Origin of the sequence: Nakamurella lactea DSM 19367 (assembly GCF_000426645.1) — a bacterium.
Taxonomy (GTDB): domain Bacteria; phylum Actinomycetota; class Actinomycetes; order Mycobacteriales; family Nakamurellaceae; genus Nakamurella; species Nakamurella lactea.
In genome coordinates, this window is record NZ_AUFT01000020.1 from 1 (window position 1) to 57,671 (window position 57,671).

General features: G+C 69.6%; 40 protein-coding genes (1 of these 40 running past the window's edge). 30 read left to right on the forward strand and 10 right to left on the reverse strand.

The features are described from left to right. Positions 1 to 261 precede the first annotated feature (261 nt). Positions 262 to 1,101, reverse strand: a complete 840-nt coding sequence (locus tag K340_RS0118475) for an IclR family transcriptional regulator (protein WP_051266804.1) — start codon at positions 1,099 to 1,101, stop codon at positions 262 to 264. 72 nt (positions 1,102 to 1,173) lie between these two features. Between K340_RS0118475 and hutH the strand changes: the two genes are divergently transcribed. From hutH to hutI, 5 genes are all read left to right on the forward strand, one after another. Continuing rightward, a complete protein-coding gene (gene hutH, locus K340_RS31375) occupies positions 1,174 to 2,772 on the forward strand; it encodes a histidine ammonia-lyase (RefSeq protein WP_051266806.1) in 1,599 nt (532 codons plus the stop codon). Then, the gene (locus K340_RS0118485; RefSeq protein WP_029137797.1) at positions 2,769 to 4,478 is read left to right on the forward strand and encodes a urocanate hydratase; all 1,710 of its coding nucleotides are present in this window, start codon (positions 2,769 to 2,771) and stop codon (positions 4,476 to 4,478) included. The genes hutH and K340_RS0118485 overlap by 4 nt, the downstream gene beginning before the upstream one ends. Positions 4,479 to 4,511: 33 nt before the next feature. Then, a complete protein-coding gene (locus tag K340_RS0118490; protein ID WP_051266808.1) occupies positions 4,512 to 5,753 on the forward strand; it encodes an allantoate amidohydrolase in 1,242 nt (413 codons plus the stop codon). Next, positions 5,750 to 7,063: a formimidoylglutamate deiminase gene (locus tag K340_RS0118495; protein WP_029137799.1), complete on the forward strand. Its 1,314-nt coding sequence runs from the start codon at positions 5,750 to 5,752 to the stop codon at positions 7,061 to 7,063. The genes K340_RS0118490 and K340_RS0118495 overlap by 4 nt, the downstream gene beginning before the upstream one ends. Before the next feature lie 127 nt (positions 7,064 to 7,190). Further along, on the forward strand, positions 7,191 to 8,339 hold the full coding sequence (gene hutI, locus K340_RS0118500) for an imidazolonepropionase (protein WP_037365618.1): 1,149 nt from the start codon (positions 7,191 to 7,193) through the stop codon (positions 8,337 to 8,339). 45 nt (positions 8,340 to 8,384) lie between these two features. Here hutI and K340_RS0118505 read toward each other — a convergent pair whose 3' ends face one another. Beyond that, positions 8,385 to 9,002 carry an NADPH-dependent F420 reductase gene (locus K340_RS0118505; RefSeq protein WP_029137801.1) on the reverse strand — a complete coding sequence of 206 codons (618 nt, stop codon included), beginning with the start codon at positions 9,000 to 9,002 and terminating at the stop codon, positions 8,385 to 8,387. A gap of 180 nt (positions 9,003 to 9,182) precedes the next feature. Here K340_RS0118505 and K340_RS0118510 point away from each other — a divergent pair, with 180 nt between their 5' ends. After that, a complete protein-coding gene (locus K340_RS0118510) occupies positions 9,183 to 9,845 on the forward strand; it encodes a TetR/AcrR family transcriptional regulator (RefSeq protein ID WP_029137802.1) in 663 nt (220 codons plus the stop codon). A 3-nt stretch (positions 9,846 to 9,848) separates the two neighbouring features. Here the strand turns inward: K340_RS0118510 and K340_RS0118515 are convergent, their stop codons facing one another. Next, a complete protein-coding gene (locus K340_RS0118515) occupies positions 9,849 to 10,925 on the reverse strand; it encodes a LacI family DNA-binding transcriptional regulator (RefSeq protein ID WP_029137803.1) in 1,077 nt (358 codons plus the stop codon). A gap of 246 nt (positions 10,926 to 11,171) precedes the next feature. On the opposite strand from K340_RS0118515, the gene K340_RS31380 reads away from it, so the two are divergent. Both K340_RS31380 and K340_RS31385 read left to right on the forward strand, forming a co-directional pair. Beyond that, the gene (locus K340_RS31380; protein WP_084614643.1) at positions 11,172 to 17,042 is read left to right on the forward strand and encodes a GH92 family glycosyl hydrolase; all 5,871 of its coding nucleotides are present in this window, start codon (positions 11,172 to 11,174) and stop codon (positions 17,040 to 17,042) included. Next, complete coding sequence (locus K340_RS31385) at positions 17,039 to 18,844, forward strand: glycoside hydrolase family 43 protein (protein WP_051266810.1); 1,806 nt, start codon at positions 17,039 to 17,041, stop codon at positions 18,842 to 18,844. Before K340_RS31380 ends, K340_RS31385 begins: the two co-directional genes overlap by 4 nt. Before the next feature lie 13 nt (positions 18,845 to 18,857). Here the strand turns inward: K340_RS31385 and K340_RS31390 are convergent, their stop codons facing one another. The 3 genes from K340_RS31390 to K340_RS0118540 all read right to left on the reverse strand — a co-directional run bounded on the left by K340_RS31390 (position 18,858) and on the right by K340_RS0118540 (position 28,324). After that, positions 18,858 to 19,601 (reverse strand): dienelactone hydrolase family protein, encoded by a 744-nt coding sequence (locus tag K340_RS31390; RefSeq protein WP_051266863.1) that lies wholly within the window; start codon positions 19,599 to 19,601, stop codon positions 18,858 to 18,860. 104 nt (positions 19,602 to 19,705) lie between these two features. Then, complete coding sequence (locus tag K340_RS31395; protein ID WP_211229531.1) at positions 19,706 to 23,812, reverse strand: carboxypeptidase regulatory-like domain-containing protein; 4,107 nt, start codon at positions 23,810 to 23,812, stop codon at positions 19,706 to 19,708. A gap of 672 nt (positions 23,813 to 24,484) precedes the next feature. Further along, the gene (locus K340_RS0118540) at positions 24,485 to 28,324 is read right to left on the reverse strand and encodes a multifunctional oxoglutarate decarboxylase/oxoglutarate dehydrogenase thiamine pyrophosphate-binding subunit/dihydrolipoyllysine-residue succinyltransferase subunit (protein ID WP_029137804.1); all 3,840 of its coding nucleotides are present in this window, start codon (positions 28,322 to 28,324) and stop codon (positions 24,485 to 24,487) included. Between the two features lie 233 nt (positions 28,325 to 28,557). Between K340_RS0118540 and K340_RS0118545 the strand changes: the two genes are divergently transcribed. Together K340_RS0118545 and K340_RS0118550 are read left to right on the forward strand one after the other, a co-directional pair. After that, positions 28,558 to 29,376, forward strand: a complete 819-nt coding sequence (locus K340_RS0118545) for an LLM class flavin-dependent oxidoreductase (RefSeq protein ID WP_029137805.1) — start codon at positions 28,558 to 28,560, stop codon at positions 29,374 to 29,376. 28 nt (positions 29,377 to 29,404) lie between these two features. After that, on the forward strand, positions 29,405 to 30,979 hold the full coding sequence (locus tag K340_RS0118550; protein WP_029137806.1) for a phytoene desaturase family protein: 1,575 nt from the start codon (positions 29,405 to 29,407) through the stop codon (positions 30,977 to 30,979). 565 nt (positions 30,980 to 31,544) lie between these two features. Here K340_RS0118550 and K340_RS0118555 read toward each other — a convergent pair. Next, positions 31,545 to 33,194 (reverse strand): AMP-binding protein, encoded by a 1,650-nt coding sequence (locus tag K340_RS0118555; RefSeq protein ID WP_051266813.1) that lies wholly within the window; start codon positions 33,192 to 33,194, stop codon positions 31,545 to 31,547. Positions 33,195 to 33,323: 129 nt separating this feature from the next. On the opposite strand from K340_RS0118555, the gene K340_RS0118560 reads away from it, so the two are divergent. Continuing rightward, positions 33,324 to 34,523: a trans-sulfuration enzyme family protein gene (locus K340_RS0118560; protein WP_211229532.1), complete on the forward strand. Its 1,200-nt coding sequence runs from the start codon at positions 33,324 to 33,326 to the stop codon at positions 34,521 to 34,523. Positions 34,524 to 34,609: 86 nt separating this feature from the next. Here K340_RS0118560 and K340_RS0118565 read toward each other — a convergent pair whose 3' ends face one another. Continuing rightward, complete coding sequence (locus tag K340_RS0118565; RefSeq protein WP_029137809.1) at positions 34,610 to 36,166, reverse strand: PucR family transcriptional regulator; 1,557 nt, start codon at positions 36,164 to 36,166, stop codon at positions 34,610 to 34,612. A gap of 141 nt (positions 36,167 to 36,307) precedes the next feature. Here K340_RS0118565 and K340_RS31400 point away from each other — a divergent pair, with 141 nt between their 5' ends. From K340_RS31400 to K340_RS0118600, 7 genes are all read left to right on the forward strand, one after another. Next, positions 36,308 to 37,495: a BMP family protein gene (locus K340_RS31400; RefSeq protein WP_051266815.1), complete on the forward strand. Its 1,188-nt coding sequence runs from the start codon at positions 36,308 to 36,310 to the stop codon at positions 37,493 to 37,495. A 2-nt stretch (positions 37,496 to 37,497) separates the two neighbouring features. Further along, on the forward strand, positions 37,498 to 39,252 hold the full coding sequence (locus tag K340_RS0118575; protein WP_029137810.1) for an ABC transporter ATP-binding protein: 1,755 nt from the start codon (positions 37,498 to 37,500) through the stop codon (positions 39,250 to 39,252). Further along, complete coding sequence (locus tag K340_RS0118580; protein WP_211229533.1) at positions 39,249 to 40,334, forward strand: ABC transporter permease; 1,086 nt, start codon at positions 39,249 to 39,251, stop codon at positions 40,332 to 40,334. The genes K340_RS0118575 and K340_RS0118580 overlap by 4 nt, the downstream gene beginning before the upstream one ends. Continuing rightward, the gene (locus K340_RS0118585; protein WP_029137812.1) at positions 40,331 to 41,230 is read left to right on the forward strand and encodes an ABC transporter permease; all 900 of its coding nucleotides are present in this window, start codon (positions 40,331 to 40,333) and stop codon (positions 41,228 to 41,230) included. The genes K340_RS0118580 and K340_RS0118585 overlap by 4 nt, the downstream gene beginning before the upstream one ends. A 73-nt stretch (positions 41,231 to 41,303) precedes the next feature. Next, positions 41,304 to 41,783, forward strand: a complete 480-nt coding sequence (locus K340_RS0118590; RefSeq protein WP_051266817.1) for a nucleoside deaminase — start codon at positions 41,304 to 41,306, stop codon at positions 41,781 to 41,783. A gap of 224 nt (positions 41,784 to 42,007) precedes the next feature. Continuing rightward, complete coding sequence (locus tag K340_RS0118595; protein WP_029137814.1) at positions 42,008 to 42,778, forward strand: electron transfer flavoprotein subunit beta/FixA family protein; 771 nt, start codon at positions 42,008 to 42,010, stop codon at positions 42,776 to 42,778. 48 nt (positions 42,779 to 42,826) lie between these two features. Then, entirely contained in the window at positions 42,827 to 43,783 is a 957-nt protein-coding gene (locus tag K340_RS0118600) for an electron transfer flavoprotein subunit alpha/FixB family protein (protein ID WP_029137815.1), read from the forward strand. 82 nt (positions 43,784 to 43,865) lie between these two features. Here the strand turns inward: K340_RS0118600 and K340_RS0118605 are convergent, their stop codons facing one another. Beyond that, a complete protein-coding gene (locus K340_RS0118605; protein WP_029137816.1) occupies positions 43,866 to 44,441 on the reverse strand; it encodes a helix-turn-helix domain-containing protein in 576 nt (191 codons plus the stop codon). A 134-nt stretch (positions 44,442 to 44,575) separates the two neighbouring features. On the opposite strand from K340_RS0118605, the gene K340_RS0118610 reads away from it, so the two are divergent. The 9 genes from K340_RS0118610 (at position 44,576) to K340_RS0118650 (ending at position 54,690) form a co-directional block, all read left to right on the forward strand. After that, positions 44,576 to 46,042: an NAD-dependent succinate-semialdehyde dehydrogenase gene (locus K340_RS0118610; protein ID WP_029137817.1), complete on the forward strand. Its 1,467-nt coding sequence runs from the start codon at positions 44,576 to 44,578 to the stop codon at positions 46,040 to 46,042. A 79-nt stretch (positions 46,043 to 46,121) separates the two neighbouring features. Beyond that, on the forward strand, positions 46,122 to 47,474 hold the full coding sequence (gene gabT, locus K340_RS0118615; RefSeq protein WP_029137818.1) for a 4-aminobutyrate--2-oxoglutarate transaminase: 1,353 nt from the start codon (positions 46,122 to 46,124) through the stop codon (positions 47,472 to 47,474). Positions 47,475 to 47,562: 88 nt separating this feature from the next. Further along, the gene (locus K340_RS0118620; RefSeq protein ID WP_029137819.1) at positions 47,563 to 48,411 is read left to right on the forward strand and encodes a GNAT family N-acetyltransferase; all 849 of its coding nucleotides are present in this window, start codon (positions 47,563 to 47,565) and stop codon (positions 48,409 to 48,411) included. Next, a complete protein-coding gene (locus tag K340_RS31405; RefSeq protein WP_154674351.1) occupies positions 48,408 to 49,388 on the forward strand; it encodes a lysophospholipid acyltransferase family protein in 981 nt (326 codons plus the stop codon). The genes K340_RS0118620 and K340_RS31405 overlap by 4 nt, the downstream gene beginning before the upstream one ends. Before the next feature lie 158 nt (positions 49,389 to 49,546). Then, positions 49,547 to 50,773 (forward strand): cysteine desulfurase family protein, encoded by a 1,227-nt coding sequence (locus tag K340_RS31410; protein ID WP_051266821.1) that lies wholly within the window; start codon positions 49,547 to 49,549, stop codon positions 50,771 to 50,773. Continuing rightward, complete coding sequence (gene mnmA, locus K340_RS0118635; protein WP_029137820.1) at positions 50,770 to 51,843, forward strand: tRNA 2-thiouridine(34) synthase MnmA; 1,074 nt, start codon at positions 50,770 to 50,772, stop codon at positions 51,841 to 51,843. Before K340_RS31410 ends, mnmA begins: the two co-directional genes overlap by 4 nt. Next, positions 51,840 to 52,844: a uroporphyrinogen decarboxylase/cobalamine-independent methonine synthase family protein gene (locus tag K340_RS0118640; protein WP_029137821.1), complete on the forward strand. Its 1,005-nt coding sequence runs from the start codon at positions 51,840 to 51,842 to the stop codon at positions 52,842 to 52,844. Before mnmA ends, K340_RS0118640 begins: the two co-directional genes overlap by 4 nt. An 83-nt stretch (positions 52,845 to 52,927) precedes the next feature. Then, positions 52,928 to 53,419: a MarR family winged helix-turn-helix transcriptional regulator gene (locus tag K340_RS31415; protein WP_211229534.1), complete on the forward strand. Its 492-nt coding sequence runs from the start codon at positions 52,928 to 52,930 to the stop codon at positions 53,417 to 53,419. Positions 53,420 to 53,478: 59 nt separating this feature from the next. After that, entirely contained in the window at positions 53,479 to 54,690 is a 1,212-nt protein-coding gene (locus K340_RS0118650) for an MFS transporter (protein ID WP_029137822.1), read from the forward strand. Between the two features lie 68 nt (positions 54,691 to 54,758). Here K340_RS0118650 and soxR read toward each other — a convergent pair whose 3' ends face one another. After that, positions 54,759 to 55,223, reverse strand: coding sequence for a redox-sensitive transcriptional activator SoxR (gene soxR, locus K340_RS0118655; protein ID WP_084614648.1), 465 nt, complete (start codon positions 55,221 to 55,223; stop codon positions 54,759 to 54,761). Positions 55,224 to 55,302: 79 nt separating this feature from the next. Here soxR and K340_RS0118660 point away from each other — a divergent pair, with 79 nt between their 5' ends. The 3 genes in view from K340_RS0118660 to ligA are tightly spaced (at most 45 nt apart) and all read left to right on the forward strand, a layout consistent with a single transcriptional unit that may run on beyond the window. Then, a complete protein-coding gene (locus K340_RS0118660) occupies positions 55,303 to 56,046 on the forward strand; it encodes an SDR family NAD(P)-dependent oxidoreductase (RefSeq protein WP_051266826.1) in 744 nt (247 codons plus the stop codon). A 1-nt stretch (position 56,047) separates the two neighbouring features. Further along, complete coding sequence (locus tag K340_RS0118665; RefSeq protein WP_029137825.1) at positions 56,048 to 57,133, forward strand: S-adenosylmethionine:tRNA ribosyltransferase-isomerase; 1,086 nt, start codon at positions 56,048 to 56,050, stop codon at positions 57,131 to 57,133. 45 nt (positions 57,134 to 57,178) lie between these two features. Next, positions 57,179 to 57,671: the beginning of an NAD-dependent DNA ligase LigA gene (ligA, locus tag K340_RS0118670; RefSeq protein ID WP_051266868.1), read on the forward strand. It continues 1,664 nt past the right edge of the window; 493 of the gene's 2,157 nt are visible here — the first part of the coding sequence; its start codon is at positions 57,179 to 57,181; the stop codon falls past the right edge of the window.

Here is a 57,671-nt window from a genome sequence, read left to right on the forward strand (position 1 = left end):
GATCTCAACTTTGTCGTGCCGGGCAAGTTCGGTGCGACGACCGGCGAGAACACTCTCGTGGTAAGGGATTTGCTCGGCAACGCCACCACCATGGTGTTCACCCTGGGCTGATCAAGGCACCTGGCACAGCCAGGACGGTGGGGTCCGTGTCCCGTCCGGGATGCGGGCCCCACCGTTCGATCTGCCGTTGCCCCAGCGTCCGTGCCCCAAGGCACGGGGATGTGCCCGGGTAGCCGAACCTCGGTTGATGCCCCGTCATGCTCAGCCCGGGGCGCGGCCGGCGACGGCGGACGTCAGCGCGGCGGCGGCCTGCCGGGCGGGCTCGGCGAACGCGGCGAAGTTCCGGGCGCAGTAGTCGTCGTCACAGACGTGCCGGAACGTCACGCCGACGGCGGCCAGCGGTCTGCCCTGGTGGTCGAACGCGGCCGACGCCACCGATGCGGTGCCGGCGGACACCCTGCCGTGCTCAACGGCCCAGCCCCGCTCAAGGGTCGCGGACAGATCGGAACGCAACTGGCCGAGCGTCTGCGGGCCGGTCCCGGTCCGGCTGACGAACGACGAACGGTCCGGGAACAGCGCGCGGACCTGAGCAGCCGGCGAAGCGGCCAGCAGGCTCAGTCCGGTGGCGGTGAGCGGCGCCGGGAGCCGGACCCCGATGTCCGTCACCAGGGTCGGGCCGAACCGGCCGCCCCGCTCCTTGAGCAGGTACAGCATCTGATTGCCGTGCAGCACCCCGAGATGAGCGGTCGGCCCGGCGGCCGGATCGAGTTCGGCCGCCACCGCGGCCAACCGGCGTACCAGCGGCCGCCCCAGTCGCTCCAGTGGCTCGCCGCGCAGATAGGCGGATCCGATCTCGAACGAGGACAGGCCCAAACCCCAGCGACGCTCCGCCGGAAGGTGCACCGCGAAGCCGGCCGCCGCCAGTTCGCCGAGCAGTTCGTAGACGGTTGAGCGGGCCAGCCCGAGCTCGCGGCCGATCGCGGTGGCCGACATCGGGGCCGGCCGGCCCGCGAGCACCTGCAGGACGGCGAGCCCGCGACGCAGTGCCGGCACCGGTGGCCGGCGATCCGCCGTACCTGCGTGTCCGCGGCCCGTGGTCATCTGTCCGGTATACCGGACAGATTCCCAGCTCGGCCACTCGCGCCCGGCCCGCTTCGGGCATCCAATGAGCAGATGCACGCACACCCACCCGCCGATCCTTCGACCGTCACCGTCTCGATCGGGCCGCTGACCGTCGAGCAGGTGGTCGCGGTCGCCCGGCACGGCGCGGCCGTCGAGCTTTCCGCCGCATCGCTGACGGCGATGGCCGAGTCCCGCGCGGTGGTCGACGCGTTGGCTCACGACACCCACCCGCATTACGGCATCTCCACCGGATTCGGCGCGCTGGCCAGCACGCACATCCCGGCAGCTCGCCGTGCCCAGCTGCAGGCCTCGCTGATTCGTTCGCATGCCGCCGGCACCGGTGCCCCGGTGGAGACCGAGGTGGCCAGGGCGCTGATGCTGCTGCGGCTGTCGACGCTGGCCACCGGCCGGACCGGTATCCGGCCGGCGACCGCGCAGCTGTTGGTCGGCCTGCTCAATTCCGGCATCACGCCGCCGGTTCCCGAGTACGGCTCCCTGGGCTGTTCCGGGGACCTGGCCCCGCTGGCGACCATCGCGCTGGCGCTGATCGGCGAGGGTGAAGTGGTCGACTCGAGCGGCACCCGTCGCCCGGCCGCCGAGGCGTTGGCCGCGGCCGGCCTGGCACCGGTGGTGTTGGCCGAGAAGGAGGGCCTGGCGCTGATCAACGGCACCGACGGCATGCTCGGCATGCTGTGCCTGGCCCTGTACGACCTCGAGATCCTGTGGGACACTGCCGATCTCGCCGCTGCCACGTCGGTCGAGGCGCTGCTCGGCACCGACCGGGTGTTCGCCGCCGATCTGCAGGCCCTGCGTCCGCAGGTCGGGCAGGCGACCAGCGCCCGGCGGATCGCGGCGGCGCTGGCCGGCTCGCCGATCGTCGCCTCGCACGCCGGTCCCGAGGACCCGTCGGTGCAGGATGCCTATTCGTTGCGCTGCGCGCCGGCCGTGCACGGCGCCGCCCGCGACACCGCCGGCCACGCCAGGACCATCGCCGAGCGAGAACTGGCCAGCGCCATCGACAATCCGGTGGTGCTGGCCGATGGCCGGGTGGAGTCGAACGGCAATTTCCACGGTGCGCCGATCGCCGCGGTGCTCGATTTTCTGGCCATCTCGGTGGCCGACGTCGCCTCCATCTCGGAGCGGCGAACGGACCGGATGCTCGATCCGGCCCGGTCCCGCCGGCTGCCGCCGTTCCTGGCGCACGAGGTCGGCGTCGATTCCGGGCACATGATCGCCCAGTACACCCAGGCCGGAATGGTCGCCGAACTCAAGCGGCTGGCGGTCCCGGCATCCGTCGATTCGATACCGAGTTCGGCGATGCAGGAGGATCACGTTTCGCTCGGTTGGCACGCCGCGCGCAAGCTCCGCCGCGGGGTCGACGCGTTGCGCCGGGTGCTGGCCATCGAGCTGTTGACCGCCGCCCGCGCGATCGACCTGCGGGCGCCGCTGCTGCCCGGCGCGGTGACCGGCGCGGTGCGCCAGGTGATCCGCACCGTCGTCGACGGCCCCGGTCCGGACCGGCACCTCGCGGTCGAGATCGATGCCGTGGTCGGGCTTCTCGAGGCCGGCGCGGTGACGGCGGCGGCGCCACTGGATGACGCACCTACCGAACGCAGAACGACCACCGACGCTGACGAGGATGCCCGATGACCATCACCTCCGGCCCGCGGCCGGTCCGCTCGCCGCACGGAACCACCCTGACCGCGAAATCCTGGGCCACCGAGGCTCCGCTGCGGATGCTGCAGAACAACCTCGACCCCGACGTCGCAGAGGACCCGGACAATCTGGTCGTCTACGGCGGCACCGGCAGGGCGGCCAGGGACTGGGCCAGCTTCGACGCCATCTGTTCCTCGTTGCGGGACATGGACCAGGACGAAACCCTGCTGGTGCAGTCGGGTCGGCCGGTCGGCATCCTGCGCACCCACGAGTGGGCCCCGCGGGTGCTGATCGCCAACTCGAACCTGGTGCCGGACTGGGCGAACTGGCCCGAGTTCCGCCGGCTGGAACACCTCGGGCTGACGATGTACGGCCAGATGACGGCGGGGTCGTGGATCTACATCGGCAGTCAGGGCATCGTTCAGGGCACCTACGAGACGTTCGCCGCGATCGCCGACAAGTTCGCCGCGGCCGGCCGGCTCCCCGGCGGTGACGGGACCCTGGCCGGCACCCTCACGTTGACCGCAGGACTTGGCGGGATGGGGGGCGCCCAGCCGTTGGCCGTGACCATGAACGGCGGCGCCGTGCTGGCCATCGACTGCGACCCGGCCAGAGCCGCCCGTCGAGTTGAAACCCGCTACCTGGATGTGGTGGCCGACTCGCTGGAGCACGGGATCGAGCTCGCCTCGGCGGCCAGGCGGGATCGGAAGGCGCTGTCGGTGGGGGTGATCGGCAACGCCGCCGAGATCGTCCCCGAGTTGCTGCGCCGCGGGGTGGAGATCGACATCGTCACCGACCAGACCAGCGCGCACGATCCGCTGGCCTACCTGCCGATCGGCGTCGAACTGGGCGACTGGCACGACTATGCGGCCGCCAAGCCGGACGAGTTCACCGACCGGGCGCGGGAATCGATGGCGGCGCATGTCGAGGGAATGGTCGGGTTCGCCGACAATGGTGCCGAGGTCTTCGACTACGGCAACTCGATCCGCGGCGAGGCGCAACTGGCCGGTTACGAGCGGGCGTTCGACTTCCCCGGTTTCGTCCCGGCCTACATCCGGCCGCTGTTCTGCGAGGGCCGCGGGCCGTTCCGCTGGGTGGCGCTGTCGGGGGACCCGAAGGACATCCACGCCACCGACGCCGCTATCCGCGAGCTCTTTCCGGACAACGCGTCACTGCAGCGATGGATGACGCTGGCGCCGGAACGCATTGCGTTCCAAGGGCTTCCGGCGCGGATCTGCTGGCTCGGAGCCGGTGAACGACACCTGGCAGGGCTCCGGTTCAACGAAATGGTGGCGTCCGGAGAGCTGTCCGCGCCAGTGGTGATCGGCCGCGACCACCTGGACGCCGGATCGGTCGCCTCTCCGTACCGGGAGACCGAGGCGATGGCCGATGGCAGCGACGCGATCGCCGACTGGCCACTGCTCAATGCACTGGTCAACACTGCCTCAGGGGCCAGCTGGGTGTCCATCCACCACGGCGGCGGGGTCGGCATCGGCCGGTCGATCCATGCCGGTCAGGTGAGCCTGGCCGACGGCACCGACCTCGCCGCGCAGAAGCTCGAGCGGGTACTTACCAACGATCCGGCGATGGGGGTGCTGCGTCACGTCGATGCCGGCTATCCGGAGGCCGACGCGGCGGCCGAGCGCACCGGGCTCAAGGTTCCGATGAGTCGCCGGGCCGATGAGCCGCAGACCCGATGAGCCGCAGGGCCGATGACGCCGCACACTGATCGGATGAGATCGCATCCACCCGACGGCCGGTTCGGCGGGCTATGGGCCGACCTGGCCGGGATCGGCCGGGACGCGCTGCGCGGCGGCTACGCCCGGCACGGCTTCGACGACGCCGATCTGCAACTGCGCGAATGGTTCGTCGAGCAGGCCCGGCGGCGCGGGCTGGACACCGAGACGGATCGCAATGGCAACCTCTGGGCCTGGTGGGGGAGTCCTGGGCCGAACGCCGTGGTCACCGGGTCGCATCTGGACTCGGTACCCGGCGGCGGCGCCTTCGACGGACCGCTCGGGGTGGTGTCGGCCCTGCTGGCGGTGGACGAACTCCGGTTGCGCGGCGTCCGGCCGGCGGTGCCGCTGGCACTGGTCTGCTTCGCCGAGGAGGAGGGCGGCCGGTTCGGCCTGCCCTGCCTGGGTTCTCGGCTGCTGGTCGGTGCGATCGACCCGGACGCCGCGCGGCGGCTGCGGGACGGCGACGGCATCTCGGTCGCCGATGCGATGCAACGGGCCGGGGTCGATCCGGCCGGAGCCGGCCCTGATCCGCAGCGGCTGGCCGGGATCGGCGCCTTCGTCGAACTGCACATCGAGCAGGGGCGGTTGCTGCGGGCCGCCGATCCGACCGCCGCGATCGGCGTCGGGTCCAGCATCGTCGCCCACGGCCGGTGGCGGATCACCGTGTCCGGTCAGGGCAATCATGCCGGGACCACCGCGCCCCGGGACCGCCACGATCCGATGATCCCCGCGGCCGGCGCGGTGCTGGCCGCCCGCCGGGTGATCCAGGCCCATCCCGGAGCTGTCGCCACGGTCGGCCGGCTGCAGCCGATTCCCGGGGGTACCAACGTGATCGCCTCCTCGGTCGACGTCTGGCTCGACGTTCGGCACGGCGCGGCGGCCGACACCTCGGCGCTGGTCGACGAGATCCTGCACGAGGCGCGCGCCGAGGCCGAGCTGGAGGGTTGTGACCTGCGGGTGCATCGGGAGTCGATGACGGACCAGGTCACCTTCGACCCGGCGCTCACCATGGACCTGTCTGCCCGACTGGGGGCACCGGCGGTCCCGACCGGTGCCGGTCATGATGCCGGGCTGCTGGCTCCCCATGTCCCGACGGCGATGTTGTTCGTGCGCAATCCGTCCGGGGTGTCGCACGCGCCGGACGAGTACGCCGAGACCCAGGACTGCCTGACCGGAGTGCGGGCTCTCGCCGACACCCTCGAAGGGCTGCTGGCCCCCGAGGCAGTGCCCCGGTGACCGTCTTCCGGTGTGCGGCGGCGTGGATCGACAACGCGGTCAGCGGACCGGTGGACATCGTCACCGATCATGGCGTGATCACCGCGATCGGGCCACCCGACACCACCGGCGACGACCAGCCGGAGTCGTTGCCGGGCCTGGTGTTCCCCGGTTTCGCCGACGCCCACTCGCACGTGTTCCACCGGGCCCTCCGCGGCCGGACCCACGGCGCCGATGCGCAGGCGGGAAGCTTCTGGACCTGGCGCGAGACGATGTACGCGCTGGCCGGTCGGCTCGACCCCGACTCGCTGCACGCGCTGGCCCTGGCCACCTACACCGAACTGCTCTGCGCCGGGTACACCGCGGTCGGCGAGTTCCACTACCTGCACCACCGGCCGGACGGCGGCCGGTACGACGATCCGAACGCGATGGGCCTGGCAGTGACGGATGCCGGCGCCGAGGCCGGCATCGACGTCACCCTGCTCGACGTCGCGTACCTGAGCAGTGGGTTCGGCAAGCCGACAGTCGGTGTGCAGCAGCGCTTCTCGGACGGCTCCATCGATGCCTGGGCGGATCGGGTGGCTGCTTTGCCGTCAGCCCTGCGGACCGGCGTCGCCGTGCATTCGGTACGCGCGGTACCCGAGTCCGCACTGGGCTCGGTGGCCGCGGCCGCCGACGGCCGGGTGCTGCACGTGCACCTGTCCGAGCAAGCTGCAGAGAACGAAGCCTGCCTGGCCGCAACCGGCCGCACCCCGGCCGCCCTGCTGCACGGGGCCGGGGTGCTCGGTCCGCGAACGTCGGCGGTGCACGCCACCCACCTGACCGCCGGCGACCTGGGGCTGCTCGCCGGAACGGGCACCACGGCGGTGATCTGCCCGACCACCGAGGCCGACCTGGCCGATGGCCTGCCGTCGATCGCCGCGATGGTGGACGCCGGAATCAGGCTCGCCTGCGGCGGCGACCAGCAGGTGATCGTCGATCCGTTTGCCCAGGCGCGCGGTATCGAGTACGGCGAACGGTCGGCCACCGGCCGGCGTGGCACCATGCTGCCGGCGGCACTGGTCGGGGCGGCCACTGTCAACTCGCACCGCAGTATCGGCTCGCCCGGCGGCTCGATCGAGATCGGGGCTCCCGCCGACCTGGTAGCGGTTCGCACCGACTCGGCGCGGACCGCCGGCGCCGACCCCGATCAGCTGGTGATGGTGGCCGCCGCCGCGGATGTCGCCGTGGTGGTGCGGGCCGGTGAGGTGGTCGCCACGAACGGAATTCACCGTCGGTTCGGCGATCCGGGTGAGATGCTGGGGGCGTCGATCGCCAGGGCATGGCGCTGAGGCGACCACTGGCACCGACAGTACGACACAGTGAGGACAATCCATGGGACACAACGGGTCGGACGAGCAGGGTGGGCGCCGGACCGGCGGCGAGTGGGATCCGGGCGGTTCGCTGCTGCTGCACGGGATGTCCAGTCTGGTCACGGTTGACGAAGAGTCCGGCGAGGGACCGCTCGGCACCGTGCGCGACGGCGCCGTGGTGATCGAGGACGGACTGATCGTCTGGGTCGGCGACGCCGCGACGGCGCCGGCGGCGGACGACGCCATCGATCTCGGCGGCCGTTCGATGCTCCCTGGATGGGTCGACTCGCACTCCCATCTGGTGTTCGCCGGCGAGCGATCGGCCGAGTTCACCGACCGGATGGCCGGTCGCCAATACTCGGCCGGAGGGATCGTGGCGACGGTCGAGGCGACCAGGGCGGCCACCGACGAGGAGTTGCTGGCCGGCGTCCGCCGGCATCTGGCCGAGATGGCCAGGGGCGGCACCACCTGCGTGGAGACCAAGTCGGGGTACGGGCTCACCAAGGCAGATGAACTCCGGTCGCTGCGGGTGGCCGAGCAAGCCGGGGTCGACGCCATCACCTTCCTCGGTGCCCATGTCGTGCCACCGGAGTACCGGGATGCCCCGGACGACTACGTCGACCTGGTGTGTGGACCGATGATGGATACGGCCGCCGATGTTGCCCAGTTCGTCGACGTCTTCTGCGAGGACGGTGCGTTCGACGACGCGCAGGCGCGCCGGGTGCTGGCTGCCGGAGAGCGGCACGGCCTGCGGCTCAAGGTGCACGGGAACCAGCTGGACCGGGGACCGGGGGTGACGCTGGCGGTGAGTGCCGGAGCCATCTCGGTGGACCACTGCACGTTTCTGTCGGACGAGGACGTCGACGCCCTTGCCGCCTCCGAGACGGTGGCCACCCTGTTGCCGGCCACCGACCTGTGCACCAGGCTCGGCCCCGCACCGGCCAGGGAACTACTGGACGCCGGCGTCACGGTCGCGCTGGCCGCCAACTGCAATCCGGGCTCCGGCTACACCTCGTCGATGTCGCTGGTGGTCGCCCTCGCCGTGCTGCAGTGCCGGATGACGATCGACGAGGCGGTCCGGGCCGCCACCCGGGGTGGGGCGACGGCGATCGGACGCGACGACGTGGGGATGATCGCGGTCGGCCGGCGCGCGGACCTGCACGTCATCGACGCACCCGGCCCTGAGTACTTCGCCTACCGGGTCGGGGTGCCGCTGACGGCTGCGGTCTGGCGCAAGGGCGTCCGGGTGGTCTGACCGGCGTTCGGGCTTGCCGGCGATCCCAAGCCTGCGGGGCACCCTTCAGTGGACGTCGGCCGCCAATGCGACGTCGAAGCCGGCGCCGTTGCGGGCCACACCCATCAGCAGGATCGCGGCCCATTCAAGGACCGGCGCCATCTCCAGCCCTCCCGCGTCGAGAGGCCGGATGTCCAAGCTCGCCAGAAATTCCGCGACACGTGCCCTCGCCTCGGCACCCTCGCCGACCAGAAACGCATCCAGTGGCTTGTCCTGCGCCAGGACGTGGCCGAAGATCGTATTCAGCGCCTTGACGACAGGTGTGCCCTCGGGCGCGACGGCGGCGATCTCCTGGGCCGCCGACGTGCCAGTGGTGGTGGCAAGTCCGGTGGCGTCGGCGTTGAACGGGTTGGAGATGTCGACGAGGATCTTGCCGGCCAGCGCGTCGCCGTAGTGCGTGACCGCGTCGACCGCGCCCCCGTAAAGCACGGCCACGATGACGATGTCGCCCGCCGGCCTGGTGCCGTAGGTGCCGACGGTGGCTCCGTTGCCGATCTGGTCGGCGAGTGCCTGGGCCTTGGCGGTGTTGCGGCTCATGAGTTCGACGGTGTGACCGTGCTTCGCGGCCCGGGTGCCGATGGCGGCAGCCATGTTGCCCGAGCCGATGATGCTGATGGTGGTCATGATGTTCCTCCGTTGTGTCCGGGTGGGTGGAGTGTCGGAGCGCCAAGGTGAGGCACCCCTCCGATCGTTCGTCCGTGGTCAACCGGAGGGATGCCTCATATTATTCCGGAGGAGTGCCTCATCTTTGCGAACGCTCGCAGAAGCGGAGGCCACCCTCAGCATCGTTGGTAGACTGGCGAAGTGAGCCAGGCTGACATCGAGCAGGTGCGGCTGCCCCGCCGCCGCGACGCGCAAGAGCGCCGTGACAAGCTCATCGCCGCGGCGCAGCGCGAGTTCGCCGTCCGCGGCGTCGATGCCTCCTTGGAGAAGATCGCCCGCGACGCCGGCGTCGCCATCGGCACCCTGTATCGCCACTTCCCCACGCGCCTCGACCTGCTGCTGGCAGCCTTTGAGCCTCGGCTGCAGGAGTTTCTCGACGGGGCCAAGAAGGCCCTGGAGCGGGACGATCCCTGGGAAGGGTTCGTCTGCTACCTGGAGAACCTGTTCGGCATGCAGGCGGGGGACCGAGGCTTCAACGACTTCCTCTCCCGCCGGTTCCCCGGTCATGCCAACACCGAACGGATCCACGACCAGATGTGCCGACAGATCCAGGACGTGCTCACCCGAGCCCAAAATGCCGGCGTTGCTCGCCCCGACATCACCCAAGGCGACATCGTCAACCTCATCTGGTCCAACGGCAGGATCATCGACGCCACCAGGGCCGCGGCGCCCAACGCCTGGCGCCGATACCTCTACCTCATGCTCGATGCCTATCGGGCCGAGCGAGCACATCCGATCCCCGAGCCGCCGATGACGGACGAGCAGCTCTATGACGCCATGGTCCAGCTCAACGAACGGGAGTAGGGGTCAGGGTCGGCGTTCTCCGGAGCCGCGCTCGATCAGGGTCGTGGGCAGCACCACGGTCTGTGCCGGATGGTTGACGCCCTCCAACCGATCCAGCGCGAGCCGGGCGGCGGTGCGGCCCATTTCCTCTGCGGCGTAACCGATCACGCTGACCCCGAGAACATCGGACAGCTCGAAGTCGTCAAACCCGATCAACGCCGGCAGTTTCCGGGCCGCGGATTCCGGATCCCGGTGCGCCCTGGCGTCCAACCGGCCGTCGATCCTGGCCTGTTGCAGCGCCCGCAGTGCGCCGGCGGTGATCCGGTTGTTCAGGGTGAACAGGGCGGTCGGCGGGTCCGGCATGTCCAGCAGTTGATCCACCGTGGTCTGCGCGGCGGCCACGTCATGGGCATCGGGCCGGAACAGCTCGCGCCAGTCGTCGATCCCGGCGTCGGACATGGCATCGCCGACGCCATCGATCCTGGCCTGCTGGGTGGCCAGCCGGGACAGGTCGGCGACCACGCCGATCCGCCGGTGGCCACCGGCGATCAGGTGCCGGACGGCGTCGCCGGCACCCGTCCGGTTGTCGATCAGCACGGTGTCGGCCTGGACGCCGACCGGTGGCCGGTCGACGAACACCAACGGCACGCCGCGGCCGGCCTCGTCGGCCAGGTGGGTGTGGTCGGTCGACGACGAGGCGATCAACAGCGCCCGAACACGGCGCTGTAACAGCGCATCGATCAGATCCTGTTCGGCGATCGGGTCCTCGTCGGTGCTGGCGGTCACCAGTTGCAGGCCCCTGGCCCGCAATTCCCGTTCGATCCCGCCGGCCACGGTGGCGTAGAAGGGGTTCGCCAGGTCGCCGGTCACCAGTCCGACCAGGTTGGAGGTTCCGCCCTGGCGCAACTCCGAGGCCAATGCGTTGAGTCGGAAGCCGACCTGCCGGGCGGCGTCGTGCACCCGTACCGCCGTCGCCGCCGCCACGTAGCCCTCGCCCCGCAGTGCCCGGGACGCGGTCTTGATGCTGACCCCGGCCACGGCAGCGACCTGGCGCAACGTCGGTCGGCCAACGTTGTTCCGGTCGCCGCCACCCTCGCTCATGACGGGGATCATTCCACCAGTGGTCGCGATCGGGTGACCGACCGTGCTCCCGGTGTCGGGCGGGTCCGGCGATCGGGTGGTGTGGACGACCGCTCGCCGTAACGGATGGCGGGGATCGAAGGCCCCCTGAAACCGCCGCCGATCGGCCGGTTGACAACGTTGACAGGACCCGGTCCCGACTGTTGTGATGCTCGGCAAGGTGTCACCGATCACGTGTGCGCCCGACCCGGCTGTGGAGGCTCGACGATGAGACCAACGACTTCACCCGCACCCCGATTCTTTGCCGGAGGCCGGCCGCCGGCCGCCAGGAACCGATGGAGCCGCGGCCCGGCGGCGCTGGCCTCGGCGGCCGCGCTGGTGATCGGGTTGTGCCTGCCGGGCGCCGCGCAGGCGAGCGCGCCGATCTCCGACACCGCCGCAGCGGCCGTCGAGCCGGCGGTCGCAGCACCATCCGACTCGGGATCGTTCACCACCTCGTTCGAGCAGGGCCAGCCACAGCCCGCCGTGTCGACGGCGGAGATCGGGGCCGACGGGCAACCCCGGCAGCACAACGTCAGCGGCAAGGCGACCGGCGCTGGCAGCCTGCTCGGCCTGGTCACCGGCGTCACCGCCAGTGCCGAGAACCCGCCCGGTGAGCCGGCGACGAATCTCGCCGACGCGAACCCGGACACGAAGTGGCTGGCGTTCGCCGCCTCCGGCTGGGTGAGCTATCAGCTGTCGATCCCCTCCAAGGTGGTCAGCTACTCGATGACGTCCGCCAACGACGCACCGCAGCGCGCGCCGAAGGACGTGGTCCTGCAGGGCTCGGACGACGGCTCCGATTGGACCGATCTCGACACCCGCACCGACATCGAATTCGGCGACGACCCGTTCATCACCCGGACGTTCGACGTTGCGGCTCCCGGCACCTTCAGCCACTACCGGCTGAAGATCAACGCGGTGCACTCCGGCTCGATCGTGCAATTGGCGGACTGGGACATCTCCGACGGCAGCACCGGCGGCGGCGAGGTCACCCCGATGGTCAGCGCCGTCGGTTCCGGGCCGATCTCCGGGCTCAACATCAAGCCGCTCACCGGCTGGACCGGCGTGCAGGCGCTGCGATATTCGGGCGGACACACCGACACCGGGGCCGGATTCGCCTGGAACCGGCTGTTCGACGTCGACATCGCTGTCGCGGCAGACACCGAGTTGTCGTACAAGATCTTCCCCGACATGGTCGCCGGGGACCTGACCTATCCGTCCACCTTCAGCGCCATCGACCTGCACTTCACCGACGGGAGCTACCTGTCCGACCTGAAACCGACGGACTCTCACGGGATCACCGCGTCGCCGAGTGGTCAGGGCCTCGGCAAGATCCTGTACTCGTCCCAGTGGAACGCGGTGACGGTCGATGTCGGTGCGGTGGCCGCGGGCAAGACGGTGGACCGGATCCTGGTCGGCTACGACAACGTCGCCAACGAATCCGCCCACACCCGTTTCGGCGGCTGGATCGACGACCTCAGCGTGGCACCCGTGCCCGCGCCGGTGGACGGCACCGATTTGACCAACTATGTGGACGTCCGTCGTGGCACCAACGCCTCCGGCTCGTTCTCCCGGGGCAACAACCTGCCGATCAGCGCGCTGCCCAACGGGTTCACCTTCCTGACCCCCGTCACCGACGCCAACTCGCAGACCTGGCAGTACTACTACCAGGCACAGAACAACGACCAGAACCTGCCGGTGCTGCAGGGGCTGGCCGTCTCGCACGAACCGAGCCCGTGGATGGGCGACCGGAACCAGATGTCGGTGATGCCGTCGATCGCCGATGGCGTGCCGACCGGCAATGCCGACGACCGCGGGCTGACCTTCGACCACGCCACCGAGACCGCCCACCCGGACTACTACCGGGTGCAGCTGGCCGGCGGCCTGGTCGCCGAGACCACGCCGGCCGATCACGGCGGCGAGATGCGATTCACCTTCCCGGACAGCGCATCGGCCGGAAAACTGGTGGTGGACACGATCGACAACAGCGGGGCGTTCACCGTCGACGCCGCGTCGAGCAGTTTCTCCGGCTGGGTGGACAACGGCAGCGGACTGTCCGCCGGCCGCAGCCGGATGTTCGTCTACGGCACCTTCGATGCGCCGATCACCGGCAGCGGCACCGCCCCGAACGGGCACACCGGCACCCGTTACGTCAGCTTCGACACCCAGGCCGACAAGCAGGTGACGCTGAAGCTCGCGACCTCGTTCATCTCGCTGGACCAGGCCGAGCACAACCATGCGCTTGAGTTGGCGGACAACGACTTCGACACGGTGCGGGCGGCCGCCAACGCCAAGTGGAACGCCCGGCTTGGCGTGCTCGAGGTGCAGGGCGCCAACGAGTCGGAAAAGCTGGCCACCTACTCGAACCTGTACCGGCTCAACCTGTATCCGAACTCGCAGTTCGAGAACACCGGCACCGCGGCGGCGCCGCACTACCAGTACGCCAGCCCGGTGTCGGCCAAGTCCGGTGACGCCACCACCACCAAGACCAACGCGAAGCTGGTGGACGGCAAGATCTACGTCAACAACGGCTTCTGGGACACCTACCGGACGGTCTGGCCCGCCTACACCCTGCTGTACCCGGAGGTCGCCGCGGAGATCGCCGACGGCTTCGTCCAGCAGTACCGCGACGGCGGCTGGATCGCCCGCTGGTCCTCGCCCGGCTATGCCGACCTGATGACCGGCACCAGCTCGGACGTGGCACTGGCCGACGCGTACCTCAAGGGCGTCGCCCTGCCGGACCCGCTGAGCACCTACGACGCCGCGCTGAAGAACGCCACCACGTTGTCCGGCCGCAGTGCCGTCGGTCGCAAGGGACTGTCCACCTCGATCTTCAAGGGCTACACCGCGAATTCCACCGGCGAGAGCGTGTCCTGGGGGCTGGAAGGACTGATCAACGACTACGGCATCGGCAACATGGCAGCGAAGCTGGCCAAGGATCCGTCGGTGCCGGCGAGCCGCAGGGCGGAGCTGGCCGAGGAGTCCGAGTACTTCCTCAAGCGCTCCACCGACTACGTGAACCTGTTCGATCCCTCGACGGAGTTCTTCCGTGGTCGTAATGACGACGGAAGCTTCCCGGCGTCGTTCGATCCTCGCGACTGGGGCGGCGACTTCACCGAGACCAACGGCTGGAACTTCGCCTTCCACGCACCGCAGGACGGTAACGGACTGGCCAACCTCTACGGCGGACGAGCGGGCCTGGCAGACAAGCTGGACGAGTTCTTCGCCACCCCGGAGACCGCCACCCACCCCGGCGGCTACAACGGCGTGATCCACGAGATGGTGGAGGCCCGCGACGTCCGGATGGGCATGCTCGGGATGAGCAACCAGGTCTCGCACCACATCCCGTACATGTACGACTACACCGGCGAGCAGTACAAGACCGCCGCGAAGGTGCGGGAGATCCTGCAGCGGCTGTACGTCGGCAGCGAGATCGGCGAGGGCTACCCCGGTGACGAGGACAACGGCGAGATGTCGTCCTGGTACCTGCTGAGCACCCTGGGCATCTACCCGCTGCAGGTCGGATCCTCCGCCTGGGTGGTCGGGTCGCCGCAGTTCAGCAAGGTGACCGTGCACCGCACCCAGGGTGACCTGGTGGTCAACGCCGATGGCAACTCGCACAGCAACATCTACGTGCAGTCGCTGAAGGTCAACGGTAAGAAGCACACCAGCGTGTCGATCGACCAGGCGGATCTGACCGGTCCGGCCACCCTGGACTTCAGCATGGGCGCCCAACCGTCCGACTTCGGCAGCAAGCCGCAGGACGCCCCGTTGTCGCTGACCACCGGCAGCGCGAAGCCGTTGCCGCTACAGGACGCGACCGGCGAGGGGATGGGCGTGCCGAGCGCCATCGACGGTCCGGCCGATGGCGTGCAGACCGACGTCAGCGCGCTGTTCGACGACAACTCGGCCACCGCCGTCAGTTTCGCCGGAGCCACCCCGACCGTCAGCTACCAACTGACCGGCCTGACCCAGCGGGCCACCTGGTACACCCTGACCTCCGGCCCGAACCCGGGCGACCCGGCGGCCTGGAAGGTGCAGGGCTCCAAGGACGGTACGACCTGGAAGACGTTGGACACCAGGACGAACCAGGCCTTCCAGTGGCGCACCCAGACCCGCCCGTTCGAGTTGGCCAAGACCGGCACCTATGCCTATTACCGGCTGGTGGTGACGGCCAGCACGGGGGCAGCGACCCCGAACCTGGCTCCGCTGAACCTTTCCGAGGTCGAGTTCCTCACCGACGGCACCCACGCCGGCAAGGGCAAACTGCACGCGGTCGGCCGTAGCGACCTGGAAACCGTGCAGGGGCAGCAGTTCTCCGGCACCGTCGCCACCCTCTCCGGAGGCAAGGGCACCGTCCCGGCGGACTTCACCGCCACCATCGACTGGGGTGACGGCGCCAGTACCGTCGGCCAGGTGCTCGCGGGCCGGCTCGGCACCTTCACCGTGAAGGCATCGCACACCTTCGCAGCGCCCGGCTACCACCGGCCGATCATCACGGTCCGCGACTCCAGTGGGCTGTCCCGGGCTGCCATCGGTATCACCGTGCACTACGCGCTGATGCCGTCGTATGCGGCCGGGTTCAACCTGGTCTGCATCGGGGACGTGGGAACCGAGGTGCCGTGTGACGGCCGGAATGCCGGGATCAACCGGGTCGCACTGACGGCCGCCGGCGGGGTACCGGGCCGGGCGATCGGCGTACCGGGCACGGATCTGACGTTCACCCTTCCGTCGATCCCCAAGGGCGAGCCGGACAACGCCACCGGTGACGGCCAGACCCTGCCGGTGACGCTGGCGCCTGGCGCGACCCAGTTGTCGTTGATCGGCACCGGCACCCAGAAGAACCAGGACACCGTCGGGGTGGTGACCTTCACCGATGGCAGCACGGTGGACTACCCGATCCAGTACGGCGACTGGTGTGGCGGCGCGCAGTTCGGCAACATCGTGGTGCTGCAGATGTCCAACCGGCTCAATGGAACCGGTACGGACGGCTGCCAGGCGAAGCTGTTCGCCACCAAGCCGTTGACCCTGCCGGCCGGAAAGACGGTCGCCTCGATCACCCTGCCCGTGCAGACCGGCGATCCGGTCAGCGCCGGCCGGATCCACGTGTTCGCGGTGGCGGACAACGGCTCCGCGCTGCAGCTGACGCCCGGACCCAACCGGACGCTCCGGCCGCTGGCGAACACCAGCGTGCTGCTGGGCACCATCAGCGGCGGGGTGCCCGGCGCCGACGGCTACCAGGCGATGGTGCAGTGGGGCGACGACTCGGCCACCGCGCCGGCGCAGGTCTCCGCCACCGACGCCAACGGCGTGGCGACCATCAGGGGCAGCCACTCCTACCGCACCGTCGGCGAATACTCGGTGCACCTGGTGGCGGCCGATCAGGCCTCCGACGCGGTGACCCAGTTGCAGATCACCGTCGGCAAGGGGGCGCCGCCGGCGCCGTCGGCCCGCTCGGCCAGCGGCAGTTCGCGACCCGGTCGGGCACTCACCGTGCGGGGCAACGGGTTCCGGCCGGGAGAGAGCGTCTCCGTGGCACTCGGCAGCGGTCCGGTCAGCCGGCAGCAGATTGCCACCGGCCAGGACGCGGCGAGCGCCAGCAAGACGGTGAAGGCCGATGCCAACGGCAGCGTCGACGTCGACCTCACCGTGCCGTCCGCTGCCCAGGAAGGTCTGTACGCGGTGACGATGCGGGGTTCGGCGTCGGAGTCGGTGGCCACCGACACCGTCACGGTGGCCCGGCCGGAGCCGGCCAGGGTCTACCACCCGCAGGCGCTGGTCAGTTCGGACGCGGGCCTGCGCGGTCAGTTGCTGCGGACGGACGCGAACTCGTTCGCGGCGAACGAATGGGTGACCGTCAGCTTCGACGCCGCCGTCATCGGCCGGGTGCGAGCGAACAACGACGGGGTGATCACCGACCTGCGGGTCACGGTTCCGACCGACGCCAAGGCCGGCCGGCACCGGATCACCTTCAGCGGTGGCTCGTCCGGTGCCAGCACCGAACGGCGGTACACGGTGCTGGTGGACCCGACACCCGGCGCCGGGACTGCGGGCACCGGATCGTCTGCCCCGCAGAGCAGCGGCGGTGGCCGATGACCGGCGACCATCAGGTCAGTCGTCGGGCCGCCCTGGTCGGGTTGGCCCTTGCGGCCGGGTCGGCCGGTGCCGCGCTGGCCGGCTCCCCGGCCGCCGCCGGGGTCCGGTCGGACCGGCCGACCGACCCACGGTCGACCATCCGGCGGACGACCGGTGTCGGCTCGCGGCCCGGCGGCACCGACGCGACGTTCTACAACGACGCGTCGGTACCGGCCGCCGACCCGTATGTCCTGTTCGACAAGGGCTCCGGCTACTACTACGCATACTCGACCGACGGCGCCCAGACCGGGACTGACGGGACCCCGTTCGCCTTCGGCGTCTATCGGTCCGCCGACCTGGCCACCTGGGAACACCTGGCCGGTGGCGCACTGCCGTTGAACGAGCCGAACCGGTGGGGCAAGGATTGGTTCTGGGCGCCGGAGGTCTACCACAACGAGACGACCGGGAAGTACTTCCTGTTCTATTCGGCCCGGCAGCGCGACAACGTGGCGCGCGACTTCGGGTACGCGAACTTCGAGGAGCCGTCCAAGGTGGGCGTCGCGGTGGCCGACTCGCCGGCCGGGCCCTTCCACACCATCACGTCAGCGCCGTTGGACTATTTCCCCTACGACCCGGACTATCACGACGTCAACCTGATCATGGACGCCACGCAACGGAAGCCGCCGGCCACCCTGGAGCAGGGACAGACTGCGCCGTTGGGCACCTATATCCCGTTCATCGACCCGAACGTGTATTTCGACGACGACGGTCGGATCTATCTGTACTTCTCCCGTAACGCCTATCGGAATTGGGTCTGGGACACCGATCTGGGCAAGTACATCGAGGAATCGAACATCTATGCGGTCGAACTGACCCGCGACTGGTGGGACGACCCGTCCGGTGGCACGAAGCCGACGATCACCGCTGCCTATCGCAATGCGAACCTCCGTCCGGGCGCACCGCCCGGTGCACGACGCGATGGCTACGTGCCGATCCTGAGCTACTCCGCCGACAAACAGGACTGGGAGAACGCACATGTCAACGACTACGCGACCAGCGGCGGTGCGAAGAAGGACCGTCGCTGGGAGGAAGGGTCGAGCACTTTCAAGCGGACCGTCCACCCGAACGGCGACGGCGGTACGGAAGCCGTGTACTACCTGACCTACTCGGCGAACAACTTCGAGAACTCGTTCTACGGCGTGGGCTACGCGACGGCGCGCAGCCCGTTGGGTCCGTGGCGCAAGTACAGCGGCAATCCGGTGCTGGCGCAGGATCCGTCGTTGCCGGAGTACTCCACCGGGCACGGCTCACCGGTGCTGTCGCCCGATGGCCGAGAGGCCTTCTACGTGCATCACGGGCGATCCAGTACCACCGGTGGGCGGCGGCTCTACACCGACCGGATGGAGCTGTCGGGTCGGGATGCGAACGGTGCTCCGGTGTTGTCCATCGAGCAGTCGGTGTCGGACACCCCGGTCCCGTCGGGCGTCGCACCGTATTCGATCAGTGCGGGCAAGCGGGTCCTGCTGGTGGCTGTCGGCACCCCTACGACCGTAACGGTGACGGTCCGCAGCCGGACCGGAGCGATGCTGCCGCTGACGAACCCGTTGAACCGCACCAGGTTTGTCGTCAGTCAACCGGATCGGGTCCAGGTCGCCTCGGACGGAACCGGCCAACTGACAATCACCGCGCTGCGGCCGGGGGCCGCGTCGGTGACGGTCACCTACCAGCGCAAGGTGGCTGCCGGTGGCTTTGTCGACGTCCACCAGTCCGGCCGGCCGGTGAGCACCGTCATCACCGTGGTCGGTCGTCCGGCGCACGGCTGACGGCTCCCGCCACTCAGCTGCTCTGCTCGAGGGTGGCATCGAGGAAGGCCAGCGTCCGGTGCCAGGCGTCTTGTGCGACGCCGGCGTCGTAGGTGCCGGCGATGGTGTCGTTGAAGAATGCGTGGCCGACGGCCGGATACACCTTGGCGGTGAACTGGGCGCCGACGCCGGCCATCGAGCGCTCCAGATCCGGCAGCGAGGCCATCAGCCGCTCGTCCTGATCCCCGTAGAAAGCCAGTACCGGGCAGTGGATCTCGCCGACGGCCTCGGGCGGTGGGGGAGAGCCGTAGAACGGGACGGCGGCCTTCACCCGGTCGTCGGCCGCCGCCAGCGCGAAGGCGTACGTCCCGCCGAAACAGAAGCCGACGACGGCGATCCGGCCGGCGACCCGGGAGTCGGCGGCCAGTTCGTCGACGGCGGCCGACAGCGACGCGACCGCCCATTGCGCGTATCCGGGCTCGTGGGTCGGAGCCATCGCCTCTCGCATCCGGGGCTGCGCCAGGGTCCGCTCCGCCGCATCTGACGAGCTGCGCAGCCGCTGCAGTTCGCCGCCGGTCTCGGGGGTGATGCCCACGCCGCTCAACAGATCGGGGGCGAGTACCAGGAAGCCGGCAGCGGCGAATCGGTCTGCCACGTCGATGACGTGATCGGCGAGCCCCCAGATCTCGTGGATCAGCACCAGCCCGCCGGCGCAGTCCCCGCTCGGCTCGGCGCAGTACGTGTGGACCTTCTCGTCCCCGACCTCGATCATCGTCATGCCGTCATCGTGCCCGCGGGCCGTGCCCGCCGCCACCCGGCCCGGCTCGCGCAGCAATGAGGGCGGTGGGCCACCGGCCCACCGCCCTCATCGTTCCTGCGGGACTACTTCTTGATCAACACCCAGTTCTTGGTCACGGTGGCACCGGCCACGACCTTGATCGTCGCCGTCTGCGGCTTGAAGCCGTCCTTGGCCACGATCGCGGTCACCGGATTGTTCCGCTTGTCGATCCAGATGGCGTACGAGCCGTCAGCCTCGGTGGTGAGCGTGTAGCTCGCCGCCCAGCTGTCCAACTCGACGGTGGCACCAGGGACCGGCACCGGGGCGCCGGACTTGTCCGTTGAGGTCACCGTACCGGCGATCTTGCCCCAGGTGTTCGGCGGCTTGACCGTCATGTTGACCGCGATATTCGGCACCGAGTAAGGAGTATCAGTACCAAGGGTGACGGCCGCCGTGTAGACGCCCGGCTGGGCGATCGACGGATCGGCGGCATCGAGCACCACCGTCACCTGTGCGGACGCGCCCGGGGCCAGCGTCAACTCCGTCGGAGTCTCCGACAGCCACGGAACATCGGTGCTGCCGCCCTGGTCGTAGCCGGCCAGCAACTGCACCGTCGAGACCGGCGGCGCACCGCTCGGGCCGGGGTTGCCCCCCACTGCATAGAACCCGAGCGCACCGTTACCGCGGTACAGCGCGGAGTTCAGGTTCGGCAGCGGTGTCCAGGCGTCCGCGGCCGGATCGTAAGCGTAGCCGATGTTGGTGATCGCCGATGAGTTGGCCGTCACCCCACCGGACACCAACAGCTGACCGTTGGCCGCCACTGAGAACGACGCCCATAGATCGACCGGCAGGTCCGCAGCCGGCGACCAGGCGTCTGTCGCCGGGTCGTAGACGTAGGTCTTGGCGCTGGTCGCCGCGTCGGTGTTGCCACCGGCGCAGTAGATCTTTTCACCGATAGCGCCGCAGGCCTGCCAGGCGACAGCCTCCGGGTAGTTTGCGACGGACGACCAGGAATCGGCGGACGCGTCGTACACCTGCACATCGGTGGAGCCACAGGAACTGGTGGCGCAGCCACCGACCAGATACAGCTTGCCGCCGACCACCGCCCGGCCGGCCGCCGAGTGCGGCTTCGGATTCACCGCACCGAGCGACCAGGAATTGCCTGCCGGGTCGTACAGTTCCGTCTTGCCGTCCGGCGCTCCGGTCGGCCCCCAGCCACCGGTCCAGATGAACTGGTTGCCGATGAACGCACCCGCACCCGCTTCGCGCTTGTCGGTGGCCGAGGCCAACTTTTCCCAGCTCGCGCCCTGCGGGTCGTAGGCGTACAGATCGTTGGTGTCGTCCGATCCGTTGTAGCCGCCGACTGAGTAGACCTTCCCGTTGCCGAAGGCCGCGGAGCTGTCCATGATCGCCACCGGATAGTTGGCGACGTTCTGCCAGGCATCGGCGCTCGGGCCGACCTGGTTGGGGACAACAGCTTTCGCTCCCGAGGTCGCGACCCTGCCCAACTTCGCCGCACGTGCCTTCGCCGACCCGTTGAACACCGTCGTCTTGACGGTCTGGGCCGGTGCCCCGGTCCTGCTGGCCATCACGAAGCCGCCGGAACCTTCGCCGACCTTAACGGTCGCCGGCAACCCGCCGGTGTTGGTGACCGTCAACGCCTGCCGCTTGCTGCCGCCCCACCTGATCGTCTTATTGATCTCGGTGGGGGTGACGGCGATCTGCCCGGCCTTCAGCGTGAAGTCCTGTCGGGTGCTCAGGTTCGCCCGAACGTTTGGGCTGGCCTTCGCGTCGGCGTAGGCACTCTTGCCGGCCGTGAACGGCTGTGCGCCGGTGATAGTGGAGAACAGCCAGTAGTAGCCGTCACCGACCGCGGGGTCACCGGTCGGACCGGTGGTGGCGGTGATCGCCGGATCGGTGTCACTGGTCACCTTGGCGCCCTTGACGAACCCGTTGGTGTTGGCGTCGTTCACCACACCGGACAGCAGGCCGCCATGGGTCGGGACCGCCTTGCGGTTGCCGACAAAGACGTTGTCGACCTCCCAATAGTAGGCGAACGAGCCGGTGTAGTGGAACCGGACTTCGACGTTCGCGGTCTTCGCTGCGTCACCGAGTCCGACCTTCACGTGGCCGGATTGCGCCTTACTGTTGACGGTGAACACCTGCGACCAGGTGGTTCCACCGTCGGTGGACACCTCGACCGTGCCGTTGGACGTGGTAAACGGCCGGAAGTACGAGTCGAACTCCAGCGTAGGACCGGTCGCAGCCGAGAGGTCGTACCCCGGACTGTTCAGGTACGAATCCTGGTTCTTTCCCGAACCCGACGCGTCCGAATCGATGATCGCGAAACCGCCGTCTCCGCCGGTCAGATTGCCACGCTTCTTGATGTCGGTGAACGTCCATCCGGGATCCTTCAAGTCAGTCACCGACCAACCTGCCGGAGCTGATGTGCCGTCAAAGGTCTCGGTGCTGCCGGCTTCCTGGAAGGTGTAGCCCGTGACTGTGTCCAGCGAGGTGTCCACCTTCATCGACACGTTCACGCTGCGGTCGGCGCCGCCGACCTTCACCGACTTCGTCACCGGCAGGTAGCCCGGAACGACGGGGGTGAAGGTGAAGTCGTACGTCCCGCCCTGCGGCAGGTCGACGGCGTAGGTGCCGTCGTACGGGTCGGTGTAGATCGGCCCGCCCGGAGCACCGGAGATGGTGATCATCGAGTACAGCGGATAGCCATGACCCGAACCGTCCTTCACCTGACCGGTCACCGACCGGCTGGGCACCGTTGCCAGGGCAACATTGACGGCGATCGAGCCGCCGTCGGTCACCACGACACCGGTCTTGGTCACCGACTTGTAGCCGTAGGCGGAGAACGTCACCGAGTAGCTGCCCGGCTCGACACTGAGCGAGTAGGTGCCGTCATCGGCGGTGGTGGCGCTGCCCTTCTCGGCGATCTCCACCTTGACGCCGGCCAGCGGATCGCCGCTGGCCTTGTCGGTGACGGTTCCGGTGACCTCGCCGTGCGGACCACTACCGAATGCCGAGATGCCGTTCGGGGTACCGATTCCGGTCGGCCCGTCGAATCCGGCGCCGGCGGTGCACAGGTAGCTGGGGGTGCAGGTTCCGTTCATTCCGGCGGTGACGTCGAAGAAGGCGTCCTGCTTCGCGTACGGGTAGGCGTTCGGGTAGCTGTCGGCCGCCGGCTTACCGGCCAGCGCGTAGATGCCCGAGATGAGCGGGGCGGACAGACTGGTGCCGCCGTACTGTCCCCACTCTCCGCCGGCGTAGGTGTAGTACACCGACAGCCCGGTCTCCGGGTCGGCGACCGCGCTGACGTCGGCGACGGTGCGCTTGGCGCATCCGGTGTCCGGCTGGCCGGGAACCTTGTCGAAGACGATCGAGCATCCACTACCCGGGCCACCGTAGCTGTTGTGCCACACCGATTCCGTCCATCCGCGGCTGCTGGTGTCCTTCACCAGGCTGGTGCCGCCGACGGAGGTGACGTGATTGGACGAGGCCGGGAAGGAGACCCCGTAGTCGTCGTCGCCGGAGCTGGCGACGATGGCCACGCCCGGATGGTCGTAGTATTGCGCGTCCACCGGGAGCAGGGAATCGTCCTCACCGCTGCCGGGGGAACTGTCGTATCCGGTGCCGTAGCTGTTGTTCACTACTTCGGCGCCTTGGGCCACGGCCTGATTGACGGCCTCACCGAGATCGGTGAAGTTCGCCGAGTCGGCGACCACGAGCACGATGTTGGCGTTCGGTGCGACCGCAGTGATCGCGTCGACGTCCAGCGCGGCCTCACCGGCCCAACCGGCGTCGGCGGACGGGTAGTCGGTACCACCGCGCTGATCGACCTTCTTGAACTGGCCTTCGGCCAGTGGTGCCAGGCCGAACGTCTCCCGGTAGTGCGCCAGGTCGGCCTCGGCCGTCGGCGCGTCATAGGCAACGACAGCGGCGATGGTGCGCCCGGCGCCACCGTTGTCCGGCAGCTTGTAGGCGTCGCGGACGTCGGCCGGCGACAACCCGGTCGGCGCCGGCGACATCGGGACGAGCCCGTCGCGTTCCATCACCATGCCGAAGCAGCGGGCCTCGTTCTTGGCGACGGTGGTATCGCACAGTGCCTTCGCGGACTTCTTCGCCGGTCCGGTGGTGGCCACCGGAAGCGTTGCAGCGGCGGCACTCTCGGCCGCCGGGCCACCTCCGGGTGCTGCCACGGCCGCACCCGCGGGCGCGACGGCGATGGTGCTCACCGTCAACGCGAACGCCGCGGACGCTGCGGTGATCCACCGAGTTCGTCCGCGGCGTCGAATGCCGGCTTCTCTGTTCACTTCCGTGCTGCGATGCCAGAGGTTTCTCTGCATCGGTTCTCCCCTCACTCTCGCCTCCGCGCCCGACGCGCGACACGACCGGGTCCCGGTCGCCGACGATGTGCACAGGACTTTTCGCCCCGGAGTTAGGGGTGTCAATAGTTACCCAAGGCGATGAGAGATGCGTGGGAAATGTTCACCCGGTCGGGTCGAGGTCGATCACTCTGCGAACCGGTGACACGCCGGATGCCATTGCAACGCCATGTGTTTGCCTACCGGCGGGTAGTCGATGGGTGGCCCATCCCGGGAACCGGATGGGGTGACCCGGCGGGAACGACGAGTTACCGTCGGCAACTTTCGGCGGAGCGGTTGCCCCGGCACGACCCGGTTGCGCCTGAGTGGCTGTGGGATGGAGCAGGGCTGATCGGGTGGACGGCTGACCCATCTGCGCAGGGTTGCGTGAAGGGAAATCGTTGTCGGAATGTTGCTCCCGTGGCGCCCGAATTCGCGGTCTCCGGGTATAGCGAGAGGGCGGCTCCGGACCCCGGAACCGCCCTCTCGCCTTGCTGTCGACACCGGTCAGTCGGCGAACGCCCCGGCGATCACGGCCGCCTGCTCGACCTCGTGGACCCGGCTGGACCCGGCCGACGGTGCGGCCATCGCCCGACGGGACACCCGGCGCAGGCCGGCCAGTTCCGGCATCATCTCCGGCAGGGCCAGCGCCAGGAAGGTCCAGGCGCCCTGGTTCGCCGGCTCCTCCTGCACCCAGCGGACGTCGCTGACGCCCTCGTATGCGCCCAGGATGTGCGAGAGCTTGCGCCGGGGGACCGGGTACAGCTGCTCGAGCCGGACGATCGCGGTGTCGGTGATGCCCTGCTTGTGCCGGTAGGCGTCCAGCTCGTAGTAGAGCTTTCCCGACGTGAGCAGCACCCGACGGATTTTGGACGGGTCGGCATCGGTCGTGTCCGGCAGCACCGACTCGAACTTGCCCTCGGTGAAGTCCTCGACGGACGAGACCGCAGCCTTGTTGCGCAGCATGGACTTCGGGGTGAACACCACCATCGGCCGGTGCACACCGTCGAGCACGTGCCGGCGTACCAGGTGGAAGTAGTTCGCCGGGGTCGACGGCACCGCGACGGTCATCGAGCCCTCGGCGCACAGTTGCAGGAACCGCTCGATCCTGCCCGACGTGTGGTCGGGTCCCTGGCCCTCGTGCCCGTGCGGCAGCAGCAGCACTACCCCGGACTGCTGGCCCCACTTGGCTTCTCCGGACGAGAGGTACTCGTCGATCACCGACTGCGCACCGTTCACGAAGTCGCCGAACTGTGCCTCCCAGAGCACCAGCGCCTCGCGGTTGGCAACCGAATAGCCGTACTCGAAGCCGAGGGCCGCATACTCGGTGAGCGCCGAGTCGTAGACCAGGAACTTGCCCTGCTCGTCGGACACGTGTTGCAGCGGAATGTATTCGGCACCGGTATTGCGATCGATCAGCACCGAGTGACGTTGCACGAAGGTTCCCCGCCTGGTGTCCTGTCCGGACAATCGCACCAGCCGGCCGTTCATCGCGATCGAGCCGAGTGCCAGCAGTTCGCCGAACGCCCAGTCGATGCCGCCGCTGCGGGACATCTCCACCCGGCGGTCCAGCACCGTCTTGACCCGCGGGTGCGGGGTGAAGCCCTCGGGGAAGGCGAGGTGCGCATCGGCGATCCGCTGCACAACGGACGCGCTCACAGCGGTCTCGACCTTCGGCGGGATCGGCTGCTCCTCCTCGATGGTCGGGGAGGCGACGGCTACCGCCTTCTCCAGTTCCCTGACCTCGTTGAAGACCCGTTCCAACTGTTGGTGATAGTCGCGCAGCGCTTCCTCGGCGTCCTGCTCGGACAGATCGCCGCGGGCGATCAGTGCCTCGGTGTAGATCTTCCGCACGGAGCGCTTCCCGTCGATGATCTGGTACATCAACGGGTTCGTCATCGAGGGATCGTCACCCTCGTTGTGCCCGCGGCGGCGGTAGCAGATCAGGTCGATCACCACGTCCTGGCGGAACGTCTCGCGGTAGTCGACGGCCAGTTGCGCCGCCCAGACGGCCGCCTCCGGGTCGTCCCCGTTCACGTGCAGGATCGGCGCCTGGATCATCTTCGCCACGTCGGTGGAGTACTCGCTGGACCGTGAGTACTCCGGAGCGGTGGTGAAACCGACCTGGTTGTTGATGATCACGTGCACGGTGCCGCCGGTGCGATACCCGCGCAGCAGCGACAGGTTCAGCGTCTCGGCGACCACACCCTGACCGGCGAAGGCGGCGTCGCCGTGGATCATCAGCGGCATCACGGTGAAGCCGCCCTGGCCGCGGTTGAGCATGTCCTGCTTGGCCCTGACCACGCCCTCCAACACCGGGTCGACGACCTCCAGGTGCGACGGGTTGGCCACCAGCGACACGACCACCTCGTTGCCGCCGACCGGGTTCACGTATTTGCCCTCGGCGCCGAGGTGGTACTTCACGTCACCGGAGCCGTGTGCCTGGCCCGGATCCAAATTGCCCTCGAACTCGCGGAAGACCTGGGAGTACGGCTTGCCGACGATGTTCGCCAGCACGTTCAGCCGGCCACGGTGGGCCATCCCGATGACGATCTCGTCGAGGTCGTACTCGGCGCCCTTGCCCAGGATCGCGTCGAGCATCGCGATCACCGTCTCGCCGCCCTCCAGCGAGAAGCGCTTCTGGCCGATGTACTTGGTCTGCAGGAAGGTCTCGAACGCCTCGGCGGCGTTCAGTCGACCGAGGATGTATTTCTGTTGATCGACGGACGGCTTGCTGCGCGGTGTCTCCACCCGCTCCTGGACCCAGCGGCGCTGCACCGGATCCTGGATGTGCATGTACTCGACGCCGACGGTGCGGCAGTACGAGTCGCGCAACACGCCCAGCACGTTGCGCAGTTTCATGTACTGCTGGCCGTTGAACCCACCGACCGGGAACTCGCGCTCGAGGTCCCAGAGGGTGAGCCCGTGGCTCAGCACGTCCAGGTCCGGGTGCCGGCGCTGGCGGTAGTTCAGCGGGTCGGTGTCGGCCATCAGGTGCCCGCGGGTGCGGTAGGCGTCGATCAGCTCGAGCACCTTGGCCGTCTTGTCGACGTCACGGCCGGCTCCGGACCGGATGTCCTGCACCCAGCGGACCGGCTCGTAAGGCACCCGCAGCGAGGCGAACACCTCGTCGTAGAAGCCGTCCTCGCCCAGCAGCAGGCCATGGATGCGCTTGAGGAACTCGCCCGACTCGGCACCCTGGATGATCCGGTGGTCGTAGGTCGAAGTGAGCGTCATGATCTTGGAGACACCCAGCTCGGCGATGGTGCGCTCGCTGGCGCCGGCGAACTCGGCCGGGTACTCCATCGCGCCGACGCCGATGATCGCCCCCTGGCCGGACATCAGCCGCGGCACCGAGTGCACGGTGCCGATGCCGCCGGGGTTGGTCAGCGACATGGTGGTGCCGGCGTAGTCGTCGGCCGTCAGCTCGCCGCGACGCGCCTTGCCGACCACGGCCTCGTAGGCCGCCCAGAACTGGGTGAAGGTCATCGTCTCGCTGCCCTTGATGGGCAGCACGACCAGCGAACGCTGGCCGTTCTTGCCGGGCAGGTCGATGGCCAGCCCGAGGTTCAGGCGGGCCGGGGTGACGATCTGCGGCTTGCCGTCGGTCTCGGCGTAGTGCCGGTTCATGTTCGGGTAGTCGGCGGCGGCCTTGACGATCGCGTACCCGATCAGGTGGGTGAACGAGATCTTCCCCGCGCGGTTCCGCTTGAGGAAGTTGTTGATGACGATCCGGTTGTCGCTGATCAGCTTGGCCGGCACGGCCCGGACGCTGGTGGCGGTCGGAATCTCCAGCGAGGCCGTCATGTTCTTGGCGACCGCGGCCGCGATGCCCCGAATCGGTGCCCGGGTCTCGGTGGGCGCGGCCTTCGCGTCCTGCTCCGCCTTCTTGGCGACCTTGGCGTCGAAGGCGGCCTTCGCATCGTCCGGAGTGGCGGTGGTGCGCTTCGCCGGCGCGGCCGGCTGGGTCGCGGCCGTCTTCGGAGCGGTGGGGGCCGCGGCGGCCTTCGGCGCTGCGGCCTCCGGTGCTGCGGCCTCCGGTGCTGCAGCGGCGCCGCCGGCTGACGTGCCGGCCCGGTTCGGTGGCGGCGGTGGCGGCGGGGTGGCCTGACGGCCCGGGGCGCCGTTGCCGGCCACCGCGGCCGCGGCCGGCGGGTCCGCCGTCGCGGCCGGTTGATCTGCAGTCGGGGTGGACACCGGCGCGTCGCCGCCGTTCATATCCGCAAAGTAGTCGCGCCAGATCTGGTCAACGCTGTTCGGGTCGGCGAGGTACTCGCGGTACTTCTCCTCGACGAACCAGTCGTTGGGTCCGAATTCCGGCACTGTGGTCGACGACTGTGACGACACGGTCGCTCCTCGCCTGCTCTCTTGCTCTCCCGGCCCGCGGGGACCGATGGTTGAACTGTCACCCGACGGCTCCCAGGCTAGCCCTTTCGAGGGAATCTGTGGGCAGCGGCCCAGGCGGGTCGAGCCGGGGAAAATGCTCTGTTGACGAACGGTGACGCGAACCCCGTCCATGGCCCGCGATCTCAGGGAGTTCCCCGATGCGGCGGGCGGCCCCGAACGGCAGGGTGGGTGCCATGACTGACCATCCGTTTCGCTTCGGAATCGTCGGCGGGCAACTCGAACCGGCCGAGGCCATCGTCGCCACTGCCAGAGGGTTGGAGAGTCGGGGCTACGACATCCTGCTGATCCCGGACACCCTGCGAACCGTTGCCCCAGGCATCGGCTGTGCGGTCGCCGCCGCCGGGACCTCGACGCTGCGGGTCGGCACGCACGTCCTCTCGGCGCCGAACCGTACCCCCGGACTGGTGGCGGTCGAGACCGTCAGTCTGCACGCCGTCAGCGGCGGGCGGTTCGAACTGGGCATCGGCGCCGGCCGTCCGGGAGCGGACCGCGACGCCGCGGCGTTGGGCATGCCGTTCGGCTCGGCGGCGGAGCGGATCGGCCGGCTGGAGCAGACCATCGAGGCGGTCCGCGAACAGGCACCCGAGGTGCCGATCATGGTGGCGGCGCGCGGGCCGAAAATGCTCGCGATCGCCGCCAGGACGGCCGACGCGGTGACGATGGGCGTGCCGCCGGCGACCGGGCCGGACGGCCTGGCCGCGGTGGTGCGGACCCTGCGGGAGCAGGCGGGCGAGCGGATCGATCAGATCGAATTGGCCCAGAACCTGCTGGCAGTCGGCGACGAGGTCCCGCCATGGGTACTGCAGTACGCCGGCACGGATCTGGCCGGGCTCAGATCGGTGGGCTCCGTTGCCCTGTTGTCCGGCACGCCGGTCGAGATGGCGGCCGTGCTGCGCCGCCGACGGGACGAGCTGGGCATCTCCTACTTCTCGACCAGCCTGGCCTTCGCCGACGCGCTGGCGCCGGTGGTGGAGTTGCTCGCCGGGACCTGACCGGTCGGCCGGTGGCAGGATCTGCCTGATGGACAACCGGATCGTCGTCGTCGGCGGCGGGCACAACGGCCTGGTCGCGGCGATCTTGGCCGCCGATGCCGGCTACCGGGTGACGCTGTTGGAACGCAGCGACCACGTCGGTGGCGCCTCGATCGGCTCGGCAGTGTTCGCCGGCCACGACGTGCGGCTCTCCCGCTACTCCTACCTGGTGTCGTTGTTCCCGGACGAGTTGGCCAGGCGGCTGGGCATCGAGCTGGCGCTGAAGTCGCGGCCGGTGTCCTCCTACACCCCGGTCGAGCGCTCGGGCCGGCCGACCGGCCTGCTGGTCGAGCGGACCCCTGGCGCCGCCACCGAGGAGTCGTTCCGGGCGGTCACCGGCTCGCACTCCGAGTTCGCCGCCTGGCAGCAGCTGTACGGCGGATTGGCCGCGATGGCCGCGGTCCTGGCCCCGGCCCTGACCGGGCCGTTGCGGCGCCGGTCGGAGGTTCGTGAACTGGTCACCGCGGCCGCCGGCGGCCAGCTCTGGGATGACGTATTCGCCGCCCCGATCGGCGAGATGATCACTCGCCGGTTCACCGACGACACCGTCCGCGGGGTGGTGGCGACCGACGCACTGATCGGTACCCACACCTCATTGTTCGACGAGAGCCTGTTGGCGAACCGGTGTTTTCTCTACCACCTGATCGGTCGCGGGACCGGGGAGTGGTTGCTGCCGGTCGGCGGGATGGGGGCGGTCGCCGACGCACTGGAGGCCAGGGCGCGGGAGGTGGACGTCGACATCCGCTGCGGGGTAGAGGTTGTCGAGGTCGACGAGAGGCCGGGCGCGGTGACGGTGATCGGTCGCGACGGCGATGGCAACGCGGTGCAGGCGACCGGCTCGCGGCTGCTCGCAGCGGTCGCGCCGGCGGTGATCGACGGCTGGCTCGGCCGGTCGGCCGAACCGGTCGTCGGTGCCCAGCTGAAGATCAACCTGCTGCTGACGCGGTTGCCCGCCTTGGCCTCCGGTGTGGATCCGGCGACCGCTTTCGCCGGAACCACCCATCTGCGCGAGGGCTTCGACGAACTGGAGATCGCCTATCGAGCTTCGGCAGCAGGCACCATCCCGGACCCGCTGCCGAGCGAGGTGTACTGCCACTCCGTCACCGATCCGTCGATCATCGGACCCGGCGAGGCACCCGGTACCGCGACCCTGACGCTGTTCGGTCTGCACGCGCCGGTCGATCTGTTCCGGGCCGATCCGGCGGCGGCGAAGCAGCAGGCGGCGGCGAGTGCGCTGGCCGCGCTGCAGCAGTACCTGGCAGAACCGCTGGAGGAGTGCGTGGCGGTCGACACCAACGGGCAGCCCTGCATCGAGGTGGCATCGCCGCTCGACGTGCAGGGGAGCGTCGGGATGCCGGGCGGCAACATCTTCCACGGCGACCTGTCCTGGCCCTTCGCCGCCGATGACGAGGACCTCGACTCGCCGGCCCGTCGGTACGGGGTCGAGGTGCCGGGGAGCGAGCGGATCCTGTTGGCAGGCGCCGGATCCCGCCGCGGCGGCGGCGTCTCCGGGCTCGGCGGCGCTGCCGCGGTCGACGCGTTGTTGGCCACCACCCGCCCGTAGCGTGGTTGTCCCGCCCCGCCCGTAGCGTGGTTGTCCCGCCCCGCCCGTAGCGTGGTTGTCCCGCCCCAGCCGTAGCGTGGTTGTCCCGCCCCGCCCGTAGCGTGGTTGTCCCGCCAGTGTGGAGTGTTTCAGCCTTGGCTGATGTGTCCGTCGACGTCAACGACCAGTGGCATCGGCTCGGTGACGCGATCCCTGCCGTTGATCCGGGAGACACCGATCGCGCGGTACCTTCCCGGGTTGAGGCGCGGGTTCGATCCTGGTGCATGCGCGCGCCGTCGGCGGCAGAAACCCATCCACTGGGGGGCGGCAGGCCGCTCATCCCCGCGCCGTGCTGCCAAACGACGACATCTTCTCCTGTCGTCTCGCCCGTGTCGTACACCCGGTGGGCGTCGACGTCCGACAGCGACTCACATTTCAGCCCGACGATGCCGCGCTGCAGCTCGAACCAGCCGAGTAGTTGGGTGCGTTCGTCGGCGTCGAAGGCTGGGCGGTGGCGTTCGCTGGTCATGGCGGCAGGCCAATTGGCGAGCGGCCGGACGTCAGGGGAGTTCGTCGGTCGGCTGCGTCAGCCCAGGCCGAGCTCCTTGGTGCTCTGCTCCCTCATCTCCACCTTGCGGATCTTGCCGGAGATCGTCATCGGGAACTCGTCGACAATCTGCACGTACTTCGGGATCTTGTACCGGGCGAGCTTGCCGGTGGCGAACTCGACAACCGCGGCGGCGGTCAGAGGTGTTGCCCCGTCACGCATCTGGATCCAGGCGCAGAGTTCCTCGCCGTAGACCTGGTCAGGAACGCCGATCACCTGGGCGTCCTTGATATCCGGGTGGGTGTAGAGGAACTCCTCGATCTCCCTCGGATAGATGTTCTCGCCGCCGCGAATCACCATGTCCTTGATCCGACCGGTGATCTGCACGTAGCCGTCGTCGGCCATCACCGCCAGGTCGCCCGTCCGCATCCAGCCGTCGACCAGCACTTCGTCGGTCTTGTCCTGCTGCTCCCAGTAGCCGAGCATCACCGAGTAGCCCTTGGTGCAGAACTCGCCGGTGACCCCGCGCGGCACCGTCTGGCCCGACACCGGGTCGATGATCTTGATCTCCAGGTGCGGTCCGACCCGGCCGACGGTGTTCACCTTGTGCTCGAAGGTGTCGTCGGTGCGGGTCTGCATGGACACCGGGGAGGTTTCCGTCATCCCGTAGGCGATGGTCATCTCGTCGATGCCGGCCGCCATCACCTTCTTCATCACCTCGGCCGGACAGGGCGAGCCGGCCATGATTCCGGTCCGCACACTCGACAGGTCGTAGGCCGCGAAGTCGGCCAACGCCCACTCGGCGATGAACATCGTCGGCACGCCGTACAGCGACGTGCACTTCTCGACAGAGGTAGCCCGCAGGGTGGCCGCGGGATCGAATGCGGGTGCCGGGATCACCATCGCCGCGCCGTGACTGGTGGCCGCGAGGTTCGCCATCACCATGCCGAAGCAGTGGTAGAAGGGCACCGGAATGCAGATCCGGTCGGCCTCGGTATAGCGGCAGATTTCGCCGACCAGGAAGCCGTTGTTCAGGATGTTGCGGTGCGAGAGAGTGGCGCCCTTGGGAAAGCCGGTGGTGCCGGAGGTGTACTGGATGTTGATCGCATCGGTTGGCGACAACTGCGACTGGATGGCGGCTACCTGCTCGTCTGTTGCCTGATCGGCCTTGTCCAGCAACGCATCCCAGCTGTCGCAGGCGATCAGTACCACCTCCCGCAGGGCGGTGCACTCGCCACGGACGTCCTCGATCATCGCCGCGTAGCTGCTGGTCTTGAAACTCTCGGCGGCGACCAGGTAGCTGATACCGGCCTGTCGGAGGACGAACGCGAGTTCGTGGGTGCGGTACGCCGGGTTGATCGTCACCAGGATCGCGCCGATCTTGGCCGATGCGTACTGCACCAGGGTCCACTCGGCGTAGTTCGGCGACCAGATGCCGATCCGGTCGCCGCGCCGCAGACCGGTGGCCAGCAGCGCCCTGGCCAATGCTGCCACCCGCTCGCCGAACTCGGCGTAGGTCCAACGGATGCCGCGCTGCACGTCGATCAGCGCGTCCCGGTGCCCGAACGCGGCGATGGTCGCGTCGAGGTTGTCCGGAATCGTTTGCTCGATCAGCGGCGGCGTGTCCTCGCCCTTGGCCCAGGACAGTGCGGCATCAACGGACTGTGCGGCCTGCGGACCTTCGGCCATCGTCGGCTCCCTTCGCCCGGCAGCCGTCGAGCGAGGCTGCCTGTTCTGCAGGATTCCAGCATGTCCCGTCCGGGCGTCGGACGCAGCCCGGGATGCGTCACCGGCGGACCGGCGGAGCACAATCGCCGGGTGAGCCTCGAGCAGAATCCCCCCAGCCACTCCCTGTCGACCCGCGCAGTGCACACCGCGGCACCTGCCGACGTGCAGGGCAGGCCGGTGTCGGTACCGATCTACCAGACCACGGTGTACGCACACGACGATCCGGCGCTGCTCACCGACTCGCTGGACAATCCGCGCGGCGCGTTCGGCTATTCCCGGATGGCGAACCCGACGGTCCGGGCACTGGAGAACGCGGTGGCCGGGCTGGAGGGTGCGGTCGGCGCGGTGGCGACTGCCTCCGGGATGGCGGCGATTCACACGGCACTGGGCGCCAACCTGCGGGCCGGTGGCCATCTGGTGGTGCAGGATTCGATCTACGGCGGCACCACCGGCCTGCTCAACGACCTGGCCGCGCGGTGGGACATCCGGATCAGTCAGGTACCGGGCGACGACCCGGTAGCGCTGGCCGCAGCGCTGACTCCGGACACCGCGGCGGTCTACCTGGAGACCATCTCCAACCCGGTGACCTCGGTCGCCGACGTCGCCGGAATGTCCGCGGTGGCCCGGGAACGCGGCGTGTTGACGGTGGTGGACAACACCTTTGCCTCGCCGGTGCTGTGCCGGCCGCTGCAGCTGGGCGCCGACATCGTGCTGCACTCGGCCACGAAGTACCTGGGCGGGCACTCCGACGTGACCGCCGGCCTGGTCTGCTACGCCGCTGACGACGCCTTCGTCGCCGGCTGGAAGTACGCGGTGGCGACCGGTCCGACGATGGATCCGTTCGGCGCCTGGCTGGTGATCCGTGGCCTGCAGACCCTGGCGCTGCGGGTGGCGGCGGCCACCGACAACGCCGTGGAACTGGCCGCCCGGTTGGCCGGGCACCCCGGCGTCGGTCGGGTGCACCATCCGTCCCGGCCCGATCACCCGCAGCACGCGCTGGCCGAACGGATGCTGGACGGCCCGGGCCCGATGCTTGCCTTCGATGTGACGGCCGGTCGGCAGGCGGCGATGGAGGTGCTCGGCCGGCTCCGTCTGCTGCAGAACGCGCCCTCCCTCGGCGGGGTGGAAACCCTTGCCATGCACCCGGCTTCGACATCGCACCGGCACTATGACGCCGCGGCGCTCGAGCAGGCCGGCATCACCGACGGGACCATCCGGATCTCCACCGGCGTCGAGGATGTCGAGGATCTGTGGGCCGACCTGAGCCAGGCGCTGACCCCAGCCAGGTAGCGGAATGTTGAAATGACACGCCGTGAGGTTCGCGCTACCTGTTGAACGTTCCGCTACCTCCCGGACAGCGCCTCGGCCGGTAGAGCTCAGCGCCGCCGGCCGATGACGGCGGCCCCGCGCAGCCGCCGCCCGACCAGGGCCAGGTCGATGGCGGTCCGGCGTTCGCGACTGGTCAGGTCCAGGCCGCCCAACAGCAGCTCGATCTTGCTGAGCCGGCCGTACAGCGACTGTCGGCGAATCCCGAGCCGCTCCGCGGCAACGGTTTTCGACAGTCCCGAACCCAGATAGGTCTCCAGGGTGCTGACCAATTGGGTGCCGTGGGCGCCGTCGTGGTCGACCAGTGGTCCGAGCTGCTCGTCGATGAACTGCGCCAGGTCGGGATCGGTGGTGAGCCGGGCGAGCAGGCGGTGCACCCCCAGGTCGGAGGCGAGCAGCGTGCGGATCCCGGTGTCCAGCCGGCGGGCGAGGCGACTCGCCTCCTGGGCGGCGGGCAGGGCCTGGATCAGCGTGGTCACCTCCCCGGTCGCCGGGCCGGCGCCCGGTGCGGCGGCGACGGCCGTCGCATGTCCGCCACCGACACCGCAGAGCCGGGCATCGACCGCATCGGCGAAGCGGACCAGCAGGCCACGCAGGTCAACGCCGGCCTCGCTCGCGCCTGCCACGGCGATCTCGCCGTCCAGGTCGGCAGTGATGGCGCCGGTCAGCACGGTCGATGCGGCTTGGGCGACAGCCGTGAACACCGACAGCCGACCGGACCCTCCCTCGACCGCCAAATACAGCGCGACCACCCGTTGCCCGGCCCTGGGCACCAGGCCGACCGCCGCCGCTCTGGTGGCCAACTCCTCGGATCCGCTGTACCTCCGCTCGGCGATGTCGCGCAGCAGCCGGCCGGCGGCCTGCTGCCGCACCGGCGCTGTCCGCTCGGTCCTGGCCAGTTCCAGTGAGAGTGCCTGGGCACCGCGGGCCGCCAGTACCGACCGCAGCGGCGTCAGTGATCCCTGGATCACCAGGGTGCCCCAGCGGCTGCCGAACAGCTCCACCGCGGCTCGCACCGACTCGTCGGTCGCCGGCCGCCGCGCCTGCGGGCCCGAGGTGGCGACCACGTGGTCGTCATCGCCGATCAGCAGGGCAGCGCATCCGGCCAGGCCGGAGACGGTGCGCAGGATGCCGGGCAGACCGGAGCCGGAGAGCATCGTGTGGGTCAGCGAGCTGGTGATCCGCTCGGTGAGTCGCAGCATCTCGATCTCACCGGTCAGCAGCAGCGGGTGCACTGCCTCGGTGACCTCGATGAACGGCACCACAGCACGCAGCGCCACCAGGGGCAGGCCGGCCCGCCGCGCCGCGGCGACCAGCGCCGGCGGCGCGGTCGGAAAGGTCCGGCCGAGCTCGAGCACCAGGGCGGCGATCTGCCGCCCGGCCAATCCGTCGATGTAGTCGCGCTGGGCCCGCTCACCGGTGCCGACCAGCCCCAGCCCGGTGGTCAGCAGCACCTCTCCACCCTTGAGCAGGGGGGATATCTCGAAGATCTCGGACGTGTGCACCCAGCGGACCTCCCTGGTGTCGAGGTCGTCACCGGCCAGCACTTCGGGGCGCCCGCGGCGCAGTACCGGGAGGGTGAGCAGCGCGGCGACAGTGAGGGGCACGGCCAACCGTGGCTGTCGGGGTGACACTTCGTCAAGCCCCGCGGGTCCGGACGCGACGTTTCGTCCCTTCTCGCCGCGCCGTTCGCCGGGTTGGCTGAAGCCCGACATCGTCGGCAACGCAGGCACGGAAGGACATCCGTCATGGTCGTCTCCCCGAATCGTCACACCCGAAGCCGGGCCAGGGTCCGGGTGGTCGCAGCGGCCGCCGTCCTCGGGCTCGCCCTGGCCGCCTGCGGCGGCAACACCGGCGAGGCGCCGACCTCGGAGGCCGGCGACGGTGCCACCGCGACGGCCGGCGCCACGACGCAGACCGCCGGCAGCGCCGCCGGGCCGTCGTCCGAAGGTGCCGCCACGGGCGGGTCTTCCGGCCCCGGATCATCGGCCCCGTCCGGCGAGAAGCCGCTGGTGTACGGCGTTTTCGCGACGCCGCTGGAGGAGCCGTGGGATGGCGCGATCCATGCCGCCCTGCAGGCGGCGGCCGCCGACGGCACCATCGTCTACAAGCACACCGACAACAACGACACGCCGGACAAGATGACCCGCACGCTCACTGACGTGATCACCACCGAGAAGCCGGCGATCATCATCGGCGACTCCTTCGCGGCCGAGGACCAGGTGCGCGCGGTGGCCGCGAAGTACCCGGAGACCCCGTTCGTCTTCGGGTCCGGCGGCAAGACGGTCGATCCGAACTTCTCCATCTTCGACAACTGGTTGCAGGATCCCGCGTTCCTGGCCGGAATGCTGGCCGGCGGGATGACCAAGTCCAACACCATCGGGGTGGTGGCGGCGATGCCGATTCCCGAGGTCAACCGGATCGTCAACGCCTTCATCGCCGGGGTCAAGGAATCGAACGACAAGGCGACGGTGAAGGTCACCTTCATCAACTCCTTCTTCGATCCGGCCACCGCGAAGCAGGCTGCCCTGGCCCAGGTCGCCGCGGGCGTCGACGTGTTGTTCGCCGAACGCGCCGGGGTGATCGAGGCGGCGAAGGAGAAGAACCTGCCGGTGATCGGGATGATGGTCGACCAGAAGAGCGAGGCACCGAAGAACGTGGTGACGTCGCTGGTCTGGAACATGCGGCCGACGATCGACCACATCGTGCACGAGTACACCAAGACCGGAACGGTGAAAGCCCAAGATCTGGCGGAGTTCTCGTTCATGAAGAACGGCGGATCGTCGATCGCGCCGATCAACACGGACGTTCCCGGAGGGGTGCCGGACACGGTGAAGTCGGCGGTGGAGGCCAAGCAGAAGGCGATCGAGGACGGCAGCTTCACCACCCCGGTGAACGAGGAGGCGCCGGCCGGCTCGACCACGGTCGGTGGCTGACGATGAACGACCCGGTGCAGCCGGCGCCGGGGCCGGGCGGGCCGGTTTCGGGCGGGCCGGGTTCGGGCGGACAGGGTTCGGGTAGTGAGCCGATCGCGCCACTGATCGAGTTGGTCGGAATCCGCAAGAGCTTCGGCGACCTGGTGGTCAACGACGGCGTCGACCTCGCCGTCGACCACGGGCAGGTGCACGCGTTGCTCGGCGAGAACGGTGCCGGCAAGACCACCCTGATGCGGATCCTGTACGGCCTCACCCGGTTCGACGACGGGGCGATCAGGGTGGACGGCGCTCCGGTCCGGATTGCGTCCCCGGCAGACGCGATCGCGGCCGGCATCGGGATGGTGACGCAGCACTTCTCGCTGGTCGGCACGATGACGGTGGCCGAGAACGTGATGCTCTCCGGCGTCGGCCTCGGACGCGTCGACCGGGCAGGTGCGGTCGCGGCGGTGACGGCGGCCGCGGATCGGCTCGGGGTGGCGATCGACCCGGGTGCCAGGATCGATCGGCTCTCGGTGGGCGAACAACAGCGAGTCGAGATCGTGAAGGCACTGGCCCGCGAATGCCGGCTGCTGATCCTGGACGAACCCACCGCCGTCCTCGTGCCGCAGGATGTCGAGGCGTTGTTCGGGGCCATCAGGCGGCTCACCGCCGACGGTCTCGGCGTGCTGTTCATTTCGCACAAACTCGGTGAGGTGAGCCGGATCTCGGACCGGGTATCGGTCCTGCGCAGGGGGCGGATCGCCGGCAGCGTGCCGGCCGCCGGCATCGAACCGCGGGCACTGGCGGAGATGATGGTCGGCCGTCCGACGGTCGGCGTTCGCCGCACCGACCGGCCCGCACCGCTGACCGCCGCCCGTGACGGGTCTGCGGACGGGGTCGGCGCCGAGGTCGAAGCCGATCTGGTGGCGGCCAGGGGCGTCGACGTCGGGACGGCTGCCGGCCCGGACGCCGCCGGCGAACGACCGGCCGGGACAGCGGCACCGCAGCGGCTGCGACCGCCGGCCCTGCGGCTGCGCGAGCTCGGGCTGTCCGGCGGCACGGCCCGCGGACGGGATCTGCTGACCGACCTGAACCTGGTGGTTCAGCCCGGTGAGATCGTCGGCATGGCAGGTGTTTCCGGGAACGGTCAGTCCGAATTGGTGCAGCTGTTGTCCGGTCTTCGGCGGCCCTCCCGTGGCACCGTCGAGGTGAACGGCATCGACGTGACCGGGGCCTCCCCCCAGCGGATGATCGCCGCCGGCCTGGGCCGGATCACCGAGGACCGGCATGCGTCCGTGGTCCCGGGGCTGACGGTCGAACAGAATCTGGTGCTGGAGGATGCGGCGACCTTCCGGCGCGGCCCGTTCCTGGATTCCGGCGCCGTCCGGCGGCATGCCTCGGCGTTGATCGAGCGCTTCAACATCAAGGCGGCGCCGACCGACCCGATCGGTGCACTGTCCGGTGGCAACATGCAAAAGGTGTTGCTGGCCAGGGCGTTGGCCCGAGAGCCGGTCGCCCTGGTGGCGTCCCAGCCGACCAGGGGTCTGGATGTCGGGGCCGCCGAGTTCGTGCACACGCAGCTGTTGCAGCGCCGCGCGGCCGGCGGCGGCCTGCTGCTGGTGTCGGAGGACCTGGACGAACTTCTCGCACTGTCCGACCGGATCGTGGTGATCTACGCCGGCCGCATCGTCGGCGACCTGACGATCGAGCAGGCGGACCCGAGGACCCTCGGCCTGCTGATGACCGGCCAGCGCCTCGACGAGGGTGAGGTGGCATGAGGTTGCGCCTGGTGTTGCGCGGCCGCGAGCCGCGGTGGTTGGTGGTGCTGCTGATCGCGATCGCCGTCGTCATCGTGTTCGCTGTGACGGCCGGGCCGATCCGGCTGGCCGGGGCGAACCCACGGGCGGCCTACCAGCGTTACCTGATCACCCCGCTGACCTCGTTCACCTCCTTCACCGAGGTGTTGTTGGCGTCAACCCCGTTGTTGTTCACCGGGTTGGCCGTGGCCATCGCCTTCCGGGCCGGCTACTGGAACATCGGGGGCGAGGGCCAGTTCCTGGCCGGTGCCACCGGTGCGGTCGCCACCGGATTCGCATTTCCCGGACTGCCTGCGGCCCTGGCGATTCCGGCCGGGCTGCTCGGCGGCGTCGTGGCCGGGATGCTGTGGGGCGTGGTACCGGCCTGGTTGCGGGCGACCTGGGGTATCGACGAGGTGGTCACCACCCTGTTGCTCAATCCGGTGGCGCTGCTGGGGGTTCAGGCGCTGGTCACCGGTCCGTGGCGGAACTCGCAGACCGGCTTCGCGGTCTCCGATTCGCTGGCACCCGGGTACGCGTTGCCGACGGTGATCCCCGATTCGTCTGTGCACCTTGGCTTCCCGCTGGCGGTGCTGCTGGCGGCGCTGATCTGGATCGTGATGTCGCGCACCGTCACCGGGCTGCGGGTGCGGGCGGTCGGCCTGTCGCCGGACGCGGCGGCGTTCTCCGGGATCGGGGTCCGCAAGGTCCACTTCGGAGCCGCGCTGATCTCGGCCGGCATTGCCGGCCTCGGCGGTGCCGTGCAGGTACTCGGCGTCACCCACCAGCTCACCCCGCAGGTCTCGGATTCCTACGGCTACACCGGCATCGTGGTGGCCACCCTCGGCGGGCTGAGCGCGCTCGGCGTGCTGCTGGTCGGGCTGCTGCTGGGCAACATCACGGTCGGCGCGCAGAACGCGTCGCTGGCCCTGCAGCTACCACCGCAGATGGGCCAGATCATCTCGTCGTCACTGCTGTTGGCGGTGGTCGGGATGCTGGTGTTCCGGCGGTACCGGATCGTCCGCGCCCCTCGCGACACCGCACACCAGGGGGGTGCGGAATGAACCTGCCACTGTGGGCGATGGTCACCGCAATGCTGACCACCGCGACACCACTGGTGTTCGGTGCGCTCGGCGAGTTGGTCACCGAGCGGGCCGGGGTGCTGAACCTGGGCATCGAAGGGACGATGTACGCCGGCGCCTTCGTCGGGGTGCTGGTCGCCGGGTCCTCCGGATCGGTCTGGATCGGCCTGCTCGCCGCCCTGGTCACCGGCGTGCTGGCCGGGCTGTTCGTCGGGGTGTTCACCGTCACCCTCGGGGTGAATCAGCACGTCGCCGGGATCGGCACCACCCTGTTGTTGATCGCCTCCTGCAACTTCGCCTCCAGACTGCTGTACGGCGGGGGCTCGGTCCCGCAGGTCCCGAAGTTCTCCCAGCTGCTGCCCGACGTGCCGGTGGCGAGCCAGTACCTGCTCACCTATCTGGCGTTCCTGATCGTGGCGCCGGCGATGTTCGTGCTGTTGCGCAGCACCGGATTCGGGTTGCGGGTGCGGGCGGTCGGCGACAACCCGGAGGCCGCCGACGCCGCCGGCATCTCGGTGGCCAGGACCCGCTATGCCGCCCTCGGGCTCGGCGGCATGCTGATGGCCGCGGGCGGCGCGTTCATCACCCTGGCGATGCTGGGCACCTTCACGCTGAACATCACCAACGGCCGGGGATGGGTGTGCATCGCCCTGGTGATCTTCGCCCGCTGGCGGGTGATTCCGGCGGTGCTGGGCGGTCTGCTGTTCGCCGCTGTCGATGCGCTGCAACTGCAGTTGGTCATCACTCCGCAGTTCGCCGGCATCCCACAGCAGCTGATGAGCGCCCTGCCGTACCTGGTGGTGATCGGCGCGCTGGTGGTCGCCGGTCGATCGCTGCGGTACCCCGGCGCCTATCTCAAGCCCTATCGCCGGACCTGACCCGTCCGGGTCGGCCACCTACCGACCACCGAACCGCTGCACCAGCCGACCATGCACGAGAAGGGCGCCAACCATGAACGACACCCGCCCCGGGGCCTTGTTGCCCGGAGAATCGGACTATCTGCGGATCGCGGTCGAAGCCGCCCGGCAGGGCCGCAGTGAGGGCGGCATCCCGATCGGTGCGGCACTGGTGCATGCCGGAAAGGTGCTCGGTACCGGCTACAACAAGCGGGTGCAGCTGGCCAGCCCGATCCGGCACGGCGAGACCGACTGCCTGGAGAACATCGGCCGGTTGCCGGCCTCGGTGTACGCCGAGTCCACGATGATCACCACCCTGTCGCCGTGCGACATGTGCACCGGCGCGATCCTGCTCTACAAGATTCCGCGGGTGATCATCGGCGAGAACCGCTCGTTCCTCGGCGGCGAGGAGCTGCTGCGGTCCAGGGGCGTGCAGGTGGTGGTGGTCGACGACGAGTCCTGCGTGGCGATGATGACGGAATTCATCGCTGCGCTGCCGGCGCTGTGGAACGAGGACATCGGCGTCACCGACTGACGGGCCGGCTCGGACAACCGGTAGGCTACTGGTGAGTAACTTGACCGGTCGCGGCCCGACCGACGGATGTGATTCCGCTCCCAGCGGGCCGAAAGTGCGCACGGCGGGGTGCTCACGTCCGCCGTCGTTCACTACGGTGACAACAACCCCGGCCGACAGCGCCGGCACAGAAGCAGTGCCGATTCAGCAGCAGTGCCGACCGAGATAATGGAGAGGACCGGCCCATGGACATCGCCGTTCTGGTCAAGCAGGTGCCCGACACGTACTCCGAGCGCAAGCTCCGTGACGACGGCACCTTGGACCGAGCCGCCGCCGATGCGGTGATCGACGAGATCGATTCGAGGGGCGTCGAAATCGCCCTGCAGCTGACCGAGCAGCACGGCGGCGAGGTGACCGTCGTGACGATGGGCCCGGACCGGGCCACCGAGACCCTGCGCAAGGCGCTCGCGATGGGTGCCCACCAGGCGGTGCACGTGGTCGACGACGGCCTCGCCGGCTCCGACGCGTTGCAGACTTCGGCGGCGCTGGCCGCCGCGCTCAAGACGCTGACCTTCGACCTGGTGATCACCGGCAACGAGGCCAGCGACGGCAAATCCGGCACGGTCCCCGCGATGCTCGCCGAGCGGCTCGGGCTGCCATCGGTGTCCTCGGCCAGGGCGGTCAGTGTCGACGGCTCGACACTGAGCGCCGAGAAGATCGTTGACGGTGGGTATGCCGAGGTCACCGCGTCACTGCCGGCCGTCCTGAGCGTGTCCGAGAAGATCGCCGAGCCGCGGTACCCGAACTTCAAGGGGATCATGGCGGCGAAGAAGAAGCCGCTCACCACCTTGGGCATCGCCGAGCTGGGGCTGGAGAACACCGGCGGGGCCGCCGCGCCCTGCCAGGTGGTCTCGTCGTCCCCCAAGCCGCCGCGCGAAGCCGGCCAGAAGGTCACCGACGACGGCACCGGGGGCAGCCAGCTGGCTGCCTTCCTGGCGGCCGAGCGGCTGATCTGACCCCACCGAAGACCTCCCGACCTACTGAAAAGACAAGGAAGACAACGAATGTCCGAAGTTCTTGTTCTGGTCGAGCACGCCGAGGGTGCCGTCCGCACGATCACCGGGGAGCTGCTCACCGCTGCCCGCCGGCTGGGCAGCCCGGCCGCCGTGGTGGTCGGCGTGCCCGGCACGACCGACTCGTTGCGGGCCGATCTCACCGCGTTGGGTGCGGAGAAGATCTACGCAGCCGAATCCGACGACGTCGGCAAGTACCTGGTGACGCCGCAGGTGGCGGCGCTGGCCGCGGCCGCGCAGGGTGCCTCGCCCGCCGCGATCCTGTTGCCGAACACCGTTGACGGCAAGGACATCGGCGGACGGCTGGCGGTCCGGCTCGGCTCCGGCCTGATCGCCGACGCGGTCGATCTGGATGCCGAAGGCGTTGCCACCCAGTCGATCTTCGGTGGCTCGTACACCGTGCAGACCAAGGTCACCACGCCGGCACCGATCGTGTTGCTGCGGCAGAACGCGATCTCGGCGGAACCGCAGGCCGGGGCGGGCGAGGTCACCGCCCTGGAGTTCTCGGTGGACCCGGCGACGGCGACAACGGTGACGGCCGTGCATGTGGAGCCGGCCGGAGACCGGCCGGAGCTGGCGGGCGCGCAGACCGTGGTGTCCGGCGGTCGAGGCGTCGGTTCTGCGGAGCAGTTCGCCGTGGTCGAGGACCTGGCCGATGCACTCGGTGCCGCCGTCGGCGCCTCCCGGGCGGCAGTCGACTCCGGCTACTACCCGCAGCAGTTCCAGGTCGGCCAGACCGGCACAACGGTGTCGCCGCAGTTGTACGTCGCGCTCGGCATCTCCGGCGCCATCCAGCACCGGGCCGGCATGCAGACATCGAAAACGATCGTCGCGGTGAACAAGGATCCGGACGCGCCGATCTTCGAGATCGCCGACTTCGGCGTGGTCGGCGATCTCTTCGATGTGGCACCCAAGCTGTCCGAAGAGGTCAAGGCCCGCAAGGCCTGACCCGCCGGCAGACCCATGGCGCCCGGCGGATCCTCGTGGTCCGCCGGGCGTCATGCTGTGCCCCGCCGGGCGGGGGCCGCGGTCAGGGGTCGCGGGGGAGCGGCGGGGCGAAGACGAAGATCACCTCGGCACCGTCGCTCTCCGACGGGTTGATCCATTCGTGCAGCGAGCGGGCCGGGTAGGTGGTCGACTCGCCCTCGGCGAGCAGCCGGGGCTCGCCGTCGACGACGATCTGCAGCGCGCCGGCAAGCACCAGCGCGAACACCGTCTCGCTGTCCAGCCGGTAGGCGCCGCCGGAACCGCCGCCGGGCTGCAGCCTGGTCCGCATCACCTGCAGGTGCGGCTGTTCGGCCGGCGTCAGCAGGTATTCGTCGACCCCGATACCGCCCATCTGCAGCCGGCTGCCGCGACCGACCACGGTCGAGTCCGGATACGCGAACAGCGAACCGATCGAGATGTCCAGGGCCGCGCAGATGGCCAGCAGGTTCGGCACCGACACCCTGGTCCGGCCGCGCTCGGCCAGCGACAGGAAGCCCTTGCTGATGCCGGCCTGCTCGGCGACGGCCGCCAACGTCAGCCCCTTGGCCACCCGGGCCGCGCGGAGCCGTGGCCCGGCCTCGTCCATCCCGGAGTGCTGATCGACGGAATCCTGGGTCATGACGGGCGCGTCACCTCCTGCGGGCCTTGCGGCGCGATCGAGTTCGTAGTTTTATGGCATTAAACCCCGGCGTCGACACCGGATGCCACCGCGCGGTGCCCGGCGCCGCCGCGAACCGAACTCAGGAGCCCCGAATGACCGTCACCGCAGGCACCGTTTCCGCGCTCGTCGACTCCGTACCCAAGGGGCTCCACATCGGCGGCGAGTGGGTGCCGACCACCGGCGGGGTCGAGGTGGAGAACCCCGCCACCGGCGAGGTCCTGGCGACCGTCGCCGACGCGACCCCGGAGCAGGGCAAGCAGGCGCTGGATGCCGCCGTCACCGCGCAGAAGGACTGGGCGGCAACGGATCCGCGGGTCCGTGGCGAGATCCTGCGCAAGGCCTTCGAGCTGTTGCAGCAGCGCGCCGACGACTTCGCCCTGCTGATGACGCTGGAGATGGGCAAGCCGCTGGCCGAGGCCAGGGGCGAGGTGACCTACGGCGCCGAGTTCTTCCGCTGGTTCTCCGAGGAGGCCGTGCGGATTGCCGGCCGCTACTCGGTGGCGCCCTCCGGCGGCACCCGGCTGCTCACCATGAAGCAGCCGGTGGGGCCCGCCTTCGCGATCACCCCGTGGAACTTCCCGCTGGCCATGGGCACCCGCAAGATCGGCCCGGCCATCGCCGCCGGCTGCACCATGGTGATCAAACCGGCCGCGCAGACCCCGCTGACGACCCTGCTACTGGCCCAGGTGCTTGTCGAGGCCGGCGTCCCGGCGGGCGTGGTCAACGTGATCACCACGTCCAGCTCCGGCAGGGTTTCCGAGCCGATCATTCGCGACCCGCGGCTGCGCAAGCTCACCTTCACCGGATCGACCGAAGTGGGCCGCAGGCTGATCGAGCAGTCCGCGCAGCAGGTGCTCAAGGTATCGATGGAACTCGGCGGCAACGCGCCGTTCGTGGTGTTCGGCGATGCGAACCTGGACCGGGCGGTGGACGGCGCGATGTTGGCCAAGATGCGCAACATCGGCGAGGCCTGCACCGCGGCGAACCGGTTCATCGTGCACGAGTCGGTCGCCGAGGAGTTCGCCGCTCGACTCAGCGAGCGGATGGGCGCGATGAAGGTCGGCCCTGGCATCGACGACGGTGTACAGGTCGGCCCGCTCATCGACCAGGCGGCGATCGACAAGGTCACCGAATTGGTGAGCGATGCCACCGACGCCGGCGCCACCGTGCTGACCGGCGGTAAGACGGTGGGGGACAAGGGATACTTCTACGCGCCGACCGTGCTCGGCAACGTGCCGGCGTCGGCCAGGGTGTTCTCCGAGGAGATCTTCGGGCCGGTCGCCCCGGTCACCACCTTCACTACCGACGACGAGGCGATCGAGCTGGCCAACCGCACCGAGTTCGGCCTGGTCGCCTACGCCTTCACCGAGAACGTCAACCGGGCATTCCGGGTCGCCGAGGCACTGGAGACCGGCATGGTCGGGCTCAACCAGGGCATCGTGTCCAACCCGGCCGCCCCGTTCGGCGGGGTGAAGGCGTCCGGGATCGGCCGGGAGGGCGGCGCCGAGGGCATCGAGGAGTACCTGGAGACCAAGTACGTCGGCATCGCCCTGGGCTGACGAAATCCGGGCTGACGAAATCCGGGTTGACCAAGCCCACCCTCATCGAGCACCTGACCGCCCCAACGCAGAGGACGTCATGACCACCGCCGAAACACCCGCGTACCGCAGTGATCTGCCGCAGCAGCGAAAGCTGGTCACCGCCATCCCCGGACCGAAGTCGACCGCCATTCACCAGCGGCGGTCCGTTGCGGTGAGTGCCGGAGTCGCGTCGACCCTGCCGGTGTACACCGCCGACGCCGGCGGCGGGGTGATCGTCGACGTCGACGGCAACTCGCTGATCGACCTGGCCTCGGGAATCGCGGTCACCTCGGTCGGCAATGCCGCGCCGAAAGTCGTTGCCGCGGTGCGGGAATCGGTCGGCCACTTCACCCACAGCTGCTTCATGGTGACGCCCTACGACGGCTACGTCCAGGTCGCCGAGAAGCTCAACGAGCTGACGCCGGGCAGCCACGCCAAGCGCAGCGCGCTGTTCAACTCCGGCTCGGAGGCGGTGGAGAACGCCGTCAAGATCGCCCGGCTGGCCACCGGCCGTACCGCGGTGGTGGTGTTCGACCACGCGTACCACGGCCGGACCAATCTCACGATGGCGCTGACGGCCAAGGCGGCGCCGTACAAGAAAGGTTTCGGCCCGTTCGCCGGCGAGATCTACCGGGTGCCGATGTCGTACCCGTTCCGGGATCCGGACGGGCTGGGCGGCAAAGAGGCTGCGGAGCGGGCGATCTCGATCATCAACACCCAGATCGGCGCCGATCAGGTCGCCGCGGTGCTGGTCGAGCCGATCCAGGGCGAGGGCGGTTTCGTCGTTCCCGCCGATGGATTCCTGCCGGCCCTCTCGCAGTGGTGCACCAGCAGCGGCGCGGTGTTCATCGCCGACGAGATCCAATCCGGCTTCTGTCGCACCGGCGACTGGTTCGCCAGCGACCACGAGGGGGTGGTGCCGGACCTGGTGACCACGGCGAAGGGAATGGCCGGTGGGTTGCCACTTGCCGGGGTCACCGGACGGGCCGAGTTGATGGACGCCGTGCACGGCGGTGGCCTCGGGGGCACCTACGGCGGTAACCCGATCGCTTGTGCCGCTGCCCTGGCAGCGATCGAGACGATGGCCGATCTGGATCTGAACGCGGCAGCGAAGCGAATCGAGGGCACCGCGGTCCCGATCCTGCAGACAGTGGCGGAGCAGACCGGCCGGATCGGCGATGTCCGCGGGCGGGGAGCGATGCTGGCGGCGGAATTCGTCATCCCGGGGACCACGGACCCGGATCCGGCGGTCGCCGCTGCGGTGGCCAAGGCCTGCCACGCCCAGGGTGTTGTCGTGCTCACCTGCGGCACCTTCGGCAATGTGATCCGGCTGCTGCCGCCCCTGGTGATCGGCGAGCAGCTGCTGGTGGAGGGCCTCGGAGTACTCACCGACGCCGTCCGGGCGATCTGAGCGGCGTTCGGACAGTTCACCTGGTGGTCACGCGACCGCTACGCCCGCGGTGCCGCTGTCACCCCGACACCGGTCACCATCGGGATCTGTGACGACAACCGAGCTGCTCCTTGACGCGCCGGATCCCCATCACCCGACCACCGACCGCTACCGACTGTCCCTGGCCGCCGACTCCGGCGACGTCCAGGCCGCACGCCGCCTGCGGGACGAGGTCTTCTCCGCCGAATTCGGGGCGATCACCCCCGGTCCGGACGGCGTGGACGCCGATGACTTCGACGACCTCTGTGATCACCTGATCGTCTGGCACCGCAGCGATCGCAACGACCCGGGCCACGACGCCGATCGACTCGACGCCGGCGGTGCGATCGGCAGCCGTCGGGGACAGGCGGTCGCCACCTACCGGCTGTTGCCGCCGCACAGCAACGACAGCACCCCGCTGGCGTCCGGCCTCTATGCGGCCGGCGAGTTCGATGTGACCCCACTCGAGGGCCTACTCGACAGTTGCGTCGAGGCCGGCCGTTCGTGCGTGCATGCCGATCACCGCGGCGGTACCGCGGTATCGCTGCTCTGGGGCGGGATCGCCCGTTACATGCATCTGTCCGGCTATCGCTATCTGGTGGGCTGCGCGTCTGTAGCGCTGGACGACGGCGGCGGCAATGCTGCGGCCTTCGGCGACCTGGCGATGGCCCGGCATGCGGCTCCGGAGAAATATCACTGTCGACCGTACCGGCCGTTCGACCCGACCGGAATCGAAAGGCCCGCCAGGGCAACGATTCCGCCGCTACTCAAGGGATATCTGCGGCTCGGCGCCGTGGTCTGCGGGCCGGCCGCGCTGGACCCGGAGTTCGGTACCGCGGACTTTCTGGTGCTGCTGGATCTGGAGCGGGCCGACCAGCGTTATCTGCGGTTCTTTCTGGGTTCGGCGGCCGGGCGATGACCTGCCGGCGCGCCGCCTGCACCCCTGGCTGTCTGGACGATCATCCGACACTGCCGCGCCGGAGCCCTGCCGCGCGGGCCGCGGTGGCGGCTCGATCGGCGGCCGCGATCGGACTGGCGCTGATCGTCGTCCGGGTGCTCGCCGCCGGATCCGGTCGCACCGCCGGACGTCGCGGCGCCTGGGCGCTGCATCGCGTCTCCGGCCCGGTGCTGGCCGCCCTCGGCGTCCAGGTACACACGTCCGGAACACCCCGGTCCGGTGCTGCCCTGGTGGTGGGCAATCACCTGTCTTGGCTGGACATCCTGGTGCTCTCGGCGCAGACACCGATGCGGCAGGTCGCCAAGACCGAGGTCGGCGACTGGCCCCTGGTCTCCGGCGTCGCCCGGCGAACGGGCACGATCTTCCTCGACCGGTTCCGGCCACGGGCGCTGCCGGAGGTGGTCGAGGCAGCCGCGCTGGCGTTGCGTCAGGGGCACAAGGTGCAGGTCTTCCCGGAGGCCACCACCCGGTGCGGCGGCGCGGTGGGGGAGTTCTACCGCTGTGTGTTCCAAGCGGCGATCGACGCCGCCGTTGTGGTCGCGCCGGTCACCCTGAGATACCTCGACATTGACGGACAACCCACCCCGGTGCCGGCTTTCCTCGGCGACGAGACACTGATCGAATCGCTGCGCCGGGTGCTGGCGGTGCGCGGACTTGTGGTGCAGGTGCACTGGTTGCCGCCCATTCCGGCGGTGGCCGGCACCGGGCATCGGGCGGTGGACCGCAAGCGGCTGGCCTCGGCTGCCGAACGTGCGGTCGCCCGGGCTCTCACAGTGCCGGTGGTACGGCGACGGGCCGAACGTCCGGCCGAAGCCGGGAGCGCCGCCGGGGTCGGGGCCCGACGGCGCTCCCTCGCAGGTGTCGGTGCCTACCCCGCACGTCGACCTGCGCCGACGGCCGAACCGTCGGAACTCCAGATTGTGGCACCTGGTTGTTAGTTGAGTGTTCAACGGATGTGCATCGGGTGTGGATCGTCGACGAACCTCGCTGCGGGTCTGGACCAGGCGCGGCCGCGGGACAAGAATGCGCCCGGCGCCGCGGCCGGGTTAGGTACCTTGGCCGCCGCACGGTCGCCGGGCGATTACCCTGGGGACCGATGGTGTACCTCGATCATGCTGCTACCACCCCGGTTCTGCCGGCGGTGGTCGAGGCTGTCGCCGAAGCGATGGCCGTGGGCGGCAACCCTTCGTCGGTGCACAGCGCCGGGCGGGCGGCCCGCAGCCGGATCGAGGAAGCCAGGGAGCTGCTCGCCGCGCTGCTGGACGCCCATCCGAGCGAGGTGCTGTTCACCTCCGGTGGCACCGAATCCGACAACCTGGCCGTCACCGGCCTGTTCCAGGCCCGTCACCGGGCCGATCCCGCGCGGCGGGAGATCCTGCTCTCGGGTGCCGAGCATCATGCCGTGCTCGATGCGGCCGACCACCTCGCGGCGACCGGGGCGGCGCGGATCCGTCGCCTTCCGGTGGACCGCAACGGCCGGGTGACCCGCGATGCGTTCGCTGACGCGGCGGCCGAGCGGCCGGACCGGATCGCACTGGCCAGCGTGATGTGGGCCAACAACGAGACCGGCGCCGTCAGCGACATCGCGGCGCTGAGCGCCATCGCCGGCGCGGCTGGGTTCCCGTTGCACACCGACGCCGTGCAGGCGGTCGGCACCCTGGATGTGGATTTCGCCCGCTCCAGCGCCGCGGCGCTGTCGATCGCCGGCCACAAGCTCGGCGGCCCCGGTGGGACCGGCCTGCTGCTGCTGCGCCGGGATGCGGCGCTGGTGCCGCTGCAGCACGGCGGCGGCCAGGAGCGCGGCCTGCGCTCCGGCACGCTCAACGTGGCCGGCGCCGTCGGGCTCGCGGTAGCGGTGGAAGAAGCGGTGACGCGTCGCGCGGTGCGCGCGGCCGAGTATGCCCGGCTCGGTCGCCGGCTGATCGACGGTGTCAGGGCGATCGTGCCCGATGCCGAGCTCACCGGATCGGATCCCGCCGATCAGGCGCAGCTTCCCGGTGTCGTGCACCTACGGTTCCCCGGCTGCGAGTCCGAGACGCTGCTGATGCTGCTGGATGCCGCCGGGGTGGAGTGCTCGGCCGGGTCGGCCTGCACGGCCGGGGTGACCCGGGCCTCGCATGTACTGCTGGCGATCGGGTTGGACGAGCCGGCCGCCCGCAGCTCGCTGCGGTTCTCGTTGGGCCACACCAGCTCCGATGCCGACATCGATGCGGTAACCGCCGTCATCGGCGAAGTGGTTCGGCGGGCGAAGGACGCAAATGCGAAGCGGACGAATGCCCGCGCGCAGCATGTGTCACCACTGCTGACCGGGAGCCCGCGATGAAGGTGCTGGCGGCGATGAGCGGCGGGGTCGACTCGGCGGTGGCCGCGGCGCTCGCGGTCGACGCCGGGCACGAGGTCACCGGCGTGCATCTGGCGTTGTCCCGTCAGCCCGGGACGTTGCGCACCGGGTCCAGGGGCTGCTGCACCGTCGAGGACGCGCTGGACGCCCGCCGGGTCGCCGATCTGCTGGGAATTCCGTACTACGTCTGGGATTTCAGCGAAGAATTCGCACAGGACGTGGTCGCCGACTTCCTCGCCGAGTACCAGGCCGGACGCACCCCGAACCCCTGTCTGCGCTGCAACGAGACCATCAAGTTCGCCGCGCTGCTGGACCGGGCGATCTCGCTCGGGTTCGACGCGGTGGCCACCGGGCACCACGTCAAGCTCGCCGACGGCATCCTGCACCGCTCGGTCGACGAGGGCAAGGACCAGTCGTATGTGTTGGCGGTGCTCACCGCGGAACAGCTGTCGCACACCATGTTCCCGCTCGGCGAGATGACCAAGACGCAGGTGCGGGCGGAGGCGGCCAGGCGCGGGTTCGCGGTGGCGGCCAAGCCCGACTCCTACGACATCTGCTTCATCCCGGAGGGCGACACCCAGGCCTACCTCGCCGAGAAGCTCGGCGAGCGGCCAGGTCCGATCGTGGACGCGGAGACCGGCGAGCAGCTCGGCGAGCACACCGGCTACTTCGGCTACACCATCGGGCAGCGCAAGGGACTGGGTCTGCAGCGGCCGGCCGCGGACGGCAAGCCGCGGTACGTGCTGGGCATCGAGCCGGTGTCCGGCACCGTCACCGTCGGGCCCGCTGCTGGGCTGCAGGTGACCGAGATCACCGCCGCGCACCGGATCGTCTATTCGACCGGCAAGCAGCCGCGGTTCCCGATGCGGACGGTGGCCCAGGTGCGCGCGCACGGCGGAACCGTCGGGGGCACCGCAGATCTGGTCGACGGCGCGATCCGGATCGACCTGGACGCGCCGATCAGTGGCATCGCACCGGGCCAGACCGTGGTGCTCTACGATGCCGACGACGAGTACGTGATCGGCGCGGCCACCATCACCGGATCCCGATGAGCGATACCACCTCCTGGCCCGCCGGCAGTGCGACGGGCCTCGGACCGTTGCCCGGCACCGATATTGGTGAGGCAGTGCGCGCCGTCGTCGGCGAGCTGCCCGAGCTGCCCTTCGTTCCGGCACTGCCGGCTCGCGGGGTCGGTGCTGACCCGGTCGGGCGAACCATCGCGCTGCTGGTCGACATCTTCGGCGAGGTGGTCCCGAGCGGGTGGCGGATCAGCCGCCGGCCAGGGATGGACGACCGGCGGGCCAAGGACTTTCGTCAGTGGGACCTGGACGCGGTGGGTGAGCACGCCAGGGCTGCCGAGCGACTCAAGATTCACCTGCTCGGTCCCTGGACGTTGGCCGCCCGACTCGAGCTGCCCTCCGGAAACCTCGCCGTCGGCGACCCCGGTGCGGTCGCGGATCTGGCCGGGTCGCTGTCCGAAGGGCTGACCCAGCACCTGGCCGAGCTCGGCCGACGGCTGCCGGGTGTCGAAATAGCCGTACAACTGGAAGAACCGGACCTGGGCGCCGTGTTGGACGGGCCGATCCCGACCGCCAGCGGTTTCGGCACGCTTCGGCACGTACCGGTCGACACCGTTCGGACCGCCCTGGCCGATTTCGTCGCCGCCCTCGGTGAGCGACCGGTGATCGCCGCCGGTGTACCTGCCGGGCCATTGTGGGAACTGTTGCGGGCGGCGGGTTTCGGCGCCCTGACCGGAGCAATGGCCGACATCACCGGCCGATCGTCCGCACTGCTGGACGCCGTGGGGCAGGTCGTGCAGGACGGGATCCGTCTGCAGATCGAACTGCCGCCCGATGCGAAGACCTCGACGGTTGGGCCGGCGCTACTCGCCGGCTGGCGGCAGATCGGTTATCCGATCGAGGATGTCGCCGGCGCTATCACTCCGACGGCCGCCGGTGGGCAGGCGGACACGATCGCGACGGCGGTGCAGCGGATGAAGGTTGCCCGGGACCTCGGGCGTGCCCTGCTGGAACCGCCGGACAGCTGGCTCTGACGCGCGCCATCGTCCGGCCCCGGCCGGGCGGGACACGAGTGTGGGATTGAATTACATAGGTAACCTATGTAATGTCGAGGAACGTGAGCGACAGCGCGTCCGACGAGCTCGGATCCGAACTGCTGACGGTGCTGGCGGGTCTGAACCGCTGGGCAACCGCCAGGGCGGACCTGCCGGTGCCGTATGCGCAGGCCAGGCTGCTCAGCCTGATCGACCTGCACGGGCCGGCCAGGATCTCAGAGCTGGCCGCCGCCGACCACAGCAGCCAGCCGACGATCACTCAGCAGCTGCGACGGCTGGACGACGCCGGACTGATCTGTCGGACCCCAGATCCGGATGACGCCAGGGCAGTGCAGATCAGCCTCAGCGGATCCGGCGTCATCGCCCTGCGGAGCATCAGGCAGGCCAGGACGGACGTTGTCGCCCCGGAGCTGGCTGCTATGTCCGCCCTCGAGCGCCGGCGGATCGCCGCGGCCGTCCCCGCCCTGCGTCGGCTGCTGAACAGCCTCGGCGCTCCCCAGTCCGAAACACCCGCCACAGAAGTACGCAGCGATCAGGAAAGTAGCACCGAATGACACCCACAGCGTCGTCAGCCTCGCTGTCGAAGACCGATCCAACGGATGCGCCGCCGAGCATGTGGCGTCAGCCGAAAGCGGTGTGGGCGGTGGCTTTCGCCTGCGTGATCGCCTTCATGGGGATCGGCCTGGTGGACCCGATCCTCAAGCCGATCGCCGGGCAACTCAACGCCAGCGCCTCGCAGGTGTCGCTGCTGTTCACCAGCTACATGGTGGTGATGGCCGTGGCCATGCTGATCACCGGCTGGGTGTCCAGCCGGCTGGGCGCCAAGAACACCCTGCTGCTCGGCCTCGCGGTGATCATCGTCGGCTCGGTGCTGGCCGGGGCCAGTGGCTCGATCACCGGCATCATCGGCTGGCGCGGGCTCTGGGGTCTGGGCAATGCGCTGTTCGTGGCCACCGCGCTGTCCACCATCGTGGCGTCCGCCAAGGGCTCTGTCGGTCAGGCGATCATCCTGTACGAGGCCGCGTTGGGTGTCGGCATCGCGGTCGGACCGCTGATCGGCGGCCTGCTCGGCAACATCTCCTGGCGCGGCCCGTTCTTCGGCGTCGGGGTGCTGATGGCGATCGCGCTGGTCGTCACCACCTTCCTGCTCCCGGCGACGCACATCAAGCCGAAACCGATCCGGCTGGGTGATCCGTTCCGGGCGCTCAAGCATCAGGGACTGCTCACCGTCGCGATCACCGCGCTGCTGTACAACTTCGGTTTCTTCACCCTGCTCGCCTTCACCCCGTTCGTGCTGAACATGAGCGCGATCAGGATCGGCCTGATCTTCTGTGGCTGGGGCATCGCGCTGGCCATCACCTCGGTCTTCGTCGCGCCGAGACTGCAGGCACGATTCGGCAGCCTGCCCTCGGTGGTCGGCGCATTGACCGGGCTCAGCGTGGTGCTGGCGGCGATGGCGATCTTCACCGACAACAACCCGGCACTGATCGTCTGTGTGGTCGTCGGCGGTCTGTTCCTGGGGATCAACAACACCCTCGTCACCGAGATCGTGATGAAGGTGGCGCCGGTGGAACGCCCGGTCGCGTCGGCGGCCTACAGCTTCGTCCGGTTCGGCGGCGGGGCGATCGCCCCGTGGCTGGCCGGAAAGCTCGGCGAAGAGGTGAGCCCGCATCTGCCGTTCTGGGTCGGGGCCGGCGCGGTGTTGTTGGGCGCTCTGCTGTTGGTGGTGCGGCGGCGGCTGTTCGCGAACGTCGACGTCGAGCACATGGTCCCCCCGGCCGATTCTCAGGAAGAGGCCGAGGACCTCACCCTCGCCGACTCCTGACCGGATCAGGGCGCGGTTGTCCCCCTGGAGGCGTAGCGGGGTTGTCCCGCTCGGGCGGGACAACCCCGCTACGCCTTGGTGGGGGCGCGGCGCAACAGCGCAGGCAGCAGGGTCGCTCCCGGCGCCCGGTCGCTGCCGGCCCCCACATCGTTCGGGTTGGAGAAGGCGCAGCGTTGCAACGACAGGCAACCGCAGCCGATGCACGAGGTCAACCCGTCACGGAGGCGTTCGAGTGCGGCGATCTGCTGGTCGAGTCGACCCCGCCAGTGCTGCGAGATCCGCTCCCAGTCCGCCTTGTTCGGGGTGCGGTTGTCGGGCAGCTTGGCCAGTTCGACCCTGATCTCGTCCAGGCTCAGGCCGACGTTGCTGGCCGCCCGGATGAAGGCCAGCCGACGTAACACGTTGCGTTCGAACCGGCGCTGGCCACCGGAGTTCCGGACGGCGTGGATCAACCCCTGGCTCTCGTAGTACCGCAGGGCTGACGCGGCGAACCCGCTGCGGGCCGCCACCTCGCCGACCCCGAGCATGTCCATGGTGTGCACGAGAAGCTCCTCGAAAGAATGTTGTCCGACCCTTGACATGAAGTTGACTTCAACTTCAACACTGGCGGACATGAGTGGAAACGTCAAGCAGGGCAGGAACGGAAACCAACGGGCCGAGGAACCGGTGGCACTGATCACCGGCGGGTCGGCCGGCCTCGGTCGGGCGTTGGCCACCGGATTGGCGGCCGCGGGCTGGACCGTGGTGACCGACGCCCGCGGCCCGGGCCGGCTGGCCGAGCTGATCGCCACGCATCCCGACCGGCTGAACGGCATCGTCGGCGACGTCGGCGACCCCGACCACCGACAGGCCTTGGCCGCCGAGGTCCGCCGGTTGGGCCGGCTAGACCTGCTGGTCCACAACGCCAGTTCGCTCGGCCCGGTGCCGTTGCGGCCGCTGCGGGAGCTCGGGGCCGACCAGCTGCGGGCGGTCTGGGCCACCAACGTCGACGCCCCGCTCGCGCTGACCCAGTTGCTGCTCGAACCGCTGCTGGCCTCAGACGGGGTGCTGCTGTCCATCTCGTCTGACGCCGCTCTCGAGCACTACCAGGGCTGGGGAGGGTACGGCGCGAGCAAGGCGGCCCTGGATCACCTCACCCTGACTTTCGGCACCGAATCGCCGCTCACCGCCTACGCGGTGGATCCGGGTGACATGCGTACCCAGATGCACCAGGACGCCTTCCTCGGCGAGGACATCTCGGACCGGCCGCTGCCGGAGACGGTGGTACCGCAGCTGCTGGCACTGCTGGCCGCGCGCCCACCCTCGGGTCGATACCGAGCGGCGGACATCGCGGCGGCACCGGGACGGGTGAGCTGAAATGGCCGCGCTGCTGCTGCCGACGACCCGGTTCGCCGAGCCCGACGAGCTCACCGCACCCGGCCCGCCGGAGAGCCGCGGGCTGGCCAGGGACGCGGTGCGTATGTTGGTCGCGCGGGGCGGGGATGACGGCCCGGCTGCAGAACCGGAGATCCGCCACCTGCGGTTCCGGGAGCTACCGGACCAACTCCGGTCCGGAGATCTGTTGGTGGTCAACGACTCGGCGACGATCGCTGCCGAGGCCGACGGTCTGCTCGCCCGCCACGGACCGATCGTCGTGCACGCCGCCACCGCGTTGGATGACGGCAGTTGGGTGCTCGAGCTGCGCACCGCACCGGATGCCGCCGAACCGATCCTGGACGCCCATCGCGGTGAACGGCTGACCGTCGCCGACCTGCAGGCAACCCTGCGGGAGCCCTACCCGCGGCCGGACTCGTCACCCACCGGTTCCGGGAACCGGTTGTGGCGCACCGACATCGACGGCGATCTGGGCGCGGCACTGCTCGCCGAGGGCAGACCCATCAGCTACGGCTACCTGGATCGGCGATATCCGCTGGACGACTACCAGACACTGTTCGGCGACCGTCCCGGGAGCGTCGAGATGCCGTCCGCCGGGCGTCCGTTCACCCGGCGACTGGTCAACGCGGTGGCAGCGCACGGCATCGGTATCGCCACCATCACCCTGCATACCGGGGTGTCGTCCCAGGACGTCGGCGAAGGACCGCAGGCCGAGCGGTTCGAGGTTTCGGCCGCCACCGCGCGCCAGGTCGCGGCAACCCGGCGGGACGGTGGACGAGTGGTCGCCGTCGGCACCACCGTCACCCGCGCGCTGGAGTCCGCGGTCGCCGCGGACGGCCGGATCGGTCCGGCAGGGGGCTGGACCGATCGGGTGATCACCCCGGACGACCCGCCGCGGGTGGTGGACGGACTGATCACCGGTTGGCACAACCCGCAGGCTTCGCATCTGCTGTTGGTGGAAGCGGTCGCGGGGGCCGCGCTGACCCAGGCCGCCTACGACGCCGCGGTGGCAGGCGGTTACCTCTGGCACGAATTCGGTGACTCCGCGCTGCTGTTGCCGACGCGGTGACGCTGATCCGCCCGGCCGTCGGAGCTGCGACGTACAGTGACCGGCGTGGCGAGGACAGGCGGCGACGGCAATAAGGCAGCGGCGGCGGCGGCGGGGGTTGACCTGCCGGAGGGCGATGTGCCGCCCGAGGTCCGGCGGCACTACGACGAACTGGCCGAGAAGATCACCGCCGCCCAGTTCCGCTACTACGTGCTCGACTCGCCGACCATGGCCGACATCGAGTTCGACACGCTGCTGCGGGAACTGGAGGCGATCGAGGCCGAGCACCCGTCGCTGGTCACCCCGGACTCGCCGACCCAGCGGGTGGGTGGCGGGTTCGCCACCGGTTTCGCTCCCTATGAGCATGCCGAACGGATGCTCAGCCTGGACAACGTTTTCTCCGCCGACGAGATGAACGCCTGGTTGGATCGCACCGTGCGCGACGCCGGCGACGGCATCGCCTGGCTCACCGAGCTGAAGATCGACGGTCTGGCCATCTCGCTCACCTACCGCAACGGGCGGCTGACGAAGGCCGCCACCCGCGGCGACGGTCGGGTGG

Excerpts from the sequence above, each read along its gene's own strand:
- K340_RS31390 (WP_051266863.1), bottom strand. The coding sequence starts at position 19,601 with ATGACGATGATCGAGGTCGGGGACGAGAAGGTCCACACGTACTGCGCC.
- K340_RS0118490 (WP_051266808.1), top strand. The coding sequence starts at position 4,512 with ATGAGATCGCATCCACCCGACGGCCGGTTCGGCGGGCTATGGGCCGAC.
- K340_RS0118545 (WP_029137805.1), top strand. The coding sequence starts at position 28,558 with ATGACTGACCATCCGTTTCGCTTCGGAATCGTCGGCGGGCAACTCGAA.
- mnmA (WP_029137820.1), top strand. The coding sequence starts at position 50,770 with ATGAAGGTGCTGGCGGCGATGAGCGGCGGGGTCGACTCGGCGGTGGCC.
- K340_RS31385 (WP_051266810.1), top strand. The coding sequence starts at position 17,039 with ATGACCGGCGACCATCAGGTCAGTCGTCGGGCCGCCCTGGTCGGGTTG.
- K340_RS0118580 (WP_211229533.1), top strand. The coding sequence starts at position 39,249 with ATGAGGTTGCGCCTGGTGTTGCGCGGCCGCGAGCCGCGGTGGTTGGTG.
- K340_RS0118660 (WP_051266826.1), top strand. The coding sequence starts at position 55,303 with ATGAGTGGAAACGTCAAGCAGGGCAGGAACGGAAACCAACGGGCCGAG.
- K340_RS31400 (WP_051266815.1), top strand. The coding sequence starts at position 36,308 with ATGGTCGTCTCCCCGAATCGTCACACCCGAAGCCGGGCCAGGGTCCGG.
- K340_RS0118475 (WP_051266804.1), bottom strand. The coding sequence starts at position 1,101 with ATGACCACGGGCCGCGGACACGCAGGTACGGCGGATCGCCGGCCACCG.
- K340_RS0118665 (WP_029137825.1), top strand. The coding sequence starts at position 56,048 with ATGGCCGCGCTGCTGCTGCCGACGACCCGGTTCGCCGAGCCCGACGAG.
- K340_RS31405 (WP_154674351.1), top strand. The coding sequence starts at position 48,408 with ATGACCTGCCGGCGCGCCGCCTGCACCCCTGGCTGTCTGGACGATCAT.
- K340_RS31410 (WP_051266821.1), top strand. The coding sequence starts at position 49,547 with ATGGTGTACCTCGATCATGCTGCTACCACCCCGGTTCTGCCGGCGGTG.
- soxR (WP_084614648.1), bottom strand. The coding sequence starts at position 55,223 with ATGGACATGCTCGGGGTCGGCGAGGTGGCGGCCCGCAGCGGGTTCGCC.
- K340_RS31380 (WP_084614643.1), top strand. The coding sequence starts at position 11,172 with ATGAGACCAACGACTTCACCCGCACCCCGATTCTTTGCCGGAGGCCGG.
- K340_RS0118595 (WP_029137814.1), top strand. The coding sequence starts at position 42,008 with ATGGACATCGCCGTTCTGGTCAAGCAGGTGCCCGACACGTACTCCGAG.
- K340_RS0118585 (WP_029137812.1), top strand. The coding sequence starts at position 40,331 with ATGAACCTGCCACTGTGGGCGATGGTCACCGCAATGCTGACCACCGCG.
- K340_RS0118515 (WP_029137803.1), bottom strand. The coding sequence starts at position 10,925 with ATGAGCGAGGGTGGCGGCGACCGGAACAACGTTGGCCGACCGACGTTG.
- K340_RS0118650 (WP_029137822.1), top strand. The coding sequence starts at position 53,479 with ATGTGGCGTCAGCCGAAAGCGGTGTGGGCGGTGGCTTTCGCCTGCGTG.
- K340_RS0118640 (WP_029137821.1), top strand. The coding sequence starts at position 51,840 with ATGAGCGATACCACCTCCTGGCCCGCCGGCAGTGCGACGGGCCTCGGA.
- K340_RS0118605 (WP_029137816.1), bottom strand. The coding sequence starts at position 44,441 with ATGACCCAGGATTCCGTCGATCAGCACTCCGGGATGGACGAGGCCGGG.
- K340_RS0118485 (WP_029137797.1), top strand. The coding sequence starts at position 2,769 with ATGACCATCACCTCCGGCCCGCGGCCGGTCCGCTCGCCGCACGGAACC.
- K340_RS0118575 (WP_029137810.1), top strand. The coding sequence starts at position 37,498 with ATGAACGACCCGGTGCAGCCGGCGCCGGGGCCGGGCGGGCCGGTTTCG.
- K340_RS0118610 (WP_029137817.1), top strand. The coding sequence starts at position 44,576 with ATGACCGTCACCGCAGGCACCGTTTCCGCGCTCGTCGACTCCGTACCC.
- hutH (WP_051266806.1), top strand. The coding sequence starts at position 1,174 with ATGCACGCACACCCACCCGCCGATCCTTCGACCGTCACCGTCTCGATC.
- gabT (WP_029137818.1), top strand. The coding sequence starts at position 46,122 with ATGACCACCGCCGAAACACCCGCGTACCGCAGTGATCTGCCGCAGCAG.
- K340_RS0118550 (WP_029137806.1), top strand. The coding sequence starts at position 29,405 with ATGGACAACCGGATCGTCGTCGTCGGCGGCGGGCACAACGGCCTGGTC.
- K340_RS0118505 (WP_029137801.1), bottom strand. The coding sequence starts at position 9,002 with ATGACCACCATCAGCATCATCGGCTCGGGCAACATGGCTGCCGCCATC.
- K340_RS0118555 (WP_051266813.1), bottom strand. The coding sequence starts at position 33,194 with ATGGCCGAAGGTCCGCAGGCCGCACAGTCCGTTGATGCCGCACTGTCC.
- hutI (WP_037365618.1), top strand. The coding sequence starts at position 7,191 with ATGTCCAGTCTGGTCACGGTTGACGAAGAGTCCGGCGAGGGACCGCTC.
- K340_RS0118590 (WP_051266817.1), top strand. The coding sequence starts at position 41,304 with ATGAACGACACCCGCCCCGGGGCCTTGTTGCCCGGAGAATCGGACTAT.
- K340_RS0118600 (WP_029137815.1), top strand. The coding sequence starts at position 42,827 with ATGTCCGAAGTTCTTGTTCTGGTCGAGCACGCCGAGGGTGCCGTCCGC.